The following is a 56,589-nucleotide window of genomic DNA, read 5'->3' on the forward strand; positions in this document are numbered from 1 at the left end:
AGTTGTTGCCATCGAACCCGACGCAAACCTCCAGTGCAAAGCCGTTGTATTCGCAGTTCCTCGCCATGTCCCGCGCCGTTCAGTTGCCTCGCCGGCACTCGCGCACGCCAGACATGATTTCAAGCCGCGAGCAGATCGCGGAAAACTCGCCCGGGGTCACACGTGACAGTGAGATTTGCACGTCGTCGAGTTCGGGATCGTCTTCGGATTGCTGCACAATAAACTGCTTCACGCGGATGCTTCCCGAGCCGAGCGCGCGTTGCAGCGTATCCACGGAAACGCTGCCGCGCTCGACGAGCAGTTGTATGTTGCGCTGCTGGCGCACGGAAATGAAGCGGCGCTCAAGCGGTTTGATGCCGGCGAGAATCACCAGGATGATGACGGTCGCGCCGATGGCTGCGGTGTACATGCCGCCACCGACCGCGAGGCCCACCCCGGCGACGGACCACAGGCTGGCTGCCGTAGTCAGCCCGCGTACCACTTCGCCGCGAAGCAGGATCGACCCCGCGCCGAGAAAGCCAATGCCCGATACGACCTGCGCCGCGACCCGCGACGGATCGAGCACGACATTCTTGTTGCCAAGCACGTCGGCAAAGCCGAATGCGGACACGAGCATCATCAGGCAGGCGCCAACGCTGACGAGCATGTGCGTGCGCAAGCCCGCAGCCCAACTCAGCCTCTCCCGCTCGAAACCGATCACACTGCCCAGCAGCGCCGCCATGAGCAGGCGCGACAATATCTCAAAATTACCTATCAATGTTTCAGTCCCAATAGTCAGCGCGCGTTCCTGTGACCCGAGGCGCGAGAAGTCACAAAGGCGGGCACCCGAGCCCGGCCGGAAGGCTAGATTGTGACATTTTTGTGACTGAAAATGAGGCTGACAATTTCAGCCGTGGGCACGCTGGTAATCAGCGTGGCCACCTTGCGGGGCCGAAACCATCGGCATCTGAGGATTTCGTTGCCCGGCTCGGGCCGTGCATCCCCAGGCAGGATTGCGTAGAAGACGTGATGGCGTTTGTTCAGCCCGCCAAACTGGAACAGATAGCCGAGGGTGTGCCCCGAGAGCGTCGTTTCTTCGACGAGTTCGCGTCTGGCGGCATCCGCCGGAGATTCGTCGCGCCGTATCGTGCCCCCGGGCAACGACCACCGCGCGCGTCCGCGCTCGACAAGCAGGATTCTGCCGTCCTGCCAGCACACGATGGTTGCTCGATCTTTCATGCTTGTGGGTCCGGCTCCGGTGCTCTATTTTCCAGGAGGGATCGAGACGTCGCACAGGTGAGCGGTCGCCCGAACAAGCCGGGTGAATCCGTACTCCGCAGCAACGATTGAGCCCGATGCGTCGCTTTCCTGGGTGGCCATTTCGACCATCGTATTTTGACGGGGAGAAAAAGAGATGAAAACCCGCTCGTCGTTCGAGATCTGCGCGCCGCTCGGCATTTTCGCTGTAGCCTGCACCCTCTCGCTCCCTTAGGGGAGCGGCGTGCAATTCCGTTTTTTCGATCCCGCCGCAGCAGGTGCGGTGCCGCCCTGGCCTGTGCCTGGCCGCCGCCTTCTGTCTACCCCGGTCTCCCCCGCGCGCCATGCCAGGCAAGGGTGCGCAGCCAATCCGGTCCGCAAGGTCCGCATCGTTTTCGCTGCATAACGGACCTCCTCGCGAAGCAGTTACAAGATAAGTATTGACGTTCGTGACATCTAGCGGGTATTGTATGGATCGAAGTTCAAGAAGTTCGATTGCTGTTCATCAATTGCTCGCTCTCCGTAGCGGTATTCGTTGCCCTCTCCCTCCTTGACGCTTCACAAACCACTCTTTAATAGAGTAAATTTTCATTTCTTTCCTCAAGGATTTTTCATGGATACCGGTACCGTTAAGTGGTTCAACGACAGCAAGGGCTTTGGCTTCATCACCCCGGACAAGGGCGGCGACGACCTGTTCGCGCATTTCTCCGAAATCAGGAGCGACGGCTTCAAGACGCTCGCTGAAAATCAGAAGGTGAGCTTCGAAACGAAGCAAGGCCCGAAGGGCCTGCAAGCGGCTAACATCAAGCCGCTGTAAAGTTGAAGGGCCCGGCCTCCTGTGATGGATGCCGGGTTGCAGCAACCCCCTCGCGGAGCTTTGTCTCCTCAATTGGGCGCGATCGCTTTTCGCCGCACCTGCTTATTCAGCAGCCTGCCAAGCCCCACGCGCCTCGCTGCGCCTCATTCTCCCCTCAGGCTTCAACGCCTTTTGCTTTCCGACTGCGTCAGATTCAGCTCGCAATGGCTTTGAATCCGCGTGCCTCTGCACATTTCGCACGGTACGCACGCACTCGAACATCATTAAAATTAAAATGCATAACAAACAAATTCAGCAATACAACGGCTATGCCGTCCAACCCTCGGCGCATCGTTTGCCCGACGGTAGTTTTTCATCCAACCTGCTGCTCGAGCGCACCGATAGCGCGCGCGCCGAAGGCCGCTACCAGTTCTATTCGCTCGATTACTTCACGAGTGAAGAGCAGGCGCTGCAGCACTCGACCCGCTGGGCGCGCAACTGGGTCGACACGCGCGGCTAAAGGCGACACCCAGTTCCGCAAACCCCGCGTTATGCTTCCCGAACACTTCGGTATCCTGTCTATTTGGATGGGACAGTCCAGCACGCTGCCACCATCCCGGGACAGGCACGGAGAAAGACGGCAAACCGCGGCGTTTCGCAGGTGTTGACGGCGCTGTCACGGCCATCACGTGTACAATGAAGCCATGCCCCTGCGCACAACCCCAACAAGAGGCGCGTTGGTTCGTCAATAGACGGAGCGCCTCATGTACCGGATGATCCCGTATCGGGGTTTCGAGATTCATGTTGAACTGACGTCTTCGGCAGAGGACCTGTACAACGTGAGTTTCCAGATAAAAGGTAGCCAGAACCTCGCTCTCATTGGCGAGCGAGGCAGCAGTATCCGTTTGCGCAACGGCCCCTTTACCCGCCGCTGGGCATACCTCATTGCAGAGGTGGCGGGGCAGGCAGCGATCGACGTGCTACTTGGACCGTCCAACGACGATAGCTTTGCTGCCTGATCTGCAACGCGGTTCTCCCGAACTTCCCTGCATCCGATGCTGGACCGCAGACTTCCCGCTGCTCCCGATCATGCGAGCGTTGCGCTGTGCAGTGCTCGCCGCTTCTCACTCGGGCGAGACGCCTCGACGGGTGTTTCGCTAACTACTCAGGAACCTTGAATGGCAAAAGAAGAACTGCTGGAACTCGATGGCATCGTCGACGAAGTGCTGCCGGACAGCCGCTACCGCGTCACGCTCGACAACGGCGTGGTCGTGGGCGCGTACGCATCTGGCCGTATCCGGAAGAATCACATCCGCATCCTTGCAGGCGATCGGGTCACGCTGGAACTCTCGATGTACGACCTGACGAAAGGAAGAATCAATTTTCGGCATAAGGACGAGCGCAGCGGCGGCGCAACGCAACGGGCCGCGTTTCGCCGTCGCTGAAGCGTGCTGCGCGAATGTCGGCTGCGATACGGCGCCATGCGCATACCCGCAGTCGATCCATGCAGTCGGTCCACGCAGTGGAGCCAGTCTGCCGGCTTCGCACACGTAGCGCAGGCAAGAAACATTCGCTGTACAAACAGGGTAATGGGTGTAGGATGAATCCGTTGATTGACCCACAGCCCTTCTCTGCGCCTCCCCAGTCGGCTTTCCAACGGAATCGGGCCGCTCCCTTTCATCACAGGCCGAACAACACGGCCGATCACGTGAAGACTGAATTCAGTCGCTCACACCCTTTTCCCGATTTCGTCGCGTGTTGACGCGGCTTCAAAGGTGTTTCATGGCAACCGGTTTCCGTCTCTACCGTGGACTGGAAGTTTATCCACTGGTCTATCCACACCGTGCCACCGAGCCCGGAAGTGGGCATAACTACGATGAAGGGTTCGACGCGGCCGTGCGTATCCAGGAGCCGGGAAGCTCGGGGGACGCGCCCCGCAGCCGGGTATTCCAGCTTGCTGTGACGAGGCCCTTCCAGAGCGCCGGCGACGCGCGGCGTGCTTCGGCTGCCTATGCGGAACGCCTTATCGACACGTGTTCCCAGGACACGAACATCCTCGATCTGGAATTGTGATTCGCACGTCGCCGGCTTCGACATGCGCGAAGACGCCATTGCCCATGCGAAAAAAATGGGCGCACGAGTGGCTGGACGTGCGCTTTGGCTGAAGAGAAATAGAGCAGCGAACTTCGTCGCGGACGTCTGGACGATTCGCGGCGCAAACTCATAACCAGGAAGAAAATTGACTACTGTAACGCCCAAGCTGAACGAACCGGTGGAAGTCGCGTTGCGCCGTTTCCGACGTTCGATCGAGAGCACCGGTTTGATAAAGGAACTGCGCGCCAGAATGTCTTATGAAACACCGACTGCGAAACGCAAACGAAAGAAGGCTGCCGCTGTGGCCCGACTCCGAAAGCAGATCAAACGGTCGTTGCCGCCGAGGAAGCTGTACTGAGCCCAGATTGTTAGGCGGGCAAGCGAGCGGCGACTGTGCTCCAGGAGCACCTGTTGGCAGCGGCGCGGCCCGGATGACGGCAACAGGTTGCGGATTCAACCAGTTTCGCCGTTGCCTTCCGCTGTTGTACGTTTTCGGCGGGGCATCTTCATTGTCGTCGGGCGTAACGTCGAGCAACATGCCATAGCTAACCCGGAGCCAGTCTTGAGCGTGCCCAGGCGAGTGTCTCGCAAAGACAAAGACTCTTCCTCCATCCTTGAGATCCCCGCGAAGTCCGCCGGACTCGTCGACCAGTGAACGACCTTCCTTGACTGTCTTCACGCGGTTCCAGACATCAAAAATTCGTGGGCGCTTCAAGCTGCGCATCTTTTCATTAATAGTGCAGGCGCGAAGAGTTGCTGCCGATTTTCGCTTCCGGCATATAAATGCATCCGGTAGCGTCTACGGTGGCGCTCAGGCTGGCGATCGCATGCGCGTGACCGGCGGAATCAGGGGCGACCGGGCCGCCCCTTATCCCTGGATGTGTTCGCCGCACTCGACCGTCAAATCCCGAACAGCGTCAGCGAAACGGCGGCGCGCGTGACCACCATCAGCAGCACCTGCACGATAACGAACAGCAGAATAGGCGAGAGATCGAGCCCACCGAACTGAGGCACGATGCGCCGCAGCGGATTGAGGAACGGCGCGGTCAACTGGTACAGCACGGGCATGGCGGGCGAACCCGGATTGAGCCACGAAAGCAGCGCCATCAGGATCGTGAGCCAGATGATGAGATTCAGCGCCCACTTGATGAGCGTGAGCAGCGCGACGATCAGGAGCGTGGGCAGCAGGCCGAGCGGGTCGACGCCGGCGAGCCAGACCATCAGCAGCACATAAACCAGGGCGGCGACCAGCGCCGCAATCACGCTTGCCCAATCGATGCCGCGCATGCCCGGAATCACGCGCCGCAAGGGCAGCACCAGCCAGTTGGTGACCTGCTGCACGGCATGCGACACGGGGTTGTACGCCGGCACCCGGACGTATTGCATCCACGCGCGCAGCAGCAGCGCGGCGCCGAACAGCGTGAAGACGGTACTAAGCAGAAAACGGGCGATATCGCCGAACATCGGTGTCTTTTCCTTCGTGTGGTTGGCGCCGGCGCGGACGGTGGCCGGGTCGCAAGGCGGTCGGGGCGCTGTCGCTCAGACCGATACTTTGATTTCGCTGATCAGAATCGTGCCATTTCCGCCGTCGGTGTAGTTGGGAATGTCGTCGAGCAGCGTCTGGGCGTGGGGCTGGAACGCGTCGTAGAACGCCTCCGGCGTGTCGAACAGAAAGTGTCCCGCGGCGACATACGGCGGCGGCGTGCCCGGCGGCCCCGCGTTGATGCCGATATCGACCGACCAGCCCCGCAGCGTGTCGCCGAACAGGCGCGCGGCGAGCGGCATATGTCGCGTGGCGTAGTACTCGCTGTCGAAGCGCCCGTTTTCGCGATACGGATAGAGGATGCTGACCTTGATCATTGTGCGTTCTCGTCGGTGGACCCCATGGCGCGCCCGCATGGTCCGGGCGGTGCGCGTGCCGCTTGCCACATTACCACGGCTTTTAGGGGCGCTGTGCACTGTGGCGTCGCGCCTGCATGGGTACGCGGCAGGTTTCTCCCCAAACGGGTAAAGTGGTTTCATCGGCGTGGGTTGCCGTGCCGGCGGGAAAGCGGACCGGTTGCGGCCACATCCCGGCTGCGTGAGGGTTTTCCGCGTGCACACGGGCTGTGTTCGCTATCGTACCGAAGCCGGGCGTGCAGGCGATTACAAAGAATCAGGGCGGATGGCCCGGCGCGCGGCGCCGGAGCCGCGATGTCCGTGCCGGGCGCAGGCGCCGTGTAAAAGGTGCCGCATCGAGCACGACAGCCGCCCGCGCGATGGCCTGGACCGTCGCGATCGACAGGTCAAGAGACAATAAGGTGGGACTGCGGCTATCTCGCAACACCGCGGTCACTGCTTCAGATTTTGCGCACAATGGTCTTAATGGTTTCGGTTTTTGTGTTGCAGTTGCGTGCGCTGTTTCCTGTCGGCAGTCCGATTCGGGAGTTCACTCATGAGCATCTTCGCTTACCGAAAGCATCTGCGGTTTCTCACGCCCATCCAGCGGCGCCGCTGGTGGGATCAGAAGAAGCGCCTGAAGCCCAGGGTCCAGATCAGCGGCGCCTACGTGCCGCCCAGCATTACGCGAGAGTTCACTTACGTGAAGGTCGGATAGCGGTGCGCGCCCGATGACGGGCGCGCCCGGTAGCGGCCGGCAAATCGCGCCGCAAGTCAGTCAGGATGCCCGGTCATGGACCGGGCATCGTCGTTTACGCGCCGCCAGGGCGCCGTTGCCCGCAGGTCACTCGTAGCTAATTAAGCCAATTTGTAATCAAACTTTACCGCGCAATCCGCCCGGAAGGCACTGACGGACGGTAAGAATGACTTTGCGTCCCCAGGTCTGAGGATTAAGCCCGTGGAACCGCGTATCTGCGGGGTTCTACGGATACGGGCGCGGCATACCGGGGGATTTTGCGTACCGGCTTCGGGCGAAACGGGATTGCAATTTGCAACAAATGGCCACGTCTTGAGCGCTCCATTTTCGATACATTGGGATCGTGGGTTGTGGCCGTCTGTCTAATAGATTGAACTCGATTGAAGTTGGCGCCGTTGTTGGCTGTCAGGAGAAGAGAAGTGAAAAAGACCGTTTCGTTTATCGTTGCCGCTGCGTTGGGTTTGGGGCTGGTCAGCGCAGCCGAGGCGCACGTTTCGGTGGGCATCGGTATCGGCATTCCGGTTGCGCCCGCTTATCCGGTGTACGCTGCGCCGGTCTACGCGCCGCCTCCGCCGCCCGTGGTCTATGCGCCGCCGCCGGTTGTCTATGCGCCGCCGCCGGCCGTCGTGGTGGGCGGCTACTGGGGCCATCCGTACTACTGGCATCACCCGTATTACCACGGCTATTACCACGGGTACTATCGCCGTTGATCGCGGGCGGCGATCGCTGCCTCGCCACCTCGCGTCTCCACGCACGCTACGGCGCAACGCTGGCTCATGCCGCGTTGCGCCGTTCTCGTTTTACGGTTGCCTGCCGCGAGCCGGGTCGATCACGACGCGTGCTGAACGATCAGATCCCGGTAGCCGTGCACGATCACGCTATAGGAGAAGTACGCAAAGAGCAGGGCGGACAGCACGTGGCAGGCGCGCAGCAGGGTCGTGCCGGCGCGCTTGCGGCCGTGGCTTGCGAGGCTGCACAGGAATAGCGTCCAGCCGAGTCCGCCAAGGAAGAAGCCGCAGAGGAAGAGGGCCGCCGCCCCGGCGCTCGTTGCCCCCGACTTCGCGATCAGCGCGCCGCCCACCGCGGCGAACCACAGGATCGCACTGGGCGAGGAGAGCGCGAGCAGGACGCCGCGCAGGAAGCCGCGCCACGGGGACAATGCGGGCGAGACCGGGTCCGCCTCGCCTTCCACGGGCGGTGCCGCGGCCGGATTGAGCGCCTCGCGCGCCATCTTGAAGGTGAGCATCAGCAAAATGGCCGAGCCGCCGATCCAGACCACCCAGCGCACCGGTTCGAACTGCAGCAGCGCGGCCATGCCCGCCAGGGCGAGCGCAGCATAGGTGAGATCGCCGAAACAGGACCCGAGGCCGAGCCAGAAACCCGGCTTGAAGCCGTGCGAGAGCGTGAGCGAGATGATCGCGACGTTGACGAGGCCGATATCGAGGCAGAGCGAAAGCGAGAGGAAGAAGCCGTCTGAGAGCAGTGAGAAATGAGGCATTGAGGCGAGGCGTTAAAGCGAATTTGTTGTTTGGACTTCTTTATTGTGCAGACTGGCGTGTGCGTAGAAAGCGGGCGGCGCGGCGCCCGCCGCTCGCTTCACTACTTGACGAGTGTAAGGTCTCGATAATCAGACGCCAATACACAGGTATTTGAGCTCGACATACTCGTCGATGCCATATTTAGAGCCCTCGCGCCCGAGCCCCGACTGCTTCACGCCGCCGAATGGCGCGACTTCATTCGAGATCAGGCCGGTGTTGATGCCCACCATGCCGTATTCGAGCGCTTCGGCCACGCGCCACACGCGGCCGATGTCGCGGCTATAGAAGTAGGCGGCCAGACCGAATTCCGTATCGTTGGCAAGATGGATCACTTCCGCTTCGTCGCGGAAGCGGAACACGGCGGCCACCGGTCCGAACGTTTCCTCGTGAGCGATCAGCATGTCGCGCGTGACGTTCGCGAGCACCGTCGGTTCGACGAAGCGGCCTTCGCCTACGCCGCCCCCCGTGACGAGCGTTGCACCCTTCGCCGTGGCGTCGGCAATGTGCTGCGCGACCTTCTCGACCGCGGCGTCGTCGATCAGCGGGCCCTGGGTAATGCCCGCCTCGAAGCCATTGCCGACCCGGATGCCGCGCGAGGCCGCCGCGAGCTTTTCGACGAACGCATCGTAAATCGCATCGTGCACATAAAAGCGGTTGGTGCAGACGCAGGTTTGCCCGGCGTTGCGATACTTCGAGATCATCGCGCCTTCTATGGCCGCGTCGAGATCGGCGTCGTCGAAGACGATGAACGGCGCGTGGCCGCCCAGTTCGAGCGCGACCTTCTTTACGGTGGGCGCGCACTGCTGCATGAGGAGGCGGCCCACCGGCGTCGATCCCGTGAACGAGAGATGCCGCACGATGTCGCTTTCGCAGAGCGCCTTGCCGATTGCGATCGAATTGGCCGCATCGGCCGTCACGACATTGAACACGCCGCGCGGCACGCCCGCGCGCTGTGCGAGTTCGGCCAGCGCCAGTGCGCAAAGCGGTGTCTGCCCGGCGGGCTTCACCACGATCGTGCAGCCCGCCGCGATGGCGGGCGCGACCTTGCGGGTGATCATGGCGATGGGGAAGTTCCACGGCGTGATCGATGCGCACACACCAATTGGCTGCTTCAGGACGACTAACTTCTTGTCCGCGGCGGGACTTGCGAGAACGTCGCCGTTCACCCGCTTCGCCTCTTCGGCGAACCATTCCAGAAACGATGCGCCGTAGGCGACCTCGCCGCGCGCTTCGGCCAGCGGCTTGCCCTGCTCGGCGGTCATGATGGCGGCGAGGTCGTCGGCGTGCTCGATCACGAGTTCGAACCAGCGGCGCAGGATGGCCGCGCGCGCCTTGCCGGTCAGCGCGCGCCAGGCGGGCAGGGCGGCGTGGGCCGCCGCAATCGCGCGCCGGGCTTCGTCGGCGCCGAGGTCCGGCACGCGGGCGATTTCGGCGTTGTCGGCGGGGTCGAGTACGGCGAACTCCGCGGTGCCGCCGCTCCATTCGCCGTCGATCCAGGCGCGTGTCTTGAAAAGGGCGGGGTCTTTGAGCTGGGTCAGGCGCTCCGATGCCGACAGAATCATCTTCGTGTCTCCTGAGTGCGTGAACGGCGCGGCAACGGCCGCGACGCCCTTCCGCCGGAAGGCGCGGGGCGCGCCCGATCCGGCCGGAGCGGGCACCGGGCGCGCGGCGCCTCAGAGCCCGAGTTCGTCGTACAGCGTGTCGACGCGAGACTTCACGCCGGGGTCCATCTCGATCGCGCGGCCCCACTCGCGCGTGGTTTCGCCGGGCCACTTGTTGGTGGCGTCGAGCCCCATTTTCGATCCGAGTCCCGCGACCGGCGAGGCGAAATCCAGATAGTCGATGGGCGTGTTCTCCACGAGCACGGTGTCGCGCGCGGGGTCGATGCGCGTCGTGATCGCCCAGATCACTTCCTTCCAGTCGCGAATGTTCACATCATCGTCCACCACGACGATGAACTTTGTATACATGAACTGGCGCAGGAAGCTCCAGACGCCGAACATCACGCGTTTGGCATGCCCGGGATAGCTCTTCTTCATCTGCACGATCGCCATGCGATAGCTGCAGCCCTCGGGAGGCAGATAGAAGTCGGTGATCTCGGGAAACTGCTTTTGCAACAGCGGCACGAACACTTCGTTGAGCGCCACGCCGAGCACGGCGGGTTCGTCGGGCGGCTTGCCGGTGTAGGTGGAGTGATAGATCGCGTCGCGGCGCATCGTGATGCGCTCCACCGTGAAGACGGGGAACCACTCCTGTTCGTTGTAGTAGCCGGTGTGGTCGCCGTAGGGGCCTTCGAGCGCATGTTCGTAGGCGGCGCTCGCTCCCTTCGCGGGCCGCGGCGGCGCGCCCGCGGGCGCCGGTTCCGGCGTGCCTTTCTGCGGATAGATGAAGCCTTCCAGTACGATCTCCGCACGCGCGGGCACCTGCAGCGTATCGGCGCCGGGCGTGAGGCATTTCGCGAGTTCGGTGCGGCCGCCGCGCAGGAGCCCGGCGAACTGGTATTCCGAGAGGGTGTCGGGCACCGGCGTCACGGCGCCGAGGATGGTCGCGGGGTCCGCGCCCAGCACGACGGCCACCGGATAAGGCTCGCCGGGGTGGCGCAGGGCGAATTCGCGAAAGTCGAGCGCGCCGCCGCGATGGGCGAGCCAGCGCATGATGAGCTTGTTGCGGCCGATCAGTTGCTGGCGGTAGATCCCGAGGTTCTGACGCGGCTTGTTCGGTCCGCGCGTGACGGTGAGCCCCCAGGTGATGAGCGGACCGGCGTCGCCGGGCCAGCAGGTCTGGATGGGCAGCTTTGCGAGGTCCACGTCCTGCCCCTCCCAGACGATTTCCTGGCAGGGCGGCGAGCTGACGGTCTTCGGCGCCATGTCCCAGACGGCCTTGGCGAGCGTGAGCAGCTTGCCGGCGTCCTTCAGGCCGCGCGGCGGCTCGGGTTCCTTGAGCGCCGAAAGCAGCCGCCCGACGTCGCGCAGCGACTCCAGGGCGGCGCCGTCACCGGCGCTCTCGGGCGTATCGAGACCCATGCCGAGCGCGACGCGGCGCGGCGTGCCGAACAGGTTGCCGAGCACCGGGAACGCATGCGCCGAACGGTTTTCGAAGAGGAGTGCTGGGCCGCTGGCGCGCAGCACGCGGTCGCACAGTTCGGTCATTTCGAGCACCGGGGAGACGGCTTGCGGGACCCGGCGCAGTTCGCCGAGGGTCTCCAGGCGAGCAACGAAGTCGCGCAGATCTTTATATTTCATCGGGAGCGGGATGGTGCCGCACCGGGCGGCAGCTGCGGGGCGCCGCGGCCTTCGCGAGGGCGGGCGCGGGCGGCGGATTCGATTGTCGATTTTACCTGTGTTGGCTGACACACGCTGCCGGACACAATGCGTAATGGGAGGCAAGGTGAGGTGAACAGGCCGGAAACGCGCATGGTGCGTGGCTCTGCTCGGACTGAACGCTGTTCATCATTACAATTAGTTATAAATATGACATTCTATAGTATTGACGATCTATAAAACGCTGCTAGAATCCGTCCACACTGGTTGCAGGGCTTGCAAATTTTAGCCATCGTCCCGGTCCTTCAGACGCAACGCGTCGCCGTTTAGCCGATTCCCTGCACGGCTTTTCACGGTTTAGATTGGTTGTCCTTGCCAGCGCGTCTGTGCGCTGGCTTTTTGCGTGAGAACTCCCGCGCCCCCTCGGCGCGCTTCGATCAGTACCGGAGGAGTTCCACCGCGGCGAACTTGCCGTTTTCCCGACGCCGCTGCCGCACCAGCCAGGGCGCGCGGTGTCTTGATCCTGCATCGGGCTGTTGGCCTCGTGCCGCTCCCCGGTCTGCCGGATCATGCATCATGGGAGATCTGTAGATGAATACCTGGTTATCGTGGTGGCGCGCCGACGAGCGTCTAGCGCTTGGTCTGCGTGCGCTGCTGCGGCGTGGCACCCGTCTGAGCCATCACCTGTTCAGCCTCGTTGGCGGTTGTGCCGTCCTGCTCGCGCTTGCCCTCTGGCTGCTGCCCACGTGGCGCGGCACGCTGGCGGCGCGTTTGATGCCCTTCGTGTCGGCGGCCGTGCAGGCCGGACCGGCGCGCCTCCTGCAAGGCAACCCGCTGCCCTCGTTCGCGCCCCCGGGTGCGGCGACCGACGACAACGGCAGCGACGGCGCCATGCTGCCCGTGGCCGTCTCGGCCGACGCCGGTGTGAATGCCGCAAACGGCGCCGCCAATGCCGCAGCCGCGGCCCAGCCGGGCTCCGGCGTCGCCACGCTCGACGCGGTGGCGCTCAACGGCCTCGATCCGCGCTCGCTGCCGAGCGTCGGCTCGCTTGCCCGCATGATTCCGTCGCAGCGCATCACGCCCGATGCCCGCGACGACCGCATTCTCGTTTCGGAGCGCGAGCAGGCGCTCGTCGCCGGCTATCTCTCGCGCCGCTATCGCGTGGCGCAGGAGCCGGTGGCCGAACTGGTCAAGGCCGCATTCGATACGGGCCGGGAAGTGGGGCTCGACCCCCTCCTGCTGCTCTCGGTGATGGCGATCGAGTCGGGCTTCAACCCGTACGCCGAAAGCGGCGTGGGCGCGCAAGGGCTGATGCAGGTGATGTCGAAGGTCCACTCCGACAAGTTCCAGTACTTCGGCGGCCAGAGCGCGGCGCTCGATCCGCTCGCGAACATCAAGGTGGGCGCGCTCGTGCTCAAGGATTGCATCGCGCGCGGCGGCTCGCTGCCGGGCGGTCTGCGCCTCTACGTGGGCTCGAGCACGCAGGACGACGGCGGTTACGGCGCGAAGGTGATGGCCGAGCGGGGGCGCCTGCGCGACGTCGCCCGCGGCCGCAACGTGCCGGTCAATGCGCCGCAGGCGCCCGTCACGACGGCGACGGGCGGCACGCCTGCGCCGCAGAAGGTGGCGAGCAACAAGCGCGTGCAGGTGACGCTGGACGGTGCGCATCCGATGATCGAGAAGACGTCGGTCACGCCGGACAAGGCCTCGGCGGATCAGGACGACGCCAGCACCACGGCGCAGAAGCACGGTTCTTCGGCCCAGCTTGGCGCGTGATGGACGCGTAAAAGGCCCTTCGTCGGGACTCGTAAAAAATGGCACCCTCGGGTGCCATTTTTTTTGCCTGCGGGGGACGGAGAAACAAACGAACCGAACGCGCTAGCGGCCGAAAAAACCGCGCAGCCGCTCGACTGCTTCCTCCAGCCGTTCGTACGCCGTGGCGTAGGACAGCCGCACGTATCGATGCGGCGCCGCGCTGCCGAAATCCATGCCCGGCACCATGACCGTCCCGGCGTCGTGCAGCATCGCGCGGGTCAGCGCGTCGCTGTCGCCGGCGCTGGGGTGCGCGACGTTCGTGCAGTCGGCGTAGACGTAGAACGCGCCGTCGGGCATGACCGGCACGCGAAAACCCAGCGATTCGAGCGCGGGGGCGATGAAGTCGCGCCGGCGCTGGAATTCGAGCCGGCGCGATTCGTAGATCGCGAGCGTGTCCGGCTCGAAGCACGCCAGCGCCGCATGCTGCGCGAGGGCCGACGCGCAGATGAAGAGGTTCTGCGCAAGCTTCTCGAACGCGCCAACGAGGCCGGGCGGCACGACCAGCCAGCCCAGACGCCAGCCCGTCATGGTGAAGTACTTCGAGAAGCTGTTGACGGTCACGACATCGTCGCCGAACGACAGCGCCGAAACGGGCCGCGCGCCGTAGCTCAGGCCCTGGTAGATTTCGTCGACGATCGTGAAGCCCCCGCGTGCCCGCACGGCCTGCACGATGCGCCCGAGCTCGTCGGGCTCGATCGAGGTGCCGGTGGGATTCGACGGCGAGGCGAGCAGCACGCCGCGCGTGCGCGGCGTCCAGAGCCGTTCGACGTCGGCGGCCGTGAGCTGGAAGCGCGCCTCGGGGCCGCTCGGCACGAGCACCGGCTTGCCTTCGGCCGCCGCCACGAAGTGGCGGTTGCAGGGATAGCACGGGTCGGGCATCAGCACTTCGTCGTCGCGATCGACGAGCGCCGTGCAGGCGAGCAGCAGCGCCGCGGAAGCGCCCGCCGTCACCACGACGCGCGCCGGATCGATGGCGAGGCCGTACGCATCGCGATAATGACCGGCGATGGCTTCGCGCAGCGCGTGAATGCCGAGCGCGTTGGTGTACTGGGTGACCCCGCGGCGCAGGGCGGCTGCGGCGGCCTCGACCACGGGTTCCGGCGCCGTGAAGTCCGGCTGGCCGATGCCCATGTGAATGATGTCGCGCCCGGCGCGTTCGAGTTTTGCCGCTTCCTTGGCCAGTTCCATGACATAGAACGGCTGGATGGCATCGACGCGCGCGGCAAGCCGCAGGAGCGGTTCGGCAACGGTGTTCATGCGGGTGATTCCGGTTCTTTCGTGCCGGGGAGGCCGGCCAGGTCCAGAGCGCCTTGGGGTGTTTCCCGGCGCGCGGACCGCGTTACGACAACAGATTCGCGCGGCGGCGGGAGGCGCGCACGCGGCGCTTCCCGGCCGCCCCGGCCATCACGACTTGCGCGCGGACTGGATTTCCGTGGCGCGCAGTTGCACCGCGAGCTTGTCCAGCACGCCGTTGACGTACTTGTAGCCGTCCGAGCCGCCGAAGGTCTTCGCCAGCTCCACCGCCTCGTTGATCACGACGCGGTAGGGGATGTCGACGTGGTGCGTGAGCTCGTAGGTCGCCACCAGCAGCACCGCGCGCTCGACGGGCGAAAGCTGCTCGATGGGCCGGTCGAGGCAGGGCGCGATGGCGGCCGAAAGCGTGTCGGCATCGCGGATCACGCCATGCAGGATGGCGTCCAGATGCTCGTGGTCGGCCTTGTCGTAGCCCTGCGAACCGCGCAGTTGCGCGTCGATTTCGCCGGCGGGCACGCCCGACAGCAGCCACTGATACAACCCCTGCGTGGCCAGTTCGCGGGAGCGGCGGCGCGCGCTCTTCATTGCTGTTCCTCTTCGTCTTCCTCGTCTTCGTCCTCGTCGTCGTCGCCGCCGTCGAGTTGCTCCAGCGCCACCGTGAGGTTGGCCATTTCGACGGCGACGCGCGCCGCGTCACGACCCTTTTCGGTCATGCGCGCGACGGCCTGCTCGTCGTTTTCCGTCGTCAGCACGGCGTTGGCGACCGGCACGCCGAAGTCGAGCGCGATGCGCGAGATGCCCGCGCCGCTTTCGTTCGAGACGAGTTCGAAGTGATAGGTCTCGCCGCGCACGACCGCGCCGAGCGCGATCAGCGCGTCGAACTGGCCGCTTTCGGCGAGCTTTTGCAGCGCGAGCGGGATTTCCAGCGCGCCCGGCACGGTGACGAGCAGCACGTCTTCGCCCGTCACGCCAAGGCGTTCGAGCTCTTCGATGCACGCGTCGGCGAGGCCGTTGCAGACCGGTTCGTTAAAGCGCGACTGGACGATGCCGATGCGCAGTCCGTCGCCGTCGAGGTTCGGTTGGTATTGTCCGATTTCCATGTGGTATCCGTTGGTTCGGTTAAGCGTTGTGACGCGTGTTGAGCGGGTGCGGCCGCGGCCGGTGAGGGCGTGGCCGCTCAGGCGCGCGTGGCGGCGCGCTCGGCGGTTTCGGGCGGGCAGGGCGCCTCGGTGCTGCTGCCCGGCATCGGCACGAAGCCGGTGACTTCGAGCCCATAGCCCGACATGCTGCCGAGGCGGCGGGGTTTCGACAACACCTGCATGCGTCCCACGCCAAGTTCGCGCAGGATCTGCGCGCCGATGCCGTAGGTCTTGAAATCGACCGGGCGGCGCGCGAGCGCCTCGGCGCGCTCCTTCTGGTCGAATGCCTTGAAGACGTCGATCAGATGTTCCTTCGTGTCGCCGCAGTTGAGCATGACGATCACGCCGAGGTCGCGCCCGGCGATTTCGCGCAGGGCGGCGTCGAGCGTCCACGAGTGCGTGGACGCGCCCGTTTCGAGCAGATCCAGCACCGAAAGCGGCTCGTGCACGCGCACCGGCGTGTCGCGCTCGGGCGTGGGCGTGCCGCGTACGAGCGCGATGTGCGGCGTGCGCGAGGGGTGATCGACGTACATGATCGCGCGGAACGTGCCGTGCGCCGTCTGCATGGTGCGCTCCGCCACGCGTTCCACGATCGACTCGGTGCGGCTGCGGTAGTGGATCAGATCGGCGATCGTGCCGATCTTCAGGTTGTGCTCCTGCGCGAACTCGATGAGGTCGGGCAGGCGCGCCATCGTGCCGTCGTCCTTGATGACCTCGCAGATCACCGCGGCCGGCGTGAGGCCCGCGAGCGCCGTGAAGTCGCAGCCCGCCTCGGTGTGGCCCGCGCGCACGAGCACCCCGCCCGGCTGCGCCATGATCGGGAACACGTGGCCCGGCTGCACGATGTGCTCGGCGCGCGCGTCGTGCGCGACGGCCGTCTGGATCGTGCGGGCGCGGTCGGCGGCGGAAATGCCGGTCGTCACGCCTTCGGCCGCCTCGATGCTCACCGTGAACGCCGTGCCGTACTGCGTGCCGTTGCGGTAGGTCATGAGCGGCAGGTTGAGCTGCTTGCAGCGTTCCTGGGTGAGCGTCAGGCAGATCAGGCCCCGACCGTATTTCGCCATGAAGTTGATCGCTTCGGGCGTGACGAATTCCGCCGCGATGACGAGGTCGCCCTCGTTCTCCCGGTCTTCTTCGTCGACGAGGATCACCATCCGGCCGGCCTTGAGCTCGGCGATGATCTCGGGGGTGGTGGCGAGGGTCATGTTGGGATCTTTTTGGGAAAGCGCATATTTTACGCCACGCGGGCGGCCAAGTCGCCGTCGGCGGGGCCGGGGGCTGGCGGGACCGCCTGAATAGCTTCCAAGCGTGCCCGCCAGAGCATCAGCGCAGCACGACGTCGTCCGAGAGGCCCTTCGTCAGTTCGAGCGCCTGGCGCTCGAAAAGCCGGCGATACAGCCCGTTCGGGCGGCGCACGAGGGCGTCGTGGGTGCCTTCTTCCACCACCCGGCCGCGATCGAGCACCAGCAGCCGGTCGAGCGCGCGCACCGTCGAAAGCCGGTGCGCAACGACCACCGTCGTGCGGCCCACCATCAGCCGCTCCATCGCCTCCTGGATCAGCACCTCGCTCTCGCTGTCGAGGCTCGAGGTGGCTTCGTCGAAGATCAGGATCGGCGCGTTGGCGAGGAACGCCCGGGCAATCGCGACGCGCTGGCGCTCGCCGCCCGAGAGCTTCACGCCGCGCTCGCCCACGAGCGTGTCGTAGCCGTGCGGCAGCGCGTCGATGAAATCGTGCGCACTGGCCAGCTTCGCCGCGCGCTCGATCTCGGCATGCGTCGCGCCGGGCCGCGCATAGGCGATGTTCTCCGCGAGCGAGCGGTGGAACAGCACCGGCTCCTGCTGCACGATGGCGATCTGCGAGCGCAACGAGGCCTGCTGCACGAGCGCGATGTCCTGCCCGTCGATCGTGATACGGCCGCCGGACACGTCGTACAGGCGCTGGATCAGCTTGATCAGCGTGGTCTTGCCCGAGCCCGAATGGCCGACGAGCCCCACACGCTCGCCGGGCTTGATGCGCAGCGTGAGATTCTCGTACAGCGGCCGCTCGATCGTGCCGTAGTGGAACGTCATGTTCTCGAAGCGGATGTCGCCGCGATCGACCACGATGGGCGGGGCGCCGGCCTTGTCGTCGATGCCGAGCGGCTGCGTATCGAGCATCACGAGCTCTTCCATGTCGTTGACCGAGCGCTGCAGGTTGCGCACATGCATTCCCACATCGCGCAGATAGCCTTTCAACAGGAAGAACAGCGTGAGCGCGAACGTGATGTCGCCTATGCTCGCGAGGCCGCGCGCCCAGAGGATCAGCGCCGACCCGAGGATGGCCGCCTGCATCACGACGAGCAGCACGCCCTGCACGCCGCCGTTGAACGTGCCGCGCCGCCACGTGCGCCGCGTGCGGCTGTCCCACTTCGAGACCACGCGCGCGAGCCGCGCTTCTTCGCGCGTTTCCGCGCCGAACGCCTTCACGACGGCGTTGCAGGAGATCGCGTCGGCCAGGGCGCCGCCCATCTTCGTGTCCCAGGCATTCGCGAGCCGCGCCGAAGGGGCGACATAGAAGAGCGACAGCGACACCGTGATGGCGAGATAGAGCAGCGAGCCCAGCCCGACGACGAGCCCCATCACGTGCCAGTGCAGCCCGAGCAGGACGGTGGAGCCCACCAGCATCACGAGCGACGGGAAGAGCGCGACCAGCAGCGTGTCGTTGAGCAGGTCGAGCGCCCACATGCCGCGCGTGATCTTGCGCACGGTGGAGCCCGCGAAGCTGTTGGCGTGCCAGTCGGTGGAGAAGCGCTGCACGCGATGAAACGCCTGCGTGGCGATCTCGCTCATCATCTTCAGCGTGAGCACGATGATGTTCTGGAACGCCGCCTGGCGCATGAGCGTGCCGGCGAGCCCGAGCGCGGTGAGCATCCAGAACGCCCAGACGGCTGCGTGCCAGGCGACCTCGCTGCCGCTGGCGGCGTCGCGCGCGAGCGCATCGACGAGTTCGCCGGCGTAGTGCGGCGTGAGCACGTCGGCGAGCGCGCCGAACAGCGCGGCGAGTGCGATGGCGAGTACGCGCACGGGCTGGCGCGTCCAGTGCCGCCAGGTGAAGCCGAGCACGTCGCGGAACGTACGTCCGCCGGAATCGGTGTTTGCTTTTTGGTCGGTCATGGGAGCGTGCTTCGGGCTTTGCGCCCGAAGACTTGATGAAAATTGGCAATGGAAAACGAACCCGTGCGTCGCGGCGGCAGCCGGACGCCCTAATTCGAATTCACGGAGATGCTGCGCGGCAAAAAGGAGGCCGCGCGGAGCGCGCTTGCGCTAACCTCGGCGCGGAAGTCGCGGCGAACCCGATTGCACCCGAGGCATTGGCATGCCGGCGGCGATTTGAGCGTTCTTTACCATCTCAGCCTCCTCGGAAAATCGGGTGAAGGGGAAGGGCGCCGCTCGTGTCGGCACCCGTATGAAGATTCTGCCGATTCTAGCAGCGTCCGGAGGTTCGTGCTTGCGGCGTTGGGGGATGTGACGGAAAGGAGACGGCGGGGAGGGGGCCAGGGCTGCCCGCGTCCACGCTCAGGCGCCCGCCCGCATCGGCGCTGCTGCCGAGCGGCGCGATCGAGGCGATGCGGCCCACCGCCGCGACGATTCCGGCAAACATCGTGCTGTTCCTCGTGTTCGATGGGGTTGATCGGATCGCCGCTCGCCGCGCCGGTTCAGGGCGTATCCGTTTGCGCTTCCTCCGCGCGCTCGATGCGCGCGAGGATGCGCAGGTCGTCGCCGATACGATCGACCGCGTGAAAATTCAGGCGCGTGCGCGCATCGAGCGAGGCCGGCGCGGCAATGTCGATCATGCCGAGCGCGTTGGTGCCGAGGAGCGAGGGCGCCACGTACAGCAGCAGTTCGTCCACGCAGCCTTCGCGCAGGAGCGAGCCGTTGAGCTTGTAGCCCGCTTCCACGTGCAGTTCGTTCACGCCGCGCGCGGCGAGTTCGCCGAGCATCGCGGGCAGATCGACCTTGCCCTGCGCGTTGCCGAGCGCGACAAGCTCGGCGCCGCGCGCGCGCAGGGTTTCGGCGCGCTCGGCGTTGTGTTCGTCGAGCGAAGCGCAGAACACGAGCGTCGGCGCGCCGACGAGAATCTGCGCGAGCGGCGACACGCCGAGCCGGCTGTCCACCAGCACGCGTTTGGGCTGGCGCGGCGTATCGACGGCCCGCACGGTCATGCGCGGGTCGTCTTCCTTCACGGTGCCGATGCCGGTGAGGATCGCCGAGGCGCGCGCGCGCCAGGCGTGGCCGTCCGCGCGGGCCGCTTCGCCGGTGATCCACTGGCTTTCGCCCGAGGGCAGGCCGGTGCGGCCGTCGAGCGACGCCGCGATCTTCATGCGCACCCACGGGCGCTTGCGCACCATGCGCGAGACGAAGCCGATGTTCAGTTCGCGCGCCTCGTTGGCGAGCAAGCCGCAGCGCACGTCGATGCCCGCGTCGCGCAGCATGCCGAGGCCGCGCCCCGAAACGAGCGGATTCGGGTCCTCCATTGCCGCGATCACGCGCGCGACTTTCGCTTCGATCAGCGCGTTCGCGCACGGCGGCGTGCGGCCGAAGTGGCTGCACGGTTCGAGCGTGACATAGGCCGTCGCGCCGCGCAGGTCGTTGCCGCGCGCGCGGGCGTTTTTCATCGCCTGGATTTCGGCGTGATCCTGGCCGGCCGGCTGCGTATAGCCTTCGCCGATGATCTCGCCGTCCTTCACCAGTACGCAGCCGACGCGCGGATTCGGGTCGGTCGTGTAGAGGCCGCGCGCCGCGAGGGCGAGCGCGCGTTCCATATGGAGGAAATCGGTTTGCGAGAACATCGTCGTGCTTTCTCCGCGGCGGCGGGTCGGGGGCGCCGGGCGTCGCGCGCCCGGCGAGGTCGTGGTATGCGCTTTTGCGTGGCGGGCTGTGCCGTGCTTCGCTGAGGATCAGCTCGCGAAGGCGCGGCGCGCGGCGGCGATCGTTTCGTCGATGATCGCGTCGTCGTGCGCGCTCGACACGAAGCCTGCCTCGTAAGCCGACGGCGCGAAGTACACGCCCGCATCCAGCATCTGATGGAAGAAGCGGTTAAAGCGCGCGATGTCGCTCTTCGTGACTTCGGCGAAGCTCGCGGGGATTTTATCGGCGAAGTAGAGGCCGAACATGCCGCCCACCGAATCCGCCACGAACGGCACCTGCGCTTCGCGCGCCGCGGCGCTCAGTCCTTGCGCGAGGCGCGCCGTTTGCGCCGCAAGTTTCTCGTAGAAGCCGGGCGCCTGGATCAGCTGCAGCGTCTTGAGCCCGGCCGCGACCGCTACCGGGTTGCCCGAGAGCGTGCCCGCCTGGTACACGGTGCCGTTGGGCGCGAGGTGGTCCATGATCTCGCGGCGCCCGCCGAATGCTGCCGCGGGCATGCCGCCGCCGATCACCTTGCCGAGGCACACCATGTCCGCCTCCACGCCATAGAGCGCCTGCGCGCCCTTCAGGCCCACGCGGAAGCCGCACATCACTTCGTCGAAGATCAGCACGGCGCCGTGCTTCGTGCAGAGGCTGCGCAATGCGCCGATGAATTCGGGCGAGCCCTTCACGAGGTTCATGTTGCCTGCCACCGGCTCGACGATCACGGCGCCGATCTCGTCGCCGAACGCCTTGAACGCTTCCTCGAGCGCGGCCACGTTGTTGTACTCGAGCACGGTGGTGTGTTTGGCGATATCGACGGGCACGCCCGCCGAAGTCGGATTGCCGAACGTGAGCAGGCCGGAGCCCGCCTTCACGAGCAGGCTGTCGGCGTGGCCGTGATAGCAGCCCTCGAACTTCACGATGCGGTCGCGCTTCGTGTAGCCGCGCGCGAGACGCAGCGCGCTCATGGTGGCTTCGGTGCCGCTCGACACCATGCGCACCTGCTCCATCGACGGGACGATCTTGCAGATTTCCTCGGCGATTTCGATTTCGGCCTCGGTCGGCGCGCCGAACGAGAAGCCCTTGTGCAGCACGCGCTCGACGGCTTCGAGCACTTCGGGATGGACGTGGCCGACGATCATCGGGCCCCAGGAGCCGATGTAGTCGATGTAGCGCTGGCCGTCGGCGTCCCAGAAGTACGGTCCTTGCGCGCGCTCGATGAAGCGCGGCGTGCCGCCCACGGAGCGGAACGCCCGCACGGGCGAATTCACGCCGCCGGGAATGGTGCGCTGCGCGCGTTCGAAGAGGGCCTCGTTCCGGGACGGCGTGCTGGACTGGGTGTTGGACATGGGTGCTGGACCTGCGTGAGCGCTGCGTAAAGGGTATGGGGTATGGCGCGCGGCCTGGAATGCGGGCGCGGCGTAGGGAAGATCTGCTGAAATTGTACCGGACTCGCGACGAGGGAGCCGGTCGCGCCGGCTGGGCTATACCGTACCGGTGCGGAGCGTGGCCGGCCCCGCGCGAGTCCTCTGCCGGCGGGGCTCGCGCAGTAACGGCGGCTATTTCCGGCGGCCGGCGGTGGCCTTGCCCGGCGCAGGGTCTTTCGTGCGGGGGCGCCTGCGCGGAGGGCTTGCCAGCCCGGGTGCGGCATCGGGCCGCGTTTCGGCTGCCGCCGCCGCGCTATCGGCATCCGGAGGCAGTGCCGCGAGCGGCAGGGGCAGGGGCAGGGGTACGGGTAGCGGCGGCGCCGGCCGGCGCCCGGTCAGTTCTGCCCAGCGCTTTTCCAGCGCACCTTGCGCCATCGGCTTGATGACGGTGCCCGAGCTCTGCGCATCCCATGTTTGCACCGAGAACGGATGCACGCGCAGCGCGTCGCGGCCTATCACGACCTCGCGGTTCGCATCGACGAGCCAGTCGTAGACGAAGTCGATGCACAGCCGGTAGCCGCGCTTGTAGGCGGGATCGGGCACCTCGTAGGGCGCGCGGGTCACGTAGCCCGAGCCGAACAGCCCGCGCGGTTCGGACGCGACCCGATGCACGAACACGCGGTCGCCCGGCAGGATGCCGCGGGCGAAGCCGCAGCCCCAGGTGTCGGCGACGGCAACACCCGCTTGCACGCGTTGCGCGAGCTCGGGCAGTTCGGGCCAGGGCCACTTCTTGGGGCTCCAGATGAGCAGGAAGGCGGGCATCGTTCGCGGTGGCTGAAAAGAAGGTCGGAAGGGGGCAGCGAAAAGCGGGCAGCTTACCGCGAAGCCGGCCGGTGCGGCATCGCCTGCGTCGCTTGCGACATCGTGGCGTTTTTAAGCGTCGGGTACAATTGTTAGCTTCGACGCCGCTTTGCGCCATCCGCGCGGCGCGCCTATAACCGATGCAGCCGCGGCGTACCGCCCGCGGCCCGCTCCCGCGCCTGTCCATGCCTCATTCCACCCGCCGCCGGCCCGACCTCCGGCTGATCCTGTTGCTCGGCGCACTCGCGGCCTGCGGCCCGCTCGCGACGGACATGTACTTGCCGAGCCTGCCGGGCATCGCCCAGGCGTTCGGCGTCTCCACCGCGGCCGCGGCCGCGACGCTCACGAGCTTCATGGCCGGCTTCTCGGTCGGCATGTTGTTGTACGGCCCGCTCTCCGACGCGTATGGCCGGCGCCCCGTGCTGCTCGGCGGCATTGCGCTCTTCACGGTGGCGAGCATTGCGTGCTGGCTGTCGTTCTCGGTGGGCGAACTCGTGGTCGTGCGCTTTCTGCAGGCGCTTGGCGCGGGCGCGGCTTCGGTGCTGGCGCGCGCCATTGCGCGCGACGCGCACGAGCCCTCCGACGCCGCCAAAGTGCTTTCGATGGTTGCGATCGTCACTTCGATCGGGCCGCTGCTCGCCCCGCTGATCGGCGGGCAGTTGCTGCTGATCGGCGGCTGGCGCGTGGTGTTCGTCGCGCTCACGCTCTTCGGCCTCGCCTGCGCGGTGATGGCCTGGCTGCGCGTGCCGGAGACGTGGCCGCCCGAGAAGCGCGAAAGCGCCGCCGTGCTGCGCTCGTTCGCGGCTTACGGGCGTCTGCTGCGCGACCCGCTCGTATGGGGGCACATGCTCTGCGGCGGCATGGCGTTCGCCTCGATGTTCACGTACATCTCGGCCACGCCCTTCGTCTATATCGAGTATTTCCACGTTTCGCCGCAGCACTACGGGCTCTTCTTCGGCATGAACGTCTTCGGCATCATGCTCGGCAATTTCCTGAACACGCGCTTCATCGGCCGCATGGGCACGCTGCGCATGGTGTCGATCGCCTCGAAGGTCAGCATCGTCGCTTCGTTCTTTGTCGCGCTGATGTGCGTGACGGGCTGGGGCGGGTTGTGGTCGATCGTCGCGGGGCTTTTCTTCGTGGTGAGCGTGGTGGGGCTCTTGAGCGCGAACTGCGCGACCGATCTGATGTATCGCTACCCCGTGAACGCGGGGGCGGCCGCGGCCGTGTTCGGCGCGGCCCAACTGGGCCTCGGCGCCTTTGCGAGCGCGGTGGTGGGGTGGTTTCCGGGCGTCTCGCCGCTCGGCATGGGCTGCACGATCGGCGTGTGCGGCGCGATGACGTGGGTGGGGCGCAGCGTCGTCGTGAAATGGCACGGCCGGCCCGCGCCGGGGCACAAAACGCAGCCTGCTTCGACGTAAATGCGAGTCAATGCGCGTCATCTCCGATGGCAGTGCCTCGGGCGCGCCGCAGCAACGAAAATGGGACGCCGAGGCGTCCCATTGTTTTGACTGCCGTTTTGACTGCCGGCGGCGCGTGAGCCGCTCAGTCGCGCGCCGTCGATGACGCTCCGTGGCTCAGCCAGTCGAGCACGGCGGAGGCATCGTCGTCGGCATGCTCGCGCGCGCGTTCGACGGCATCGTGCATTTCGCCCTCCGACGAAGCCCGGCGGATCGCCACGCCCACCGCGAGGATGTCGATCATCAACAGGTGCAGGATGCGCGAGATCATCGAAAGCTGCGACTCGCGCATCTCGATGTGATCCGTCTCCAGCGCCACGGTCGCGCGCCGAGCGAGCGGCGTGTTGCTCGAGGTGATCGCAATGACCTGCGCGCCGGCCTGCATGGCCACGTCCAGCACGCGCAGCAGTTCGGGCGCGCGGCCCGACTTCGACACCGCCACGATCACGTCGCCCTTGCCGAGCAGCGCGGCCGAGGCCGCCTGCATGTACAGGTCGCCGTAGGCGATGGTCGGGATGCCGAAACGGAAGAACTTGTAGTGCGCGTCCTGCGCGACGATGTGCGAGTTGCCGAGACCGTAGAACTCGATGCGGCGCGCGCCGTTGAGCAGCGAGATGGCCTGCTCGACGTGCTCGAAGTTCAGATGCTCGCGCAACTGCAGGATCGCCGAGACGGTGTTGTCGAGCACCTTCGCGCCGAAGTCCGTCGCCGTGTCGCCGAGGTGCACCTGGCTGTGGCTCACGGGAATCGTGCCCGTGAGGCCCGTGGCGAGCTTGAGCTTGAAGTCCGAGAGGCCCTGGCAGCCCAGCGAGCGGCAGAAGCGGATCACCGTGGGCTGGCTCACGTCGGCCTTGCGCGCGATATCGACGATCGGGTCGTTGATGATCGAGCGCGGATGGTTCAGGGCGAGGTCGGCCACGCGGCGCTCGGCCGGCGTGAGCGCGTCGCGCATCTGGCGAATGCGCTCGAACACGGCCGAGGAGCCGCCGCCGGCGCGGTTCGCCAGTTGCTCCGCGAGGATCGCGGAAACGCCGAGGAACGCCGGATACTCGGCGGTGATGACGTAGGTGGGAATGTTCGCGAGATAGGCGTCGAAGCGGCCCTTGGCTTCGAAGCGCTGGCGGAACGACGAGCGCGTAAAGAGTTCGCCGAGGCGCGGCACCACGCCGCCGCCGATGTAGATGCCGCCGAGCGAGCCGAGCGTCATCGCGATGTTGCCCGCGAAGCTGCCGAGGATGCCGCAGAAGCACTCGACGGTTTCGAGCGCGAGCGCGTCGCCTTCGTGCGCGCGCTGGACGACGTCGGCCGTATCGAGGTTGGCGGCCACGCGCTTCTTGTCGCGCGCGGCGAGCGCGCGGTAGATGATCTCCACGCCGGGGCCCGCGCACACGCGCTCGAACGAGACATGCGGCCACTTCTTGCGCGCGAACTGCAGCACGAGATCTTCGCGCTCGTCCTGGGGCGAGAAGCTTGCGTGGCCGCCTTCGCTGCCGAGCGCGATCCAGCGGTCGTCGGCGGGGATGAGGCCCGAGACGCCGAGGCCCGTGCCCGGGCCGAGCAGGCCGATCACGCTGTTCTGGCGGCGCTGGCCGCCGCCCACCTGGACGCGCTGGGCGTCGGTCAGGCCCGGCAGCGCCATGGCGAGCGCGGTGAAGTCGTTCACGACCAGCAGCGTATCGAAGCCGAGCGCGCGGCGCGTGGCTTCGATCGAGAAGGTCCAGTCGTGATTGGTCATGCGCACCTGGTCGCCATCGACCGGGTTCGCAATTGCGATTGCCGCGTGATTCACGCGGCCGATCTTCGTGTCCTTGAGATATTGCTGGATCACCTCCGCGACGCCGGGGTAGTCGGTGCACGGATAAACGCGCACCTGGCCGATCTCGCCCGGCCCGGTTTCGAGCGCAAAGCGCGCGTTGGTACCGCCGATATCGGCGAGCAGCCTCGGTCCGTCGGCGTGCTGGCCCGCGCCCGGGGCGGTTTTATTAGGCACACCAGTAGACATCGAGTCTCACTCCCTTGTCGTTCGCCAGCTTCGAAATGGCGTTGTTCTGTTCGGCCGCGGCGGCTTGTTGCAGGACTTCCAGCTTGCGCTGGCCGGCGATCAGCAGGAACAGGCGATCGACCTGGCGCAGCGCCTGCATCGACCACGAGACGCGCGCATGCGGCGCGGCCTGCGGATGGACGGCCACGAACGGGCGCGCCGTGGTGATCGCTTCGTGCCACTCGGGCGCGTCCGCGAAGATCGACGCCGTGTGGCCGTCCTCGCCCATGCCGAGCACGGCGACGTCGGGCAGGAGGCGCTGCGGGTCGGCGTTGAGCGCGGCCACGTGGGCGTCCAGCGTCTGGCTCACGTCCACGAGCGGCAGAAAGCGCGCCTGCGCCGCTTCGTTCTTCAGCAGCGTTTCATGCACGAGGCGCGCGTTGCTGGCCGGGTCCGTTTCCGGCACCCAGCGGTCGTCCACGAGCGTGATGTCGGTGCGGGCCCAGTCGAAGCGGTGCGTCGAAAGGGCTTCGAGGAAGGGGCGCGGGCTCGTGCCGCCGGAGACGGCGAGCGTCGCACGGCGCGCGCCGGTGCCCGGCGCGGCGGTTTGAGCGGCGAGCGACGCATGTAGCGCATCGCCCACGGCTCGCGCCAGCGCGTCGGATTGGACGCGCGGGTCGTCGAATACGTGAAGCTCGATCACTTCTCCTCCATGCAGCTTTTTTGTAGATATCGGTCGGTTTCCATCAATCAGTCGGTTCCGGCGCGCGCGCGAGGCGCGCATGCCGTTTCGCATCGTGTTCAGTTCTCTTCTTCGAGCCAGCAGGTGCCGTGCTGCGCGAGCATCGCACTCGATGCCGCGGGGCCCCACGTGCCGGCCGCATAGGGCTTCGGCGCGCGCGTGGAGGCGGCCCACTCGTTCAGGATCGGTTCGACCCATTTCCATGCCGCTTCCTGCTCGTCGCGGCGCACGAAGAGCGCGAGGCGCCCGTTGATCACGTCGAGCAGCAGGCGCTGATACGCCTCCATCTGGCCTTCGCGGAAGAACTGGTCGAACGCGAGATCCAGATGCACGCTCGCGAGGTTCATCCCTTCGCCGGGCTGCTTCGCGAGGCAGTAGAGGCGGATGTTCTCGTTCGGCTGCAGGCGGATCACGAGGCGGTTCGCGCCGGGGCGCAGCGCGGGCGCGCCGAGCGCCGAGTGCGGCACGGGGCGGAAATTCACGACGATTTCCGCCACGCGGTCCGCGAGCCGCTTGCCGGTGCGCAGGAAGAACGGCACGCCGGCCCAGCGCCAGTTTTCGATCTCGACCTTGAGGGCAACGAAGGTTTCGGTGCGGCTGTCGGGCTTCACGCCGGCTTCGGTCGCATAGGCCGGCACGGCCTGGCCGCGGATCACACCGGCATGATACTGGCCGCGCACCGCCACCTTGCTGATGTCGACGGCGTCGATGGGCTTGAGCGCGCGCAGCACGCGCAGCTTCTCGTCGCGCACCGAGTCTGAGTCCATCGAATGCGGCGGCTCCATCGCGACGATCGAGAGCAGTTGCAACAGGTGATTCTGCACCATGTCGCGCAGCGCGCCGGTATTGTCGTAAAAGTCGCCGCGCGCCTCGACGCCGAGTTCTTCCGCAATCGTGATCTGGATGCTCTCCACCCATTCGCGGCGCCACAGCGGCTCGAAGAGGGCGTTGCCGAAGCGCAGCGCGAGCAGGTTCTGCACCGGCTCCTTGCCGAGGTAGTGGTCGATCCGGTAGATCTGGCCTTCGCTGAAGATCTCGCCCACCGCGTCGTTGATCGCATTGGACGACTTCAGATCGTAGCCGAGCGGCTTTTCCAGCACGATGCGCGAGTTCTCGTTCAGGCCGACCGCGGCGAGCGCGCGGCAGATCGGCACGAACAGCGACGGACCCGTGGCGAGATAGAACACGCGGATGCCGGGCATCGTCTCGATGGCGTCGCGCAGCATCACGAAATCTTCGGCGCGCGAGAGATCGAGCTTCACATAGTCGATGCGCGCGAGAAAGCTCGCCCATGCGGCTTCGTCGATGCCGTTCTTCGCGACGTGCGGCCGCACGTGCTGATCGACCCACTGGATGTACTCGTCGCGGTTTTCCTCGTGACGCGTGACGCCCACGATCCGGCCCGACTCGGCCAGCATGCCTGAACGGTGCGCTTCATACAGGGCCGGCAGGATCTTGCGCATCGACAGGTCGCCGGTAGCGCCAAAGAGCACGAACGTGAAGCCCGAATCGGTCTGCAATTGCATAGTCTCCGTCACAAGTCCTGGGGAGGCCGCTGGTGGGGGTGTCGGGCGGCCGTAGTCCGATAAAATTTTTTTTGACACTGAATTGTAGTTTAACTACAATCCAAATCAAGAGGTAACGTTCATTCGATGAAAAAAGCGTGCTGCCCGGTGTCAAAAGGCGGATTGGCGCGATTTCGCGAGCGGACGGAACACCCCTCATGTTAAAGGACATTGAAATTGTCGATGCGCGAGCCGGACGGCCGTCTCGCCCGCATGAGGGGTAGCCGCGTGACGCAGGCGGCACCTCGACCTGCCGCGGGAAAAGACCAACGCGAACTTGCCCGCCGGCCGGTGAAAATCAAAAGAGGAGACAGTCACTTGCATTCCGTACCACTCATCTCTTGAGCGTCCAGCGGCCGGACACCGGCTCGCGGTTCGCGCGCGTTTCATGAAAACACGCGTGCGGCACTCCGGCGCCCGACCGTCCAGTGTTTTGCCTGTTTTTTGTGCCTGTTTTAACCACACTGCACCCTGGCGACATCAGGGGCCATCTGTTTTTACTGTTCAGGTGTCTGGAGGAGATAAGCAATGAAATTCCGAGCGATCATGGGCGCCCTGTGCGCCGCAGGTCTGATGGGCGGCGTCGTAACGGCGCAGGCAGCCGAGTCCCTCGAAGTGCTGCACTGGTGGACTTCGGGCGGCGAATCGAAGGCCGTCGGCGTGCTCAAGGACGACATGCAGAAGCAGGGCTATGTGTGGAAGGACTTCGCGGTCGCCGGTGGTGCGGGCGCGGCGGCCATGACCGCACTGAAGACCCAGGTGATTTCGGGCAACGCGCCGAGCGCCGCCCAGATCAAGGGTCCGCTGATCCAGGAATGGGCCGAGCAGGGCGTGCTGGTGCCGATCGATGCGGCCGCCACCGACTGGAAGGCCAACCTGCCGCCGCAAATCGACAAGATCATGCACGCGGACGGCCACTACGTTGCCGCGCCGTTCTCGGTGCACCGCGTGAACTGGCTGTGGATCAACAAGGCCGCGCTCGACAAGGTGGGCGGCAAGGCGCCGACCACGTGGCCGGAATTCTTCGCGCTGGCCGACAAGCTGAAGGCCGCGGGCTACCAGCCGGTCGCCGCCGGCGGCCAGCCGTGGCAGGACCTGACGCTGTGGGAAGACGTGGTCCTCTCGCAAGGCGCGGACTTCTACAAGAAGGCGCTGGTCGATCTGGACCAGAAGACCCTCACGTCGCAGCAGATGGTCGGCGTGTTCGACACGGTCCGCAAGATCGAGTCGTACATGGATAACGGCCGCACGGGCCGCGACTGGAACCTCGCCACGGCCATGGTCATCAACGGCAAGGCCGGCATGCAGTTCATGGGCGACTGGGCGAAGGGCGAGTTCGCGAACGCGAACAAGCAGCCGGGCAAGGACTATGTCTGCGCACCGGTGCCGGGCACCGCGAAGTCGTACACCTTCAACGTGGACTCGTTCGTGTTCTTCCAGCAGAAGGACCAGAAGGCGGCCACGCCTGGCCAGCTCGCGCTCGCGAAGACCATCATGAGCCCGTCGTTCCAGGAGCAGTTCAGCCTGTACAAGGGTTCGATCCCGGTCCGTCTGGGTGTGGACATGAGCAAGTTCGACGCGTGCGGCAAGCAGTCGTATGCGGATGAGCAGACCGCGATCAAGTCGGGCGGCTATGTGCCCTCGCTCGCTCACGGCATGGCTCAGCCGGATGCCACGGCAGGTGCGATCACCGACGTCGTGACGAAGTTCATGAACTCGGATCAGGACTCGAAGAGCGCAGTCGAAGCGCTCGCCAAGGCAGCAAAGACGAAGTAAGCAGGGTGAGCTCCGCGCGCGGTGCGACCGGTATTGCCGGCGCGCCGCGCGCGGCGCCCTGGGCATGACGGTTCACCCCGAACCTTTTCCCGTGCGAAACGGGCCGCCGCGGCGCTTCTCAAAGACAGCCACGGCCGGCGCCGTAACGTACCGTACCAGGAGTTGCGCAGTGACTGCTTCTCTTAGCGGCAACGGCAAGGCGGCCACGCCTGCTACGCGCCGCACGTCGCCGATGGCGGCGCTCGCAGACCGCTGGATTCCGAAGCTGGTGCTTTCGCCCAGCATTCTGATCAGCCTCGTGTTCGTCTACGGCTTCATTGCCGTCACCGGCTATATTTCGCTGTCCGATTCGCGATTGATGCCGCGCTACGATTTCGCAGGCTTCGAGCGCTACAGCGAGCTGTTCTCGAACGACGTCTGGTGGACGTCGGCGCAGAACCTCGGCTGGTTCGGCATTCCCTTTATTGCCATCTGCGTGTTTCTCGGCCTCTTTCTCGCGATCCTGCTCGATCAGCAGATTCGCCAGGAAGGCGCGCTGCGCGCGGTGTTCCTCTACCCGATGGCGCTCTCGTACATCGTGACGGGCACGGCCTGGCAGTGGATCTTCAATCCCGACCTGGGCATTCAGCAGGTGCTGCACGACTGGGGCTGGACGAGCTTCCAGCTCGGCTGGCTCAACGACCCAAACAAGGCCATCTTCTGTATCGTGGTGGCGGCTGCCTGGCAGTCCACCGGCTTTTGCATGGCGCTCTTTCTCGCCGGCCTGCGCGGCGTGGACGGCGAAATCTTCAAGGCCGCCCAGGTGGACGGTGCGACGCTGCCCACGATCTACCGCAAGATCGTGATTCCGGGCATGCGCCCCGTGTTCTTCTCGGTGCTGCTGATCCTGTGCCACATCACGATCAAGACGTTCGACCTCGTCGTCGCGCTGACGGCGGGTGGCCCGGGAACGTCGTCGTCGCTGCCGGCCATCTTCATGTACACGTTTTCGTTCAATCGCGGGCAGCTCGGAGTGGGCGCCGCCTCGTCGATGATGATGCTCGCAACCGTCGTGGCCGTGCTCGTGCCGCTGATGTACCTGGAATCGAGGAGCACGCGCAATGCAGCCTAAGATGAAGGTAAGCCGCGTGTTCATCTACGCGGTGCTGATCCTGTTCGCGTTGTACTTCCTGTTTCCGCTCTACGTGATGCTCTCGACGTCGTTCAAGACGCTCGACGAACTGCACCAGGGCAACATGCTGACGCTGCCCGCCCATCCGAGCTTCGCGCCGTGGGTGAAGGCGTGGGCGCACGCCTGTACCGGGGTTCGCTGCGACGGCATGCAGCCGTTCTTCATGAACTCGGTGAAGATGGTGATTCCCGCGGTGCTGATCTCGTCGATCATCGGCGCGTTCAACGGCTACGTGCTCACGCACTGGCGTTTTCGCGGCGCCGACGCGCTCTTCACGATGCTGCTGGTGGGCTGCTTCATCCCGTTCCAGGCGATCCTGCTGCCGATGGCGCGTCTTGAAGGTTTCTTCGGCCTCTCGAACACGATCGGCGGGCTGGTGCTCGTGCACGTGGTGTACGGCATCGCCTTCACCACCATGTTCTTCCGCAACTTCTACGTGAGCGTGCCGGCCGAACTGGTGAAGGCCGCGCGCATCGACGGCGCCGGGTTCTTCATGATCTTCACGCGCATCATGCTGCCGATCTCGCTGCCCATTTTCATGGTGTGCCTGATCTGGCAATTCACGCAGATCTGGAATGACTTCCTGTTCGGTATCGTGTTCTCGGGCGTCGATTCGATGCCGATCACGGTGGCGCTGAACAATCTCGTGAACACGTCCACGGGCGTGAAGGAATACAACGTCGATATGGCCGGCGCGATCATTGCCGCGCTGCCCACGCTGCTCGTCTACGTAATCGCCGGCCGCTACTTCGTGCGCGGTCTCACGGCTGGCGCGGTGAAGGGCTAACTTCGAAAGTTTGAGAAAAGGATTTACGGTATGGCAAGCCTTTCCATTCGCGACGTCTACAAGACTTACCCCAACGGGGTGCCGGTCCTGAAGGGCGTCAACATCGACATCGAAGATGGCCAGTTCCTGATTCTCGTCGGTGGCTCGGGCTGCGGGAAATCGACGCTGCTGAACATGATCGCCGGCCTCGAAACGGTCACCAAGGGCGAGATCTGCATGGACGGCAAGGTCGTCAACAATCTCTCGCCGAAGGACCGCGACATTGCGATGGTGTTCCAGTCGTACGCGCTCTATCCGTCGATGACGGTGCGCGAGAACATCTCGTTCGGCCTGAACATCCGCAAGGTGCCGAAGACCGAGCAGGCGCAGATCGTCGATCGCGTGTCGAGCATGCTGCAGATCCAGCACCTGCTCGACCGCAAGCCGGGCCAGCTTTCGGGCGGCCAGCGCCAGCGCGTCGCGATGGGCCGCGCGCTCGCGCGCGATCCGATCATGTTCCTGTTCGACGAGCCGCTCTCGAACCTCGACGCGAAGCTGCGCATCGAGATGCGCTCCGAAATCAAGCTGCTGCATCAGCGTGTGGGCAAGACGATCGTCTATGTGACGCATGACCAGATCGAGGCCATGACGCTCGGCGACCGCATCGCCGTGATGAAGGACGGCATCGTCCAGCAGTTCGGCGCGCCGCAGGACATCTACGATTCGCCGTCGAACCTGTTCGTGGCGGGCTTCATCGGCGCGCCGCCGATGAACTTCATCAACGGCAAGCTGGTGGAGCAGGGCTCGGGCGTGGGTCTCGAACTCGACACGGGCGTGGCGCGCAACGTGCTGAACCTGCCGTTCGACGCGAACAAGCTGCGCGGCCATATCGGCCAGGAAGTGGTGCTGGGCCTGCGCCCGGAGCGCATCACCGACGCGCGCAGCTCGCACGACGGCCATGGCCACGAACTGCAGCGCCACACGGTGAAGGTGGACGTGATCGAGCCGACCGGTCCGGACACGCTCGTGTTCGCGCAGGTCAATGGCAAGCGCGTGGTGAGCCGCGTGCACCCGGGCGCGAACCCGCAGCCGCTGAACAACATGGAACTGCTGTTCGACGTGTCGAAGGCCGTGCTGTTCGATCCGAAGACGGAAGCACGGATTGCCTGAGCGGGCCGAACGGCCTGAATGACGCAGCGCCGTATCGAACGAAAAGCCTCACGTGCGGGAAGCACGCGAGGCTTTTTTGTTGCGCGCGGTGAAGCGGGGAGGGCGCACGCATGTTGGCCCCGGCAAGGTTGTCAGCGTTGAAGAAGCCGCCGACCCTTACCGGGCGTCCCTAGCGCTCCACGTGCGGATGATGCTGATGGTGCCCGGGCGCATGCGGCTGCAGCAGCACGAGCACCGCACCCGCGCCGCCGTCGTGCGCCCGCGCCTGGCAAAACGCGATGACCTCTTCCTTCTGCACGAGCCACGCGCGCACCTTGCCCTTCAAGACCGGCTCCTTGCCAACCGAGCCGAGCCCCTTGCCGTGTATCACGCGCACGCAGCGCAGGCCGCGCTTGCCGGCTTCGCGGATAAACGCCTGCAGCGCCTCGCGCGCTTCTTCCCGGCGCATGCCGTGCAGGTCGAGCTGCGCCTGGACGATCCACATGCCGCGCCGCAGCTTCTTCACGACCTCGGCGCTGACGCCGGGGCGGTGGAAGTAGAGCGAGTCGTCGGTGTCGAGGAGCGTTTCCGGATCGAAGTCGTCGGAGATCGCTTCGTGCAGCACGGCCTGTTCGTCGCGCTGGGTCTGAAGCGGCAGCGGCACGGGCGGCGAGCGGCGCGCCGGCGTGCGCGGCGGTGCGCTCAACGGGGAAACGGCGCCAATCTCGCGGCGAAAGAGGTCGCTGTCGGCGGCGGCTTCCACGCGGGCGGCCTGGACGACCGCGCGTTCGCGTTCGCGCTGGCGTGTCTGCGCCTTGAGGGCGTCGCGCAGGCTCCCCAGTCCGGCGAAGCCTTCCTGGAGCTGGGCCTTGCCGCTGGTTTGGGCCGCGGAGGCGGGCGCGGCCTGGGGCGCGGGCTCCGCCTCACGCGCAGGCTTGGCGCGCCTGGGTTCGCCGGGATGAGGCACGTTCTTCGGCATGACGGAAGGCGCTGAATGGTTAAAGCGGATGAAATCGGGCAGCGCGAACGCCTGGGCCGCGCAAGCAAGCGCGTAAAAAACACAGGCGAAGCAAGAGACGCAAAAGAAAAAGGCCGCAGGCCAGTTGGCCGCGGCCCTCGTTCCGGGCTGCCCGCCGGCTGCAGTTCGCTATCTATTCTAGTCTAGCGGCCTGCAGCCCGGTCCAGCCAGGCCAAGCCTGGCCCGGCAGCGAGCCCAGGGCGGCCCGGCGGTCGATTAGCGCTCGGCTTCGGCACTCATGACGTGCGGATGGCCGATCTCGTTGATGGTCTCGAGATAGCGCTGCGCGTCGAGCGCGGCCATGCAGCCCGTGCCGGCGCTCGTAATCGCCTGGCGATAGACGTGGTCCTGCACGTCGCCCGCCGCGAACACGCCCGGCACGCTCGTGCCCGTGGCGTTGCCGCTCAGGCCGCCGTTCGTGATGATGTAGCCGTTCTTCATTTCGAGCTGGCCTTCGAAGATGTCCGTGTTCGGCTTGTGGCCGATCGCGACGAAGAGGCCCTGCAGGTCGATGTCGGCGATGGCGCCCGTCTTCACGTTCTTGATGCGGATGCCGTTCACGCCGCCTTCGTTGCCCTTGACCTCCTCCAGCACGTGATCCCACTTGATCTCGACCACGCCTTCCTTTTCCTTCTCCAGCAGGCGGTCGATCAGGATCGGCTCGGCGCGGAACTTGTCGCGGCGGTGGATCACCGTCACCTTCTTTGCGATGCCGGAAAGGTAGAGCGCCTCTTCCACGGCCGTATTGCCGCCGCCCACCACGGCGACGTGCTGGTTGCGGTAGAAGAAGCCGTCGCAGGTCGCGCACGCCGAGACGCCGCGGCCCATGTACAGCTCTTCGCTCGGCAGGCCGAGGTACTGCGCCGACGCGCCGGTGGCGATGATGAGCGAGTCGCAGGTGTATTCGGCCGAGTCGCCGATCAGGCGGATCGGCTTTTCGTCGAGCTTCGCCGTATGGATGTGATCGAACACGATTTCCGTGTTGAAGCGCTCGGCGTGCTCGAGAAAGCGCTGCATGAGCTCGGGGCCTTGCACGCCGTTCGGGTCCGCGGGCCAGTTTTCCACGTCGGTCGTGGTCATGAGCTGGCCGCCCTGGGCCAGGCCGGTGACGAGGAGCGGCGAGAGGTTCGCGCGTGCCGCATAGACGGCGGCCGTATAGCCGGCGGGGCCGGAACCGAGAATCAGGACTTTGGCGTGTTTGGTTGCAGACATGGTCGAAATCCGTGGAAAGACGCTGCGAATGACGCGTTGAAGCGGGGCCGCCCTGCGGTGCGCAGGGGCACACGCACGTAATTGGGCATCAGCGCGTAATTATAAAGGCCGGGGGCTTTTGGCGCCTCATGAAGCTTCCTCATCGCGCCGATAGCCCGGGCAGCGGCGCCGCGGTGGCGGGCGCGACGCCGGAGCGCCACTGTTGCCCGTTACCGTCATTTACATCCGGGGTCCAAACAACGCGTTTACAATAGGCCGGATCGGACGACGGCGGCCGCGCCAGCGCGCGGGCCGCGTATGCATCAAGGATCAGCACCAGGATTCAATGGCCAAAGCTACCTATTCCGCGCAGGCGCAGGCATTGCCTCACCGCATGTCGCGCCTTTTCACCGAAATCCGCTGGCTGCTGCAAGTGGCGCTGGGCGTATTCCTGCTGATGTCGCTCATCAGCTATAGCCGCCACGACCCGAGCTGGACCCACGCCGCCCAGGTGGATCACATCGCCAACTGGGCGGGCCGCGTCGGCGCGTGGACCTCGGACATCCTGCTGCTGCTGTTCGGCCTTTCGGCCTACTGGTGGGTGGTGCTGCTCGCGCGCAGCATCTCGGCGAACTACCGGCGCATCACGCGCCACGAGGCGATCGGCGACGAAGACGAGGACAAGCCGCGCGACCACGGCTGGATTGCCGAAGGCTTTGCGTTCGTGCTCGTCCTGCTCGCCTGCGACGGCATCGAGGCGCTGCGCATGTGGTCGCTCAAGCTGCAGTTGCCGCGCGCGCCGGGCGGCGTGGTGGGCGAAGCCGTGGCGCGCGGCGTCTCGCACGCGCTCGGCTTCACGGGCGGCACGCTCGCGCTCCTGCTCGCGCTCGCCATCGGCCTGTCGCTCTATTTCCGCTTTTCCTGGCTTTCCGTGGCCGAAAAGGTGGGCGAGGGCATCATCAACGCCGTGACGTTTGCCAGGCTGCGCCGCGAGGAAGGCCGCGACCGCAAGCTGGGCGAGGCCGCCGCGGTCAAGCGCGAAGGCAAGGTGGAACGCGGCCGCGTGAAGATCGAAGAGCACGAGCCGGTTACGATCGTGCCGCCCGTGGTGACGCCGCAGCGCTCGGAGCGGGTGGAGAAGGAGCGCCAGGTGCCGCTCTTCACCGATCTGCCGGGCGATTCCACGCTGCCCCCCATTGCGCTGCTCGACCCGGCCTCCACCACCCAGGAAACGATCTCCGACGAGACGCTCGAGTTCACCTCGCGCCTCATCGAGAAGAAGCTCAAGGACTTCGGCGTCGATGTGGCCGTGGCGGCCGCCTATCCAGGCCCGGTCGTCACGCGCTATGAAATCGAGCCCGCCACCGGCGTGAAGGGCAGCCAGATCGTCAACCTCGCCAAGGATCTTGCGCGTTCGCTCTCGCTCGTCTCGATCCGCGTGGTGGAAACGATTCCGGGCAAGAACTGCATGGCGCTCGAATTGCCGAACCAGCGCCGCCAGACCGTGCGGCTCTCCGAAATTCTCGGCTCGGCCGTCTATGCCGACGCGCCTTCGGCGCTCACCATGGGCCTCGGCAAGGACATCAGCGGCAAGCCGGTCTGCGCCGACCTCGCCAAGATGCCCCACCTGCTCGTGGCCGGCACGACCGGCTCGGGCAAGTCGGTGGGGATCAACGCGATGATCCTCTCGCTGCTCTACAAGGCGAGCGCCGAGCAGGTCCGCATGATCCTGATCGACCCGAAGATGCTCGAAATGAGCGTCTACGAGGGCATCCCGCATCTGCTGTGCCCCGTCGTCACCGACATGCGCCAGGCCGGCAACGCCCTGAACTGGACCGTTGCCGAAATGGAGCGCCGCTACAAGCTCATGAGCAAGCTGGGCGTGCGCAATCTCGCGGGCTACAACAACAAGATCGAGGAAGCGAACAAGCGCGAGGAGAAGATCCCGAATCCGTTCAGCCTCACGCCGGACGATCCGGAGCCATGCCAGAAGCTGCCGCATATCGTCGTGGTGATCGACGAACTGGCCGACCTCATGATGGTGGTGGGCAAGAAGGTGGAAGAGCTGATCGCGCGCATCGCCCAGAAGGCGCGCGCGGCCGGCATTCACCTGATTCTCGCCACGCAGCGCCCCTCGGTGGATGTCATCACGGGCCTCATCAAGGCGAACGTGCCGACCCGCATTGCGTTCCAGGTGTCCTCGAAGATCGACTCGCGCACGATTCTCGACCAGATGGGCGCCGAATCGCTGCTCGGCATGGGCGACATGCTCTACCTGCCGCCGGGCAGCGGCCTGCCCGTGCGGGTGCACGGCGCGTTCGTGGCCGACGACGAAGTGCACCGCGTGGTCGAAAAGCTCAAGGAGCAGGGCGAGCCGAACTATATCGAGGGCATTCTCGAAGGCGGCACGGCGGGCGAGGGCGACGAGGGCTCGGCGGGCGCGGGAACCAGCGGCACCGGCGACGAGTCCGATCCCCTGTACGACCAGGCGGTCGAAGTGGTCATCAAGAACCGCCGCGCGTCGATTTCGCTGGTGCAGCGGCACCTGCGCATCGGCTACAACCGGGCGGCGCGACTGCTCGAACAGATGGAGCAGTCGGGGCTCGTTTCCGCGATGTCCTCGAACGGCAACCGCGAGATTCTCGCGCCGTCGCGCGACGCGGATTGAGGCCGCTCCCACTTTTTCTCTTGGAGAACCCCTAGATGCAGTTTTTCGCAGGACAACAAGGCCGATTCGCCCCACTTGCTCAACTGGGTGCGCGGGGTGCGCGCGCATGCGTCGTGGCGCTCGGCGCTTCGCTGCTGATGGCCTCGCACGCGTTCGCGAGCGGCACCGACCAGCTCAAGCAGTTCGTCGCGCAGGTGCATTCCGCGCGCGGCGACTTCGTGCAGCGCGAGCTGAAGGTCCCCTCGGGTGCGAAGAACGCGAGCGACGCGATCGCCTCGGCCCTGTCGACATCGAAGACCTCGAGCGGCACCTTCGTGTTCGCGCGGCCCGGCAAGTTCATCTGGCAATACGAGAAGCCCTATCAGCAGTTGCTGCAGGCCGATGGCGACAACCTCTATGTCTACGACAAGGACCTGAACCAGGTCACGGAGCGCAAGCTCGGCGGCGCGCTCGGCGCGAGCCCGGCGGCGATCCTCTTCGGCAGCAACGACCTCGAGAAGAACTTCACGCTGCGCGACGCGGGCGTGAAGAACGGCATCGACTGGCTCGAACTGATTCCGAAGTCGAAGGACACGCAGTTCCAGAGCGTGGGCATCGGCTTTCGCGACGGCAACCTCGAAGCGATGGAACTGCACGACGTGTTCGGCAACGTGACGCTGCTCACGTTCTCGAACATTCAGACGAATCCGTCGCTGCCGGCTTCGACGTTCAAGTTCGTGAGGCCGGCGGGCGCCGATCTCGTGACGGGCGGCGCGGACTGAGGCGGCGGTTTGCCTCGGCGCTGCGAGGCATAAAAAACGGGCGGCTCGATACGGGCCGCCCGTTTGCTTTTCAGCCGCTGAAGCGCCTGGCCGCGCTCACGTCGCGGCAAAGCGGATCACGCCGTCCGCACCGGTCTCGCGCTTGAGCTTGCCCGCGAGCCACAGCAGGTGCAGGTGCGCCAGCGCTTCGCCCATCGCGAAGGTCAACTGGTGGATGTCGAGCTGGCGCTTGAACATCAGCGGGACGATGTCGGCCGCGCTCTGCGGGGCCTTCGTGCAGGCTTCCACGACCTCGGCGAGGCGCGCGTCGTGGTGGGCGCGCAGTTGCGCGATGCGCGTGCGCACGCCGCGGAACGGCTTGCCGTGCGAGGGCAGCACGAGCGTGTCTTCGGGCATCGTCTCGTAGCGGCCGAGCGATTCGAGGTACAGCCCGAGCGGGTTGCCCTCCGGCTCGATTTCGAACACCGAGACGTTGGTCGAGATGCGCGGCAGCACCATGTCGCCGGAAATCAGCACGCGTGTCTCTTCGCAAAGGAGGGCGCAGTGCTCCGGCGAGTGGCCGTAGCCCGTCACGACGCGCCAGTCGCGCCCGCCGATCGTCACCGTGTCGGCTTCGCGCAGGCGGCGGTATTGCGTGGGCAGCGCCGGCACGAGGGTCGTGTAGTAGCCGCGGCGGTTGCGCAGCTTGTCGAGCGATTCCGGGTCCGTGAGGCCGTGGCGGCCGAAGTGGCGCGCCGCGCCTTCGCCGCCCGCGTTCGAGCCGTCGCCCGAGGACATCACGCGTGCGCTCGTGTATTCGCCGAGCGTGGCCCACAGGCGCACGTCCCAGCGCTGTTTGTCGCCGCCCGCGCAGATCCAGTGCGCAAGGCCGATATGGTCGGGGTGGCAGTGCGTGACGAGCACGCGCAGCACCGGCAGCCCTTCCAGCACGGTATCGAACACCTGCTCCCAGTGCGCCTTGATCGTGTCGCTGGCGATGCCGCAGTCCACCACGGTCCAGCCTGGCTGGCCGTCGATCTCGTCGCGCAGCAGCCACAGGTTGATGTGGTCGAGCGCGAACGGCAGCGGCATGCGCAGCCATTTGACGCCGGGCGCGACGTCGAAGGCATGGCCGGGCTCCGGCAGGGTATCGGCGTAGGGGTAGTCGAGCTGGTGTTCGAGGGCGTTCATTGCGGGTGTCTTCTCCTGTCGTGGCCGGGCTGGCTGCCGCCGGCTCCCCGACATTGTCGCTGCATTGCGTCAATTCTGCAGGCCGGTCCACAGCGTATCCGGTTGCGCAAGCGTCAGGTTGACGATAACGTAAACGTACATTGTATCGGCCAACGTGGCCCAACGTCGCCCTGGGTTGTCCTTGGCGGCGCTGGCGCCCAAGGGCCCGCCGCCCATTGCACACCATGAACCAGTACACGATTACCGAACTCGCCCGGGAATTCGACGTGACGCCGCGCGCGATCCGCTTCTACGAAGACCAGGGCCTGCTCGCGCCGAGCCGGGAGGGCGCGGGCGGACTCAAGCGCGTGTTTTCGGGGCGCGATCGCACGCGGCTGCGGCTCACGCTGCGCGGCAAGCGGCTCGGCTTCACGCTCTCCGAAATCCGCACGCTGCTCGACCTGTACGAATCGCCGACCGACACGCTGCCGCAGCTTCAGGCGTTTCTCGACACGGTGGTGCGACATCGCGAGATCCTGGAGCGTCAGCGCGCCGATCTCGACGCGACGCTCGAAGACCTCGCGCAGTACGAGGCCCAGGCGCGCGAACTGCTCGTGAAGGCAACCCCGGCCGCCCATGTGGAGACTGCCGCCGTGGAAACGGCCGCCGTGGAGACAGCGGTGGAGGGCGCGAAGAAGTAGGCGCGGCCGCGATGAAACACTTTCCGAAACTGCTCTCCTCGCAGATAGGCTTCGACGTCGCGCAGACGATGCTCGAGGGCTTCAATCGTCACTACCGCAATTTCAGCGCGGCGGCGGTGCAGGCAAAGGGCCTTTTCGAATCGGCGGACTGGCACGGCCTGCAGCGGCTCGCGCGCGAGCGCATCACGTCCTATGACGAGCGCGTCGAAGAATGCGTGGTGACGCTCGAAGACGAATACGAGGCGGAAAGCATCGACGACGAGGTCTGGCAGCAGATCAAGCTGCACTACATCGGCCTCCTCACCACGCACCGGCAGCCCGAGTGCGCGGAGACTTTCTTCAATTCGGTGTGCTGCAAGATCCTGCACCGCTCGTACTTCAACAACGATTTCATTTTCGTGCGGCCCGCGATCTCGACGGAATACATCGAGAACGACGAACCCGCGGCCAAGCCCACCTACCGCGCGTACTATCCGGGCAAGGACGGGCTGGCCGCGACGCTCGAGCGCATCGTCACGAACTTCCAGCTGGAAACGCCGTTCGAAGACCTCACGCGCGACGTGGGCTGCGTGATGCAGGCGATGCTCGACACGTTCGGCGAAGTGGAGCCCAAGGCGAACTTCCAGATCCACGTGCTCTCGTCGCTGTTCTTTCGCAACCAGTCGGCCTACATCGTCGGGCGCATCATCAACGGCGACCTGCTCGTGCCGTTCGTCGTGCCGATCCGCCATGTCGCGCACGCAGGCGGGCGCTTCGCGCTCGATACCGTGCTGCTGCGCCCCGAGCAGTTGCTCGTCATGTTCAGCTTCTCGCACTCGTACTTCCTGGTGGACATGGAAGTGCCGTCCGCCTATGTCGAGTTCCTGCGCACCGTCATGCCGCGCAAGGCGCGCGGCGAGATCTACACGTCGCTCGGTTTGCAGAAGCAGGGCAAGAACCTGTTCTACCGCGATCTGCTGCACCACCTTTCGCATTCGTCGGACCAGTTCATCGTCGCGCCCGGCATTCGCGGCATGGTGATGATCGTCTTCACGCTGCCTTCGTTTCCGTATGTGTTCAAGGTCATCAAGGACAGCTTTCCCGCGCCGAAGGAAACCACGCGCGAGCAGGTGGAGGCGAAGTACCAGCTCGTGAAGCGCCATGACCGTCTGGGGCGGCTTGCCGACACGCTCGAATATTCGAGCGTCGCGCTGCCCGTCGCGCGCCTCGACGATGCGCTGGTGCGCGAGCTCGAAACGCTCGCGCCTTCGGTGATCGAATACGAGGGCGACAATCTCGTGCTGCGCCATCTGTACATCGAGCGCCGCATGGTGCCGCTCAATCTCTGGCTGCAGAACGGCAGCGAGGCGGAGGTTGCGCACGGCATCCGCGAGTACGGCAATGCGGTGAAGGACCTGATGCGCGCGAACATCTTCCCGGGCGACATGCTGTACAAGAATTTCGGCGTGACGCGCCACGGCCGCGTGGTGTTCTACGACTACGACGAGATCGAGTACCTCACCGACTGCAACGTGCGCGCCGTACCGCCGCCGCGTAATGAGGAGGACGAACTATCCGGCGAGCCGTGGTATCCCGTCGGACCGCGCGACATTTTCCCGGAGACCTACGGCACGTTCTTGCTGGGCGATCCGCGCGTGCGCCGCTATTTCCTCGAATATCACCCCGACTTCTTCGACCCGGCGCTCTGGCAGGCGAGCAAGGCGCGCCTGCTGGCGGGCGAGGTGCCGGACTGCTTCCCCTACGATCCGTCGATCCGCTTTTGCGTGCGCTATCCGGAACGCTACGCGGGCGAGGCGCCGCCTGCTGCGGCACGGGCGGCCTGATGGGAGCGATGGGTGGGGAGAAGCGGACAAACATATCGACGCTGCGTGGCCGGTATTTGCGCGCAGCACGCCCATGAGGCGGACAACGACGTCGCCGCGACCGACGCGGCGATGTCCCGACGGCCGGGCGGCCGTCATCGCAGGTGTCATCAAGGAGCTGAAACATGAGTGAGACAAACCAGGATCCCATCGTCATCGTCTCGGCGGCGCGCACGCCGATGGCGGGTTTTCAGGGCGATTTCGCCTCGCTCGCCGCGCCGCAGCTCGGCGCCGCGGCGATTGCGGCGGCGGTCGAGCGCGCGGGCCTGAAGCCCGAACAGATCGAGGAAGTGGTGATGGGCTGCGTGCTGCCCGCGGGGCAGGGGCAGGCGCCGGCGCGCCAGGCGGCGCTCGGCGCGGGGCTGCCGCTCTCGGCGGGCGCGACCACGGTGAACAAGATGTGCGGCTCGGGTATGCGTGCGGCGATGTTCGCGCACGACATGCTGCTGGCGGGCTCCGCGGAGGTGATCGTGGCAGGCGGCATGGAAAGCATGACGAATGCGCCGTACCTGCTGCCGAAGGCGCGCGCGGGCTTGCGCATGGGCCACGGCCAGGTGCTCGACCACATGTTCCTCGACGGCCTCGAAGACGCCTACGACAAGGGCCGCCTGATGGGCACCTTCGCCGAAGAGTGCGCGGGCGAATACGACTTCACGCGCGAGCGCCAGGACGCGTTCGCCATCGAGTCGCTCAAGCGCGCGAAGCGGGCCAACGAAGATGGCTCGTTTGCGTGGGAAATCGCGCCGGTGAAGGTGGCCTCGCGCGCGGGCGAGACGCTCATCGGGCGCGACGAGCAGCCGTTCAAGGCCAATCTCGACAAGATTCCCACCCTCAAGCCCGCGTTCAGCAAGACGGGCACGGTGACGGCGGCCAATTCGTCGTCGATCTCGGACGGCGCGGCGGCGCTCGTGATGATGCGCGAATCGACGGCAAAACGCCTCGGCGTCACGCCGCTTGCGCGGGTGGTGGGTCATTCGACCTTCGCGCAACAGCCCGCGAAGTTCACGACCGCGCCGGTGGGCGCGCTCGCGAAGCTCTACGGGAAGACCGGCTGGCGCGTCCAGGACGTCGATCTCTACGAGATCAACGAAGCATTCGCCGTGGTCGCGATGGCTGCGATGAAGGAGCACGATCTGCCGCACGAGAAGGTCAACGTGAACGGCGGCGCGTGTGCGCTGGGGCATCCCATCGGCGCCTCGGGCGCGCGCATTCTCGTGACGCTGATCGGCGCACTGCGTGCTCGCGGCGGCAAGCGCGGCGTCGCGAGTCTGTGCATCGGCGGCGGCGAGGCGACGGCGATGGGCGTCGAACTGCTCTGATCCGCGCGACTGCGGTACGCTAGCGCGAAGTGCTTCGCGCCGCAGGGAGGGCGAAGCACGGCGCGCGGCGGCACGAAGTGTGCAAGAGGTGTGCACGACGGCGCCGCGCCTGAAGACAAAAGCCAGGGTGTCCCTATGAAAACAGTGTTGATCGTGGGCGCGTCGCGCGGCATTGGCCGCGAGTTTGCGCGCCAGTATGCGAAGGCGGGCTGGCGCGTACTCGCCACCGCGCGCGGTGGCGAAGGGCTCGACGGATTGCGCGAGCTCGGCGCCCAGCCGTTTCAGCTCGACATCGGGCAACCCGACGAGATCGCGGCGCTCGGCTGGAAGCTCGACGGCGAAAAGCTCGATGTCGCGCTGATCGTGGCCGGCGTGTACGGCCCGCGCACCGAGGGTGTCGAAACCGTCACGGCCGAAGACTTCGAGCTCGTGATGAACAGCAACGTACGCGGCCCGATGCAGTTGATCCCCATTCTGCTGCCGCTCGTCGATGCGGCCAACGGCGTGCTCGGCGTGCTGTCGAGCCGCATGGGCAGCATCACGCAGACCACCGGCACGACGGGCTGGCTTTATCGCGCGAGCAAGGCGGCGCTCAACGACGTGCTGAAGATCACCTCGCTGCAAACGCGCCGCGCCACCTGCATCGCACTGCATCCCGGCTGGGTGCGCACCGACATGGGCGGCTCGCACGCGGCAATCGACGTGGCGCACAGCGTGACCGGCATGCGCGAGGTGATCGCGGAAGCCGCGGCCGCGCGCGACGTATTCAATGGCCGCTTCTTCCAGTACGACGGCACCGAACTCGACTGGTGAGCGCCTGCGAAACATGAATGTGGTTACTGCCCGCGGCGCCAGGCCCGCCGACTGTCCCTGCGGCGGCGCCGCGCCCCATCTCAAGGCCGGCGCGAAACCGCCGCGCTATGCCGCCTGTTGCGGCCGCTTTATCGACGCGGGCGAGGTGCCCGCGACGGCGCTCGAACTCATGCGCTCGCGCTACACGGCCTACGTGCTCGGCGAGACGCCGTACCTGCGCGCGACCTGGGCGCAGGAGACTTGTCCCCCCGACCTCGATGCCGATCCGGCCGATCCGGCCGCGCCGCGCTGGCTGGGCCTCGCGGTAAAGCGCCATGAACAGCCCGACGCCACCCACGCGATCGTGGAATTCGTCGCGCGCTACAAGACGGGTGGACGCGCCTGGCGGCTGCACGAAACGAGCCGCTTCACGCGCGCCGAGGACGGCCGCTGGCGCTACGTGGACGGCGACGTCGCGCCGGCGTGAACGCGGGTCTCGATCACGCCGCCATTTCTTACATAAGTAATTAATTCTTCGACGTTATTTTGATCCGCTGTGGGGCGTGCGCGACGTTTTTTCGGGGCCGCACCGGCCCGATAGCGGCGCACCGCCTGCCGCGCGGGGCCTGTGCCGCGCTGGCACGCGTTATGCCGGGTAAGCCCTGAATTGCGCAACAATATTTTGTCGTGCGAGGATGCAATCACGGTGTCCGGCTCAAGCGGACTCGCGCGAAAGCGGACACCGGTGGCAAGCTTCCCAGCAACGCCACAGCGGTGTTCCGATCGGCTTTTCCCCGTGACGGGCCTCACCGGCGCATGTCTTCGCGACACGCGCGAGGGCTCTCGTTGTGCCGGGAAACGGGCTGGCCGGAGTAAGACGGATTCAGGCAGGTTTCTCGCAGGCGGGTTTGCGAATGGCGTACAGGTTGCTTCTTGGCGGGTGGGCGTTGGCGGGCACGGCGTGTCTGCTTGCGGTCGCACATTCGGCCGCCTGGGCCGCACCGCTTGCCGATGCGCCCGCAGCGCAGGTTTCCGCTCCCGCCACGCCCACTACGGGTCCGCTCGGCAGTGCCAACGCTTCCCCGCTCGCCCTCGACGACGCCTGGCTGCCGGCCGTGCGCGCCGATCTCAACGAGCAGGTGATCCGCATTCCGGTGGACGGCGATGGCTCCGTCACCCTCGAAACCACGATTTATCGTCCGGACGGCCCCGGCCCGTTTCCGATGATCGTGTTCAATCACGGCAAGATTCCCGGCGACCCGCGCTACCAGTCGCGCAGCGACCCGGTATCGTTCGCGCGCGAGTTCGTGCGCCGCGGCTACGTGGTTGTCGCGCCGAACCGCCGCGGCTTCGCGGGCTCCGGCGGCACGTACGAGCAGGATGGCTGCGACGTGGCGAGCAACGGCCTCGGCCAGGCTGCCGACGTTGCCGCGACCATCGACTACATGGCCAAACAGCCCTACGTCGATGCGAACCATATCGCCGTGGCCGGCACCTCGCACGGCGGTCTCGCGACCATCGCCTACGGCACGGAAGCCGCGAAGGGCGTGCGCGCGCTCATCAACTTCTCGGGCGGCCTGCGCCAGGACGCCTGCACGGGCTGGCAGGACAACCTCACCCAGGCCTTCGGCGGCTACGGCGGCAAGGCCCGCGTGGCTTCGCTCTGGCTTTACGGCGACAACGATTCGGTGTGGACGCCGGACCTCGTCACGAAGATGTTCGCGGCGTATCACGCCGCCGACGCCGCCGGCCCGGCAAGCGCGAAGCTCGTGGATTTCGGCTCGTACAAGAACGACGCGCACCGCCTCGTGGGCGACCGTGACGGCGTACAGGTCTGGTGGCCGATGGTGGAAGCGTTCCTCGCCCGCGAGGGCATGCCCACGAGCGTGCAGTATCGCGTGAGCGCGCCCACCGCGCCGGGCGGCACCGGCTACGCCGCCGTCGATTCCGTGGGGGCCGTGCCGTACGTCGATCAGGCCGGCCGCGACGGCTACCGCAACTTCCTCAAGCAGTATCCGAGCCGCGCGTTCGCGGTCTCCGACTCGGGCGCGTGGTCGTGGGCCGAGGGCGGCGACAACCCGATGGCCGTTGCGATCGCCAACTGCGAAAAGCACAGCAGCGATGCCTGCCACCTGTACGCCGTGAACAGCACGGTGGTCTGGTCCAACGATGCCGCCGTCACGGCGCAGAACGACGCGAGCGCCGGCGTCGTGCCGGCCGTTGCCGACGCCGCCAACAACAACGGTCACGCACTCGCGAGCCGGTAAGGTTTTCCTCTGGCGGCGCGCGCTGCGTGCTGCCGCATCGTTCCGTTTCCCTTCGATTTCGTCTGACTACGCAGCGTGGTCGCGCGCTTTGTGTGCGGCTTTGTGTGCGCTATGCGAGCGCGCTCGCACGTTTGCAACGTGCGTTGCCCACCTCCCGGATTGCCCATTTCGTCCCAAGTTTCGTCCTGCGGTTTCGCATCGATTTTTCCGGCCTGCACCGCAACGCCCCCCAATTCTCGCCCGCGCCTCGCAGATTTTTTGCACAAGCGCGGTTTACTTTTTCGTCGCTAACTGCGCGCATTTCGGGTCTTCTCGGGCAATCGGTTCCGTGCTGTTCACAACCGCGCCAAACGTCGCGCCCGCCTGCCGCGCAGCGCCGTTTCGGGGGTAGTGCATTGCGCAGGCGTTCGCGCTAATCTCGGTCCCGCTGTCGTATCGGGAGTCGTACTTGAATCCGCAATCCAATCTCGCCACCGATCGCTGGATCGAGCGCAGCCTGCGCGCCGTGTGGCATCCGTGTACCCAGATGAAGCACTACGAGCGCCTGCCGCTCATCGCGGTGGCGCGCGGCGAAGGCCCGTGGCTGTATGACCGTGACGGGCGCCGCTATCTGGACGCCATCAGTTCGTGGTGGGTCAACCTGTTCGGCCACGCGAATCCGGCGATCAATGCCGCGCTCAAGGCGCAGCTCGACACGCTCGAGCACGTCATGCTCGCGGGCTGCACGCACGAGCCCGCCGTGGAACTCGCCGAGCGGCTCTCGGCACGCACGGGCCACGTGCTCGGCCATGCGTTCTTTGCGTCCGATGGCGCCTCGGCCGTCGAGATCGCGCTGAAGATGAGCTTTCACGCCTGGCGCAATCGCGGCGAAAGCGACAAGCGCGAGTTCGTTTGCCTCGCCAACAGCTATCACGGCGAGACGATCGGCGCGCTCGGCGTGACCGACGTGAAACTCTTCAGGGATGCTTACGATCCGCTGCTGCATCACGCCCACGTGGTCGCCTCTCCCGACGCTCGTGCGGCGCTGGCGGGCGAGACGGCTGCCGATGTGGCGCAGCGAGCGCTCGCTGACGTCGAGCGGCTTTTTCAGGCGCGCGGCGAGCACATTGCGGCGCTGATCGTCGAGCCGCTGGTGCAGTGCGCGGCAGGTATGGCGATGCACGACCCCATGTACCTCAAGGGATTACGCGCGTTGTGCGACCGCTACCGCGTGCACCTGATCGCCGACGAAATCGCGGTGGGGTGCGGGCGAACCGGCACGTTCTTCGCCTGCGAGCAGGCCGGCATCTGGCCCGATCTGCTGACGCTTTCGAAGGGCATCAGCGGAGGCTATCTGCCGCTTTCCATCGTGCTCTCGCGCGACGCGATCTTCGAAGCGTTCTACGACGACGACACCGCGCGCGGCTTCCTGCATTCGCATTCCTACACGGGCAACCCGCTCGCGTGCCGCGCCGCGCTGGCAACGCTCGATCTGATCGAAGAGGGTGACGTGATCGCCGCGAACGCGCGCAAATCGGCACAGTTGCGCGAGGCGTTCGCGCCGCTCGCGTCGCATCCGCTCGTGCGCAACCTGCGCCAGTGCGGCACGATACTCGCCTTCGACGCGGTGCTCGAAGACCCGGCGCGCGCGGCCACGTTCTCGCGCCGCTTCTTCGAGCATGCGCTCGCGCGCGAGTTGCTGCTGCGTCCCATCGGCACGACGGTGTACGTCATGCCGCCGTACATTCTCGATGCTTCTACTCAGGCGCTGCTCGCGGAGCGCACGCGCGAGACCTTCGAAGCGACCGTTGCGGAGGACTGCTGATGCAACTCATCGATACCCTCGAACAAGGCTTGCGGGAACTCGACGCCCTCGGTCTGCGCCGCCGCCGCCGCACCATCGACACGCCGTGCGACGCGCACATGCAGGTGGACGGGCGCGAAACGATCGGCTTCGCAAGCAACGACTACCTGGGTCTTGCTGCGCATCCGCAACTGGTCGCCGCGCTGGCGGACGGGGCGCAGCGCTATGGCGCGGGCAGTGGCGGCTCGCATCTGCTGGGCGGCCATTCGCGCGCGCACGCGCAGCTCGAAGAGGATCTCGCCGAATTCGCGGGCGGCTTCGTCGATAACGCACGGGCGCTGTACTTCAGCACCGGCTACATGGCGAATCTGGCTGTGGTGACGGCGCTCGCCGGGCGCGGCACGACGCTCTTCTGCGATGCGCTGAACCACGCTTCGCTGATCGACGGCGCCCGGCTCTCGCGCGCGGACGTGCAGATCTATCCGCATGCCGATATGGAGGCGCTGAGCGCGATGCTCGAAGCCTCCGGCCCGGGGCCGAAGGCCATCGTTACCGACACCGTGTTCAGCATGGACGGCGACGTGGCGCCGCTCGGGCGTCTCGTCGAACTCGCGGAGCGACACGAGGCCTGGCTCATCGTCGACGACGCGCATGGCTTCGGCGTGCTCGGACCGCAAGGGCGGGGCGCCGTGGCCGAGGCCGCGCTGCGCTCGCCGTATCTGGTGATGGTCGGCACGCTCGGCAAGGCGGCAGGCGTGGCCGGGGCCTTCGTTGTCGCGCACACCACGGTGATCGAGTGGCTCGTGCAGCGCGCGCGGCCGTACATCTTCACGACGGCCTCGGCGCCAGCGGTGGCGCATGCGGTATCCGCGAGCCTGCGCCTGATCGCGGGCGACGAAGGCGATGCGCGGCGTGCGCATTTGCACCGGCTGATCAAGCGTACGCGCGCGATGCTCAAGGAAACCTGCTGGCTGCCCGTCGATTCGCAGACTGCCGTGCAGCCGCTCGTGGTGGGCGCGAACGATGCGACGCTCGCCCTCCAGGCCGCGCTCGAACGCGACGGCCTGTGGGTGCCCGCGATCCGGCCGCCTACGGTGCCCGAGGGCACGTCGCGCCTGCGCATTTCGCTTTCGGCAGCGCATTCGCAGGCGGACCTCGATCGCCTGGGCGCTGCGCTACAGCGCGCGAGTGCCGAAGTCCAGGAGGGCGCACGATGACGCTCTCGCTTTTCGTCACCGGTACCGACACGGAAATCGGCAAGACCTTCGTGAGCGCGGCGCTGCTGCGCGGCCTCGCGCACGCGGGCTTGCGCGCGACGGCACTCAAGCCCATCGCGGCCGGCGCGTACGAACGCGACGGCGTGTGGCGCAACGAGGATGCCGACCAGCTCGACGCCGCCGCGAGCGTGCTGCTGCCGCCCGACATGCGCACGCCTTTCCTGCTCAAGGAGCCCGCCGCGCCGCATATTGCCGCTGCGCTCGAAGGCGTGACGCTCGATATGCAACGCATCGTCGAATGCCATCGGCAGGCGTGCGAACGTGCCGACGCGGTGGTGGTGGAGGGGGTGGGCGGCTTTTGCGTGCCGCTCACGGCGGAGCACGACACGGCCGACCTTGCCGTGGCGCTCGACTTGCCGGTGGTGCTCGTGGTCGGCATGCGCCTTGGCTGCATCAGCCATGCGCTGCTTACTGCGCAAGCCATCGCGGCGCGCGGCCTCGCGCTCGCGGGCTGGGTGGCGAACCGCATCGACCCCGCCATGACTTTCCCCGAAGAGAACATCGACGCGTTGCGCGAGCGCCTCGCCGCCCGGTACGGTGCGCCGCTCATCGGCGTCGTGCCGCATCTGCGCGGCGGCAGCGCCGACCATGCGGCAGAACACCTGAACATCGAAATGTTGCTCGCGCGGCTCGGCGCCGGTATGGCCGCGCCGGTCCCACGTTGAGAATTGCTTCGAACTCCTGATAGATAACGTCGAGAAGGATCCCCACATCATGACGCAAACCCACATCGATATCACCGGGCTCACCCGCGCCAAACCGCAGGCCGTTGCCGAAGAGTCCAGCACGGCGCGCTGGCGCGTGGCCGACGTCGTTGCGCTCTACGACCTGCCGTTCAACGACCTGATGTTCCGCGCGCAGCAGGTGCACCGCGAGCATTTCGATGCGAACGCCGTGCAGCTTTCCACGCTCCTGTCGATCAAGACGGGCGGCTGCGAGGAAGACTGTGCCTACTGCCCGCAATCGTCGCATCACGACACGGGCCTCGAAGCCGACAAGCTGATGGCCGTCGACGAGGTGCTGAAGGCGGCAAGCGTCGCGAAGGAAAACGGCGCGACGCGCTTCTGCATGGGCGCGGCGTGGCGCAATCCGAAGGACCGGCATCTGGAGCCGATCAAGGACATGATCCGCGGCGTGAAGGCGATGGGCCTTGAAACCTGCGTGACGCTCGGCATGCTGGAAGATCACCAGGCCAGGGCGCTCGCCGATGCGGGCCTCGACTACTACAACCATAACCTCGACACGTCGCCCGAGTTCTACGGCCAGATCATCTCGACGCGTACGTACCAGGACCGGCTCGACACGCTCGAACGCGTGCGCGACGCGGGCATCAACGTGTGCTGCGGCGGTATCGTGGGCATGGGCGAATCGCGCCGCGAACGCGCGGGGTTGATCGCGCAGCTTGCGAACATGGAGCCGTATCCGGAATCGGTGCCGATCAACAACCTCGTGCAGGTGCACGGCACGCCGCTCGAAGGCACCGAGCCGATCGACCCGTTCGAGTTCGTGCGCACGATTGCGGTAGCGCGCATCACGATGCCCAGGGCGATGGTGCGCCTTTCGGCGGGCCGCGAGCAGATGGACGAGGCGCTGCAGGCCCTGTGCTTCATGGCCGGCGCGAATTCGATCTTCTACGGCGATCAGTTGCTCACGACGAGCAACCCGCAGGCCGAGGCGGACCGCAAGCTGCTCGCGCGGCTTGGCATTCGCGCAGAGGCGGCGCAGCAGTTGAGCGAGACGGAAACGGCGCAGCATGGCGGCTGCGGCCATTGCGAGTGATCCGCGAGTAACACGCGCCTGATCCGGCGCGTGAAGCGATATACAGGACGGCGCGCCACCTAACAGGGCGCGCCGTTTTTTATCAGGCGTAAGCCGCGCGGCGGCGAGCCGTGAAGAGGAAGTAGCAGAGCGCGCCGATCACGAGGGAGGGCAGCGTCGCGCCCAGATTCGGCATCCACGTGTTGAGCGCCTGATAGGCGCCGAAGCCCACCGCCCATGCGACGAACGCGCTCATGTGCCAGCCGCCCGTGTAGCCGTAGACGCCGTTGAGGTCGGCCAGCGCCTGCACCTCGATGCGCCGGCGGCGCACGATGAAGTGATCGGCGAGCACGACGCCGAAGAGCGGCGCGAACACCGAGCCGATGAAGAGCAGGAAGTTTTCGTAGCGCGCCATCGGCACGACGATACCGATGGCGGTGCACAGCGCGCCGAAGGCGGCCGAGAGCCAGGGCACGCTGGCGCGCGTCCAGAAGGTGCCGGTCGAAACGGCGGCGGAGTGGATGTCGGCGAAGGCGTTGTCCACTTCGTCGATCAGCACCAGCAGCAGCGCGAGGCCGCCGCCCGCCTGCGCGAGCGCGGTGGTGAGGAGCGCGTCGCCGCCGCCGGCTGCCAGGCCGTAGATCGCGCCGAGCGCGTAGAACCAGAGGTTCGCGATGCCGTAGCCGACCAGCGTGCCGCGGAAGGTTTCGCCGGCGCGTTTGCCGAAGCGCGTGTAATCCGCGATCAGCGGCAGCCACGAGAGCGGCATCGCCACCACGAGGTCGATTGCGCTGCCGAAGGTCATGTCGCCCGTGCCGGGGCGGCGCATCAGCGCGCCGAGATCGTGCCGCGCAAGCAGGTTCCACGTGAGCCACGCGGCGCCCGCGAGCAGCAGCCAGATGCCCCACGTGCGCAGGAAGCGGCGCACGAACGACAGCGGGCCGCTCACGGCGAGCAGCGTGGCGAGGAGGCCGGCCAGCAGCGTCCAGACGAAGGGCACCGAGAAGCCGAAGGCTTGCTTCGCGAGCGCGTCGGCGGAATCGCGCATCACGATGATCTCGAACGAGCCCCAGCCCACGAGCTGGATCATGTTGATGACCGCCGGCACCGAGGCGCCGCGCACGCCGAGCGTGGGACGCAGCGACGACATGGCCGCGAGGCCCGTGTCCGTGCCGATCACGCCCGCGAGCGCGAGCAGCACCACGCCGATGACGCTGCCGACGGCAATGGCGCCAAGCGCCGCCGGCAGCGAGAGGCCCGGCACGAGCAGTGCGCCCGCTTGCGCGACGAGCAGGCCAATGCCGAGCGAGAACCACAGCGCGAAGGCGTCGCCGGTGCGGAACTGGCGGCGCGCGTCCGGCACCGGCTGCAGCGGGGCGTAGGTCGAGCCGGCGGCGCCGGCCTGGGAATCCTGGGTCATCTGGAGAACTGTCCTCTGGTATGGTCGAATCGTCGAATCGCCGCTGGGCTGACCCGGGCCGATCCGGTATTGGTATTTGGGGCGCGATTGACTCGCGGCGCCGTGTGTTCAAGAACGCACGGAAGCGGCCAATGGCTGACAGAACGCCCGCGCGCGCCGCTTTCGACCCGACTCGCCGGGCTGACCGCCTGCTTGTCTGCGCCACGCTGTCATAATGCACGATTGCATCCGGCGCGGCCTTGCGGCTCCGTGATGGGCCGCTGCGGCATCCGCGCCCGCTGCCGCGCCGGAAAGCCGACATTATCGCGAAAACGTCATGTTCGAAGAAACCCGTGCCAACGTCCCGCTCGCGGAGCGGCTGCGACCGCGCTCCATCGACGAAGTCATCGGCCAGAAGCATCTGCTTGGGCCCAACAAGCCGCTGCGCGTCGCATTCGAGTCCGGCGAGGCGCATTCGATGATCCTCTGGGGGCCGCCGGGCGTGGGCAAGACCACGCTCGCGCGCCTCATGGCCGACGCCTTCCACGCCGAATTCATCGCGCTTTCGGCGGTGCTCTCGGGCGTGAAGGACATCCGCGAGGCGGTGGAGACCGCCCAGATCCACCGGGCGCACGGCAAGCAGACGCTCGTGTTCGTCGATGAGGTCCACCGGTTCAACAAGAGCCAGCAGGACGCCTTCTTGCCGCACGTCGAATCGGGCCTGTTCGTGTTCATCGGCGCGACGACCGAAAATCCCTCGTTCGAAGTGAACAGCGCGCTGCTCTCGCGGGCGGCGGTGTACGTGCTCAAGAGCCTCGATGAAGCAGAGCAGGGCGAACTGCTCGCGCGCGCGGCCCGCGAACTGGGCGGTCTCACGTTCACGGAGGAGGCGCAGAAGGCGCTGATCGGCTCGGCCGACGGCGACGGCCGCAAGCTGCTGAACAATCTGGAGATCGTGGCGCGCGCCGCCGCGCAGCAGAAGTCCACGGAAGTCGACGCGGCTCTGCTCGGCAGCGCGCTGGCCGAAAATCTGCGGCGCTTCGACAAGGGCGGCGACGCGTTCTACGACCAGATCAGCGCGCTGCACAAGTCGGTGCGCGGCAGCAATCCGGACGGCGCGCTCTACTGGTTCTGCCGCATGCTCGACGGCGGCGCCGATCCGCGCTACCTCGCGCGGCGCATCGTGCGCATGGCGTGGGAGGACATTGGACTCGCCGATCCGCGCGCGGCGCGCATGACGCTCGACGCCGCCGAGACCTACGAGCGTCTGGGCTCCCCCGAGGGCGAACTGGCGCTGGCCCAGGCGGTGATCTACCTGGCCGTCGCGCCGAAGTCGAACGCAGGCTACAACGCCTACAACGAGGCGCGGCGCTTCGTGAGCAAGGATCAGTCGCGCGCCGTGCCGATCCACCTGCGCAACGCTCCGACGAAGCTGATGAAGGAACTGGGCTACGGCCACGAATACCGCTACGCGCATGACGAACCGGACGCTTACGCGGCGGGCGAAACCTATCTGCCGGACGGCATGCGCGAGCCGCACTGGTACCAGCCCACGCCGCGCGGGCTCGAAGGCAAGATCGGCGAGAAGCTGGCGCGCCTCGCCGAACTCGACGCGCAATGGCGCGAGGAACACCAGGACGAGATCCGCGAGAGAAAGCGCAAAGGCTGAGGCGGCCGCGGGGCGCGTTGCCCAAGGCAACGGCGGCCCGCAGCCGCCGATGATCGCCTGGCGCGGAGCCCGCGCGCCGGTGCGCTAAAATCGACACTTCATACAACGAAACTGCGTCTCACAATCCCATGCTCGACATCCAGCTGCTGCGCAAAGACCTCGAAGGCGTCGCGAAGCGCCTCGCCGACCGCGGCTACACCCTCGACGTCGCGGCCTTTTCCGCGCTCGAAGCGGAACGCCGCGCCATCCAGACCCGTACCGAAGAACTGCAGGCGCGCCGCAACAGCCTGTCGAAGCAGATCGGCGCGATGAAGGGCCGGGGCGAGGACACGTCGGCGGTGATGGCCGAAGTGGGCGGTATCGGCGACGAAATGAAGGCGTCGGCGGCGAAGCTCGAAGAGGTCCAGTCGGGTCTGTCGGACCTGCTGCTCGGCGTGCCCAACCTGCCGCACGAGAGCGTGCCGGTGGGCAAGGACGAGCACGGCAACGTGGAAGCGCGCCGCTGGGGCACGCCGCGCCAGTTCGAGTTCGAGGTGAAGGACCACGTGGACGTGGGCACGCCGCTCGGCCTCGACTTCGAGACCGGGGCGAAGCTCTCGGGCGCGCGCTTCACGATGCTGCGCGGCCAGATTGCGCGCCTGCACCGCGCGCTCGCGCAGTTCATGATCGACACGCATACGCAGCAGCACGGCTACTCGGAAACCTACACGCCGTACATCGTCAACCCGGAAATCCTGTACGGCACGGGCCAGCTGCCCAAGTTCGCCGACGACATGTTCCGCGTGGAGAAGGGCGGCGCCGAGAACACGGTGACGCAGTACCTGATCTCCACCTCGGAGATTTCGCTGACGAACACGGTGCGCGACAGCATCGTCGAGGCGAGCGCGCTACCGATCAAGCTCACGGCGCATTCGCCGTGCTTCCGCTCGGAAGCGGGCTCGTACGGCCGCGACACGCGCGGCATGATCCGCCAGCATCAGTTCGACAAGGTCGAGATGGTGCAGATCGTCGCGCCCGAAACGTCGTACGACGCGCTGGAGCAGATGGTGGTTCACGCCGAAACGATCCTGCAGAAGCTCGGCCTGCCGTACCGCGTGATGACGCTGTGCACGGGCGACATGGGGTTCTCGGCGACCAAGACGTACGACCTCGAAGTGTGGCTGCCTGCGCAGAACACCTATCGCGAAATTTCGAGCTGCTCGAATACGGAAGCGTTCCAGGCGCGCCGCATGCAGGCGCGCTACCGCAACGCCCAAGGCAAGCCGGAACTCGTGCATACGCTCAACGGCTCGGGCCTCGCGGTTGGCCGCACGCTTGTGGCGGTGCTGGAGAACTATCAGGAAGCGGACGGTTCGGTGACGGTGCCCGAGGTGCTGCGTCCGTACATGGGTGGGGTGGCGCGCCTTTCGGCGAACGCCTGACGCACGCTGGGAGACGACGTTTTCCTTGCTCTCCAGTTTTTTTGCAAGAGGACTTGGAAAGT

At 66.2% G+C, this 56,589-nt stretch carries 50 protein-coding genes and 1 pseudogene; 28 read left to right on the top strand and 23 right to left on the bottom strand.

Going from position 1 to position 56,589, the window contains the following annotated elements; all coding sequences use genetic code 11:
- Positions 1–79 precede the first annotated feature (79 nt).
- Positions 80–757, bottom strand: a complete 678-nt coding sequence (locus BFE01S_RS13600) for an MgtC/SapB family protein (protein ID WP_028225984.1) — start codon at positions 755–757, stop codon at positions 80–82.
- Positions 758–843: 86 nt separating this feature from the next.
- A complete protein-coding gene (locus tag BFE01S_RS13605) occupies positions 844–1,218 on the bottom strand; it encodes an NUDIX hydrolase (RefSeq protein ID WP_028225985.1) in 375 nt (124 codons plus the stop codon).
- A gap of 631 nt (positions 1,219–1,849) precedes the next feature.
- Between BFE01S_RS13605 and BFE01S_RS13615 the strand changes: the two genes are divergently transcribed.
- The 6 genes from BFE01S_RS13615 (at position 1,850) to rpsU (ending at position 4,484) form a co-directional block, all read left to right on the top strand.
- The gene (locus tag BFE01S_RS13615; protein ID WP_028225987.1) at positions 1,850–2,053 is read left to right on the top strand and encodes a cold-shock protein; all 204 of its coding nucleotides are present in this window, start codon (positions 1,850–1,852) and stop codon (positions 2,051–2,053) included.
- 274 nt (positions 2,054–2,327) lie between these two features.
- Complete coding sequence (locus BFE01S_RS13620) at positions 2,328–2,552, top strand: hypothetical protein (RefSeq protein ID WP_028225988.1); 225 nt, start codon at positions 2,328–2,330, stop codon at positions 2,550–2,552.
- 244 nt (positions 2,553–2,796) lie between these two features.
- Positions 2,797–3,051 (top strand): hypothetical protein, encoded by a 255-nt coding sequence (locus BFE01S_RS13625; protein WP_028225989.1) that lies wholly within the window; start codon positions 2,797–2,799, stop codon positions 3,049–3,051.
- 159 nt (positions 3,052–3,210) lie between these two features.
- Positions 3,211–3,477, top strand: a complete 267-nt coding sequence (gene infA, locus BFE01S_RS13630) for a translation initiation factor IF-1 (protein WP_028225990.1) — start codon at positions 3,211–3,213, stop codon at positions 3,475–3,477.
- 337 nt (positions 3,478–3,814) lie between these two features.
- Positions 3,815–4,105 carry a hypothetical protein gene (locus BFE01S_RS13635; protein WP_028225991.1) on the top strand — a complete coding sequence of 97 codons (291 nt, stop codon included), beginning with the start codon at positions 3,815–3,817 and terminating at the stop codon, positions 4,103–4,105.
- Between the two features lie 166 nt (positions 4,106–4,271).
- Positions 4,272–4,484, top strand: a complete 213-nt coding sequence (gene rpsU, locus BFE01S_RS42995; protein ID WP_084169804.1) for a 30S ribosomal protein S21 — start codon at positions 4,272–4,274, stop codon at positions 4,482–4,484.
- A gap of 542 nt (positions 4,485–5,026) precedes the next feature.
- Here the strand turns inward: rpsU and BFE01S_RS13640 are convergent.
- Positions 5,027–5,590 carry a YggT family protein gene (locus BFE01S_RS13640; protein ID WP_028225992.1) on the bottom strand — a complete coding sequence of 188 codons (564 nt, stop codon included), beginning with the start codon at positions 5,588–5,590 and terminating at the stop codon, positions 5,027–5,029.
- Positions 5,591–5,665: 75 nt separating this feature from the next.
- Positions 5,666–5,986 carry an EthD family reductase gene (locus tag BFE01S_RS13645; RefSeq protein WP_028225993.1) on the bottom strand — a complete coding sequence of 107 codons (321 nt, stop codon included), beginning with the start codon at positions 5,984–5,986 and terminating at the stop codon, positions 5,666–5,668.
- A gap of 574 nt (positions 5,987–6,560) precedes the next feature.
- Between BFE01S_RS13645 and BFE01S_RS45020 the strand changes: the two genes are divergently transcribed.
- Together BFE01S_RS45020 and BFE01S_RS13655 are read left to right on the top strand one after the other, a co-directional pair.
- Positions 6,561–6,722, top strand: coding sequence for a hypothetical protein (locus BFE01S_RS45020; RefSeq protein ID WP_169742628.1), 162 nt, complete (start codon positions 6,561–6,563; stop codon positions 6,720–6,722).
- A gap of 458 nt (positions 6,723–7,180) precedes the next feature.
- The gene (locus BFE01S_RS13655) at positions 7,181–7,471 is read left to right on the top strand and encodes a hypothetical protein (protein ID WP_028225994.1); all 291 of its coding nucleotides are present in this window, start codon (positions 7,181–7,183) and stop codon (positions 7,469–7,471) included.
- Positions 7,472–7,590: 119 nt separating this feature from the next.
- On the opposite strand, the gene BFE01S_RS13660 is transcribed toward BFE01S_RS13655, so the two are convergent.
- The 3 genes from BFE01S_RS13660 to BFE01S_RS13670 all read right to left on the bottom strand — a co-directional run bounded on the left by BFE01S_RS13660 (position 7,591) and on the right by BFE01S_RS13670 (position 11,541).
- Positions 7,591–8,259, bottom strand: a complete 669-nt coding sequence (locus BFE01S_RS13660; RefSeq protein WP_028225995.1) for a LysE family translocator — start codon at positions 8,257–8,259, stop codon at positions 7,591–7,593.
- Between the two features lie 129 nt (positions 8,260–8,388).
- Positions 8,389–9,861, bottom strand: coding sequence for an NAD-dependent succinate-semialdehyde dehydrogenase (locus BFE01S_RS13665; RefSeq protein ID WP_028225996.1), 1,473 nt, complete (start codon positions 9,859–9,861; stop codon positions 8,389–8,391).
- Positions 9,862–9,972: 111 nt separating this feature from the next.
- On the bottom strand, positions 9,973–11,541 hold the full coding sequence (locus BFE01S_RS13670; RefSeq protein WP_028225997.1) for a UbiD family decarboxylase: 1,569 nt from the start codon (positions 11,539–11,541) through the stop codon (positions 9,973–9,975).
- A gap of 609 nt (positions 11,542–12,150) precedes the next feature.
- On the opposite strand from BFE01S_RS13670, the gene BFE01S_RS13675 reads away from it, so the two are divergent.
- The gene (locus BFE01S_RS13675) at positions 12,151–13,335 is read left to right on the top strand and encodes a lytic transglycosylase domain-containing protein (protein WP_028225998.1); all 1,185 of its coding nucleotides are present in this window, start codon (positions 12,151–12,153) and stop codon (positions 13,333–13,335) included.
- A gap of 102 nt (positions 13,336–13,437) precedes the next feature.
- Here the strand turns inward: BFE01S_RS13675 and BFE01S_RS13680 are convergent, their stop codons facing one another.
- The 9 genes and pseudogenes from BFE01S_RS13680 to BFE01S_RS38530 form a co-directional block, all read right to left on the bottom strand.
- Entirely contained in the window at positions 13,438–14,631 is a 1,194-nt protein-coding gene (locus BFE01S_RS13680; RefSeq protein WP_028225999.1) for a pyridoxal phosphate-dependent aminotransferase, read from the bottom strand.
- A 147-nt stretch (positions 14,632–14,778) separates the two neighbouring features.
- Positions 14,779–15,213, bottom strand: coding sequence for a transcription antitermination factor NusB (gene nusB / locus BFE01S_RS13685; protein ID WP_028226000.1), 435 nt, complete (start codon positions 15,211–15,213; stop codon positions 14,779–14,781).
- Entirely contained in the window at positions 15,210–15,728 is a 519-nt protein-coding gene (gene ribH, locus BFE01S_RS13690) for a 6,7-dimethyl-8-ribityllumazine synthase (protein WP_028226001.1), read from the bottom strand. The genes nusB and ribH overlap by 4 nt, the downstream gene beginning before the upstream one ends.
- A 77-nt stretch (positions 15,729–15,805) precedes the next feature.
- Positions 15,806–16,972 carry a bifunctional 3,4-dihydroxy-2-butanone-4-phosphate synthase/GTP cyclohydrolase II gene (gene ribBA / locus BFE01S_RS13695; protein WP_028226002.1) on the bottom strand — a complete coding sequence of 389 codons (1,167 nt, stop codon included), beginning with the start codon at positions 16,970–16,972 and terminating at the stop codon, positions 15,806–15,808.
- 118 nt (positions 16,973–17,090) lie between these two features.
- Entirely contained in the window at positions 17,091–18,920 is a 1,830-nt protein-coding gene (locus BFE01S_RS38525; RefSeq protein ID WP_042337622.1) for an ABC transporter ATP-binding protein, read from the bottom strand.
- Positions 18,921–19,308: 388 nt separating this feature from the next.
- Positions 19,309–19,407 (bottom strand): annotated as a pseudogene (locus BFE01S_RS45800) (riboflavin synthase); the annotation flags it as partial.
- Between the two features lie 55 nt (positions 19,408–19,462).
- Positions 19,463–20,596: a bifunctional diaminohydroxyphosphoribosylaminopyrimidine deaminase/5-amino-6-(5-phosphoribosylamino)uracil reductase RibD gene (gene ribD / locus BFE01S_RS13705; protein ID WP_028226003.1), complete on the bottom strand. Its 1,134-nt coding sequence runs from the start codon at positions 20,594–20,596 to the stop codon at positions 19,463–19,465.
- Between the two features lie 108 nt (positions 20,597–20,704).
- Positions 20,705–22,003 carry a glutamate-1-semialdehyde 2,1-aminomutase gene (hemL, locus tag BFE01S_RS13710; protein ID WP_028226004.1) on the bottom strand — a complete coding sequence of 433 codons (1,299 nt, stop codon included), beginning with the start codon at positions 22,001–22,003 and terminating at the stop codon, positions 20,705–20,707.
- A gap of 210 nt (positions 22,004–22,213) precedes the next feature.
- Positions 22,214–22,843, bottom strand: a complete 630-nt coding sequence (locus BFE01S_RS38530; RefSeq protein ID WP_042337623.1) for a hypothetical protein — start codon at positions 22,841–22,843, stop codon at positions 22,214–22,216.
- A 224-nt stretch (positions 22,844–23,067) separates the two neighbouring features.
- Here BFE01S_RS38530 and BFE01S_RS13720 point away from each other — a divergent pair, with 224 nt between their 5' ends.
- Positions 23,068–24,303 (top strand): Bcr/CflA family multidrug efflux MFS transporter, encoded by a 1,236-nt coding sequence (locus BFE01S_RS13720; RefSeq protein WP_028226005.1) that lies wholly within the window; start codon positions 23,068–23,070, stop codon positions 24,301–24,303.
- A gap of 124 nt (positions 24,304–24,427) precedes the next feature.
- Here BFE01S_RS13720 and BFE01S_RS13725 read toward each other — a convergent pair whose 3' ends face one another.
- The 3 genes from BFE01S_RS13725 to zwf form a co-directional block, all read right to left on the bottom strand.
- The gene (locus BFE01S_RS13725; RefSeq protein ID WP_028226006.1) at positions 24,428–26,344 is read right to left on the bottom strand and encodes a bifunctional transcriptional regulator/glucokinase; all 1,917 of its coding nucleotides are present in this window, start codon (positions 26,342–26,344) and stop codon (positions 24,428–24,430) included.
- Complete coding sequence (pgl, locus tag BFE01S_RS13730) at positions 26,325–27,026, bottom strand: 6-phosphogluconolactonase (RefSeq protein ID WP_028226007.1); 702 nt, start codon at positions 27,024–27,026, stop codon at positions 26,325–26,327. Before pgl ends, BFE01S_RS13725 begins: the two co-directional genes overlap by 20 nt.
- A gap of 98 nt (positions 27,027–27,124) precedes the next feature.
- Positions 27,125–28,585, bottom strand: coding sequence for a glucose-6-phosphate dehydrogenase (gene zwf, locus BFE01S_RS13735; RefSeq protein ID WP_028226008.1), 1,461 nt, complete (start codon positions 28,583–28,585; stop codon positions 27,125–27,127).
- A 573-nt stretch (positions 28,586–29,158) separates the two neighbouring features.
- Between zwf and BFE01S_RS13740 the strand changes: the two genes are divergently transcribed.
- From BFE01S_RS13740 to BFE01S_RS13755, 4 genes are all read left to right on the top strand, one after another.
- Complete coding sequence (locus tag BFE01S_RS13740) at positions 29,159–30,406, top strand: ABC transporter substrate-binding protein (RefSeq protein ID WP_028226009.1); 1,248 nt, start codon at positions 29,159–29,161, stop codon at positions 30,404–30,406.
- 169 nt (positions 30,407–30,575) lie between these two features.
- Positions 30,576–31,517 (top strand): carbohydrate ABC transporter permease, encoded by a 942-nt coding sequence (locus tag BFE01S_RS13745; protein WP_028226010.1) that lies wholly within the window; start codon positions 30,576–30,578, stop codon positions 31,515–31,517.
- Positions 31,507–32,364 carry a carbohydrate ABC transporter permease gene (locus BFE01S_RS13750; RefSeq protein WP_028226011.1) on the top strand — a complete coding sequence of 286 codons (858 nt, stop codon included), beginning with the start codon at positions 31,507–31,509 and terminating at the stop codon, positions 32,362–32,364. The genes BFE01S_RS13745 and BFE01S_RS13750 overlap by 11 nt, the downstream gene beginning before the upstream one ends.
- A gap of 30 nt (positions 32,365–32,394) precedes the next feature.
- Positions 32,395–33,513, top strand: coding sequence for an ABC transporter ATP-binding protein (locus BFE01S_RS13755; protein ID WP_028226012.1), 1,119 nt, complete (start codon positions 32,395–32,397; stop codon positions 33,511–33,513).
- 169 nt (positions 33,514–33,682) lie between these two features.
- On the opposite strand, the gene BFE01S_RS38535 is transcribed toward BFE01S_RS13755, so the two are convergent.
- On the bottom strand, positions 33,683–34,471 hold the full coding sequence (locus BFE01S_RS38535; RefSeq protein ID WP_042337624.1) for a Smr/MutS family protein: 789 nt from the start codon (positions 34,469–34,471) through the stop codon (positions 33,683–33,685).
- A 255-nt stretch (positions 34,472–34,726) separates the two neighbouring features.
- Positions 34,727–35,722: a thioredoxin-disulfide reductase gene (gene trxB, locus BFE01S_RS13765; protein WP_028226013.1), complete on the bottom strand. Its 996-nt coding sequence runs from the start codon at positions 35,720–35,722 to the stop codon at positions 34,727–34,729.
- A 325-nt stretch (positions 35,723–36,047) separates the two neighbouring features.
- On the opposite strand from trxB, the gene BFE01S_RS13770 reads away from it, so the two are divergent.
- Positions 36,048–38,369 carry a DNA translocase FtsK gene (locus BFE01S_RS13770; RefSeq protein ID WP_028226014.1) on the top strand — a complete coding sequence of 774 codons (2,322 nt, stop codon included), beginning with the start codon at positions 36,048–36,050 and terminating at the stop codon, positions 38,367–38,369.
- Between the two features lie 35 nt (positions 38,370–38,404).
- Complete coding sequence (gene lolA / locus BFE01S_RS13775; RefSeq protein ID WP_028226015.1) at positions 38,405–39,130, top strand: outer membrane lipoprotein chaperone LolA; 726 nt, start codon at positions 38,405–38,407, stop codon at positions 39,128–39,130.
- 96 nt (positions 39,131–39,226) lie between these two features.
- Here lolA and BFE01S_RS13780 read toward each other — a convergent pair whose 3' ends face one another.
- Entirely contained in the window at positions 39,227–40,300 is a 1,074-nt protein-coding gene (locus BFE01S_RS13780; RefSeq protein WP_028226016.1) for an MBL fold metallo-hydrolase, read from the bottom strand.
- A gap of 224 nt (positions 40,301–40,524) precedes the next feature.
- On the opposite strand from BFE01S_RS13780, the gene BFE01S_RS38540 reads away from it, so the two are divergent.
- The 10 genes from BFE01S_RS38540 (at position 40,525) to bioB (ending at position 52,059) form a co-directional block, all read left to right on the top strand.
- Complete coding sequence (locus tag BFE01S_RS38540; protein WP_042337625.1) at positions 40,525–40,980, top strand: MerR family transcriptional regulator; 456 nt, start codon at positions 40,525–40,527, stop codon at positions 40,978–40,980.
- A gap of 11 nt (positions 40,981–40,991) precedes the next feature.
- Positions 40,992–42,803 carry a bifunctional isocitrate dehydrogenase kinase/phosphatase gene (gene aceK, locus BFE01S_RS13790; protein ID WP_028226017.1) on the top strand — a complete coding sequence of 604 codons (1,812 nt, stop codon included), beginning with the start codon at positions 40,992–40,994 and terminating at the stop codon, positions 42,801–42,803.
- Between the two features lie 164 nt (positions 42,804–42,967).
- Complete coding sequence (locus BFE01S_RS13795; RefSeq protein ID WP_028226018.1) at positions 42,968–44,161, top strand: acetyl-CoA C-acetyltransferase; 1,194 nt, start codon at positions 42,968–42,970, stop codon at positions 44,159–44,161.
- A gap of 135 nt (positions 44,162–44,296) precedes the next feature.
- The gene (locus tag BFE01S_RS13800; protein WP_028226019.1) at positions 44,297–44,974 is read left to right on the top strand and encodes an SDR family oxidoreductase; all 678 of its coding nucleotides are present in this window, start codon (positions 44,297–44,299) and stop codon (positions 44,972–44,974) included.
- Between the two features lie 13 nt (positions 44,975–44,987).
- Positions 44,988–45,440 carry a YchJ family protein gene (locus BFE01S_RS13805; protein ID WP_028226020.1) on the top strand — a complete coding sequence of 151 codons (453 nt, stop codon included), beginning with the start codon at positions 44,988–44,990 and terminating at the stop codon, positions 45,438–45,440.
- 427 nt (positions 45,441–45,867) lie between these two features.
- Positions 45,868–47,220 carry a dienelactone hydrolase family protein gene (locus BFE01S_RS13810; RefSeq protein WP_028226021.1) on the top strand — a complete coding sequence of 451 codons (1,353 nt, stop codon included), beginning with the start codon at positions 45,868–45,870 and terminating at the stop codon, positions 47,218–47,220.
- A gap of 448 nt (positions 47,221–47,668) precedes the next feature.
- Positions 47,669–49,024, top strand: coding sequence for an adenosylmethionine--8-amino-7-oxononanoate transaminase (gene bioA / locus BFE01S_RS13815; protein ID WP_028226022.1), 1,356 nt, complete (start codon positions 47,669–47,671; stop codon positions 49,022–49,024).
- Complete coding sequence (gene bioF, locus BFE01S_RS13820; RefSeq protein WP_028226023.1) at positions 49,024–50,220, top strand: 8-amino-7-oxononanoate synthase; 1,197 nt, start codon at positions 49,024–49,026, stop codon at positions 50,218–50,220. The genes bioA and bioF overlap by 1 nt, the downstream gene beginning before the upstream one ends.
- Positions 50,217–50,945 carry a dethiobiotin synthase gene (bioD, locus tag BFE01S_RS13825; RefSeq protein WP_028226024.1) on the top strand — a complete coding sequence of 243 codons (729 nt, stop codon included), beginning with the start codon at positions 50,217–50,219 and terminating at the stop codon, positions 50,943–50,945. The genes bioF and bioD overlap by 4 nt, the downstream gene beginning before the upstream one ends.
- Positions 50,946–50,994: 49 nt before the next feature.
- Positions 50,995–52,059 (top strand): biotin synthase BioB, encoded by a 1,065-nt coding sequence (gene bioB, locus BFE01S_RS38545; RefSeq protein WP_042337628.1) that lies wholly within the window; start codon positions 50,995–50,997, stop codon positions 52,057–52,059.
- An 82-nt stretch (positions 52,060–52,141) separates the two neighbouring features.
- Here the strand turns inward: bioB and cytX are convergent, their stop codons facing one another.
- Complete coding sequence (gene cytX / locus BFE01S_RS13835) at positions 52,142–53,458, bottom strand: putative hydroxymethylpyrimidine transporter CytX (protein ID WP_028226025.1); 1,317 nt, start codon at positions 53,456–53,458, stop codon at positions 52,142–52,144.
- 316 nt (positions 53,459–53,774) lie between these two features.
- Here cytX and BFE01S_RS13840 point away from each other — a divergent pair, with 316 nt between their 5' ends.
- Both BFE01S_RS13840 and serS read left to right on the top strand, forming a co-directional pair.
- Complete coding sequence (locus tag BFE01S_RS13840) at positions 53,775–55,106, top strand: replication-associated recombination protein A (RefSeq protein WP_028226026.1); 1,332 nt, start codon at positions 53,775–53,777, stop codon at positions 55,104–55,106.
- Between the two features lie 128 nt (positions 55,107–55,234).
- Positions 55,235–56,527, top strand: a complete 1,293-nt coding sequence (serS, locus tag BFE01S_RS13845) for a serine--tRNA ligase (protein ID WP_028226027.1) — start codon at positions 55,235–55,237, stop codon at positions 56,525–56,527.
- The last annotated feature ends 62 nt before the right edge of the window (positions 56,528–56,589 follow it).

The organism is Paraburkholderia ferrariae NBRC 106233 (assembly GCF_000685035.1).
Lineage (GTDB): Bacteria > Pseudomonadota > Gammaproteobacteria > Burkholderiales > Burkholderiaceae > Paraburkholderia > Paraburkholderia ferrariae.

What these genes read in the sequence shown, in the direction of transcription:
- BFE01S_RS13605 (WP_028225985.1), bottom strand. Translation starts at nt 1,218, where the DNA reads ATGAAAGATCGAGCAACCATCGTGTGCTGGCAGGACGGCAGAATCCTG.
- BFE01S_RS13615 (WP_028225987.1), top strand. Translation starts at nt 1,850, where the DNA reads ATGGATACCGGTACCGTTAAGTGGTTCAACGACAGCAAGGGCTTTGGC.
- BFE01S_RS13620 (WP_028225988.1), top strand. Translation starts at nt 2,328, where the DNA reads ATGCATAACAAACAAATTCAGCAATACAACGGCTATGCCGTCCAACCC.
- BFE01S_RS13625 (WP_028225989.1), top strand. Translation starts at nt 2,797, where the DNA reads ATGTACCGGATGATCCCGTATCGGGGTTTCGAGATTCATGTTGAACTG.
- infA (WP_028225990.1), top strand. Translation starts at nt 3,211, where the DNA reads ATGGCAAAAGAAGAACTGCTGGAACTCGATGGCATCGTCGACGAAGTG.
- BFE01S_RS13635 (WP_028225991.1), top strand. Translation starts at nt 3,815, where the DNA reads ATGGCAACCGGTTTCCGTCTCTACCGTGGACTGGAAGTTTATCCACTG.
- BFE01S_RS13640 (WP_028225992.1), bottom strand. Translation starts at nt 5,590, where the DNA reads ATGTTCGGCGATATCGCCCGTTTTCTGCTTAGTACCGTCTTCACGCTG.
- BFE01S_RS13645 (WP_028225993.1), bottom strand. Translation starts at nt 5,986, where the DNA reads ATGATCAAGGTCAGCATCCTCTATCCGTATCGCGAAAACGGGCGCTTC.
- BFE01S_RS45020 (WP_169742628.1), top strand. Translation starts at nt 6,561, where the DNA reads ATGAGCATCTTCGCTTACCGAAAGCATCTGCGGTTTCTCACGCCCATC.
- BFE01S_RS13660 (WP_028225995.1), bottom strand. Translation starts at nt 8,259, where the DNA reads ATGCCTCATTTCTCACTGCTCTCAGACGGCTTCTTCCTCTCGCTTTCG.
- BFE01S_RS13665 (WP_028225996.1), bottom strand. Translation starts at nt 9,861, where the DNA reads ATGATTCTGTCGGCATCGGAGCGCCTGACCCAGCTCAAAGACCCCGCC.
- BFE01S_RS13670 (WP_028225997.1), bottom strand. Translation starts at nt 11,541, where the DNA reads ATGAAATATAAAGATCTGCGCGACTTCGTTGCTCGCCTGGAGACCCTC.
- BFE01S_RS13675 (WP_028225998.1), top strand. Translation starts at nt 12,151, where the DNA reads ATGAATACCTGGTTATCGTGGTGGCGCGCCGACGAGCGTCTAGCGCTT.
- BFE01S_RS13680 (WP_028225999.1), bottom strand. Translation starts at nt 14,631, where the DNA reads ATGAACACCGTTGCCGAACCGCTCCTGCGGCTTGCCGCGCGCGTCGAT.
- nusB (WP_028226000.1), bottom strand. Translation starts at nt 15,213, where the DNA reads ATGAAGAGCGCGCGCCGCCGCTCCCGCGAACTGGCCACGCAGGGGTTG.
- ribH (WP_028226001.1), bottom strand. Translation starts at nt 15,728, where the DNA reads ATGGAAATCGGACAATACCAACCGAACCTCGACGGCGACGGACTGCGC.
- ribBA (WP_028226002.1), bottom strand. Translation starts at nt 16,972, where the DNA reads ATGACCCTCGCCACCACCCCCGAGATCATCGCCGAGCTCAAGGCCGGC.
- BFE01S_RS38525 (WP_042337622.1), bottom strand. Translation starts at nt 18,920, where the DNA reads ATGACCGACCAAAAAGCAAACACCGATTCCGGCGGACGTACGTTCCGC.
- ribD (WP_028226003.1), bottom strand. Translation starts at nt 20,596, where the DNA reads ATGTTCTCGCAAACCGATTTCCTCCATATGGAACGCGCGCTCGCCCTC.
- hemL (WP_028226004.1), bottom strand. Translation starts at nt 22,003, where the DNA reads ATGTCCAACACCCAGTCCAGCACGCCGTCCCGGAACGAGGCCCTCTTC.
- BFE01S_RS38530 (WP_042337623.1), bottom strand. Translation starts at nt 22,843, where the DNA reads ATGCCCGCCTTCCTGCTCATCTGGAGCCCCAAGAAGTGGCCCTGGCCC.
- BFE01S_RS13720 (WP_028226005.1), top strand. Translation starts at nt 23,068, where the DNA reads ATGCCTCATTCCACCCGCCGCCGGCCCGACCTCCGGCTGATCCTGTTG.
- BFE01S_RS13725 (WP_028226006.1), bottom strand. Translation starts at nt 26,344, where the DNA reads ATGTCTACTGGTGTGCCTAATAAAACCGCCCCGGGCGCGGGCCAGCAC.
- BFE01S_RS13740 (WP_028226009.1), top strand. Translation starts at nt 29,159, where the DNA reads ATGAAATTCCGAGCGATCATGGGCGCCCTGTGCGCCGCAGGTCTGATG.
- BFE01S_RS13750 (WP_028226011.1), top strand. Translation starts at nt 31,507, where the DNA reads ATGCAGCCTAAGATGAAGGTAAGCCGCGTGTTCATCTACGCGGTGCTG.
- BFE01S_RS13755 (WP_028226012.1), top strand. Translation starts at nt 32,395, where the DNA reads ATGGCAAGCCTTTCCATTCGCGACGTCTACAAGACTTACCCCAACGGG.
- BFE01S_RS38535 (WP_042337624.1), bottom strand. Translation starts at nt 34,471, where the DNA reads ATGCCGAAGAACGTGCCTCATCCCGGCGAACCCAGGCGCGCCAAGCCT.
- trxB (WP_028226013.1), bottom strand. Translation starts at nt 35,722, where the DNA reads ATGTCTGCAACCAAACACGCCAAAGTCCTGATTCTCGGTTCCGGCCCC.
- BFE01S_RS13770 (WP_028226014.1), top strand. Translation starts at nt 36,048, where the DNA reads ATGGCCAAAGCTACCTATTCCGCGCAGGCGCAGGCATTGCCTCACCGC.
- lolA (WP_028226015.1), top strand. Translation starts at nt 38,405, where the DNA reads ATGCAGTTTTTCGCAGGACAACAAGGCCGATTCGCCCCACTTGCTCAA.
- BFE01S_RS13780 (WP_028226016.1), bottom strand. Translation starts at nt 40,300, where the DNA reads ATGAACGCCCTCGAACACCAGCTCGACTACCCCTACGCCGATACCCTG.
- BFE01S_RS38540 (WP_042337625.1), top strand. Translation starts at nt 40,525, where the DNA reads ATGAACCAGTACACGATTACCGAACTCGCCCGGGAATTCGACGTGACG.
- aceK (WP_028226017.1), top strand. Translation starts at nt 40,992, where the DNA reads ATGAAACACTTTCCGAAACTGCTCTCCTCGCAGATAGGCTTCGACGTC.
- BFE01S_RS13795 (WP_028226018.1), top strand. Translation starts at nt 42,968, where the DNA reads ATGAGTGAGACAAACCAGGATCCCATCGTCATCGTCTCGGCGGCGCGC.
- BFE01S_RS13800 (WP_028226019.1), top strand. Translation starts at nt 44,297, where the DNA reads ATGAAAACAGTGTTGATCGTGGGCGCGTCGCGCGGCATTGGCCGCGAG.
- BFE01S_RS13805 (WP_028226020.1), top strand. Translation starts at nt 44,988, where the DNA reads ATGAATGTGGTTACTGCCCGCGGCGCCAGGCCCGCCGACTGTCCCTGC.
- BFE01S_RS13810 (WP_028226021.1), top strand. Translation starts at nt 45,868, where the DNA reads ATGGCGTACAGGTTGCTTCTTGGCGGGTGGGCGTTGGCGGGCACGGCG.
- bioF (WP_028226023.1), top strand. Translation starts at nt 49,024, where the DNA reads ATGCAACTCATCGATACCCTCGAACAAGGCTTGCGGGAACTCGACGCC.
- bioD (WP_028226024.1), top strand. Translation starts at nt 50,217, where the DNA reads ATGACGCTCTCGCTTTTCGTCACCGGTACCGACACGGAAATCGGCAAG.
- bioB (WP_042337628.1), top strand. Translation starts at nt 50,995, where the DNA reads ATGACGCAAACCCACATCGATATCACCGGGCTCACCCGCGCCAAACCG.
- cytX (WP_028226025.1), bottom strand. Translation starts at nt 53,458, where the DNA reads ATGACCCAGGATTCCCAGGCCGGCGCCGCCGGCTCGACCTACGCCCCG.
- BFE01S_RS13840 (WP_028226026.1), top strand. Translation starts at nt 53,775, where the DNA reads ATGTTCGAAGAAACCCGTGCCAACGTCCCGCTCGCGGAGCGGCTGCGA.
- serS (WP_028226027.1), top strand. Translation starts at nt 55,235, where the DNA reads ATGCTCGACATCCAGCTGCTGCGCAAAGACCTCGAAGGCGTCGCGAAG.